Here is a 56,644-nt window from a genome sequence, read left to right as displayed (position 1 = left end):
ACTTAATCAGCACGGCATTGACCTCGGATGACCACTACATCTGCCAGTGCGGCATACCTGGGCATCTCGAGTTCCAATTCAAGCAAAACTCGCTCACAAAGGTGGTGGCGCGTAAAGTCGTAGATGAATTGAAGCATCACGGTCTTCTTGAATCTGCGGCGCCAAAAGACATTACTCCTGCAATGACTGCACTGGTAAGTGACACTGGATTGGTTTGGGATGAGCAAGGCAACTATGCGAGCAACGCATACAAGTTTCTGACCAAATGGAAAACGCCAAAACTTGCTGAGTTGCTGCAGCAAAAGTCTGGGGCGGCATTAGTAGACGTATCGCAGTACAAGTGTCTGCACCGCAGGGACTATGGTTGTACGGCTTGTAATCCGACGGGCGTGAGAAAGAAAAAATCACTGAGCGATTATCTACAAGCGATTCAGACTATCGATCAGGCTTACAACGTGGGTCGCGTTAGCGTGCGTGAACCGACGGTACGATTGCCTGACGGCGGCAAGCTCATCGAAATTCAATGCGGTAACGCCGACCATCCGGCGTTTTCCCGTACGCTGTCCAACTGGGGTCGGATCGCAACGGGGTATTGCCTTGGGTGCAAGCGCGGAAGGCGTGACATGCGATAGCCTCGTAGGCTGGATCTAGTAAGTCGCAAAAACCGAAAGGCCAACGTAACGTTGGCCTTTTTTATGAGCGATTGTTCAGCACCAACAAATGCTCCACGTGGAACATCTGCTTTTTTTCAGCTTTCAGTCGCTGTTGCCACACTCTCCAATCGATACCCGTACCCATAAATAGTCAACAACTGCCAGCCTCTGTCAGCCGTCAATCCCAGCTTGTTACGCAAACGATAGATGTGGGTATCCAGCGGTCGAGACGAAACCATTTCTTCGTGGGTCCAGAATCGCTCATACAAATACTCGCGAGAAAGCGGGCGCGCCAGGTTGGCAAACAGGCAACTGGCCAAACGGTATTCCCGTTCGGTGAGGTTGATCGTTTTGCCGGCGCGGGTGACGGTCAGCTCGGCATCATCGAATGTCAGATCGTTGAAGCTCTGGATTTCATTACCAGCGGACTTTTGCAGCCCATGTCGACGAAGAACAGCAGTCACGCGGGCCTTGAGTTCGTTAGGTCGAAAAGGTTTGCTGACGTAATCGTCTGCCCCGCTGTTGAGCGCTGTGACGATATCGCTCTCGGCATCACGGCTGGTAAGCATGATCACGGCGGGCGGTGATTCCATGTGCTCGCGAGTCCAGCGTAACAACGCGATTCCGCTGATATCCGGAAGTTGCCAGTCGAGTATCAGCAGGTCGAAGGTTTCGCGGCGCAGTTGGCGCAGCAGATCTTCACCGCGCTCAAAGCAATGCAAGGACCAGGGCTGTTCCGATGTGCCGGGAATCTGTCGCAGTGTCTGTTCCACCCGTCTCAATTCGGCGGGCTCATCATCCAGTATCGCGACACGCATGAGTGGGTCCTTCCTGCAGAAAACGGGAGCTTAGTCAGAGGCAACCAGTACGAATACGTGCCTCTGAATCTGAATAATTATGGTCGGATACACTGAATCCGGAATCTCTCGATACGCTGATATCAACGCGCTGTAGTTCATCGAACGTCTTCGGTATCCAAGGAGAAAGATACCGGCTCCTGGCTATGAGGAAAAGGATCGATGTACGGTATGGTGATTGCCCGATACTCCAATAACACCCGAATAAGCTTCACTGGTTTCAGCACCTCTGATGCGTTTGATCGTAACCACCTGGAGGGAGACCGGGGCTTATGACACGTTTACCTGACGGTTATCGATGCCTTGTACGGCCTGCGGCGGTGGCCCTGTGAAACTATGGGGCAAAGCCGAAAAGCGCCAACCCACGCGAGCACAACTGCTGTTTCACGGGCTGGTGCGGGAGTGGCTGTTGATCGGCCTGATATTGCTGCCCTTCACTGCATACTTGTCCTTGAGCCCGGGCCTGGCCCTCAATAACCCACTCTATGACAGCCTGCGCCAGTTGACACCATTGCCGGTAGACCCACGCATTGTGCTGGTGACCATTGACGCGCCCAGTCTGGACGAACTTGGTCCATGGCCCTGGCCGCGCAGTGTGCATGCGGATCTGATCGAACGCCTCAGCGTCGCCCAGCCGGCGGCCATCCTGTTCGATGTGCTCTTCAGTGAGCTTGGCGAAGGTGCGGGTGATCAACGATTGGCCGATGCCGTGTGCAAGGCAGGAAATGTATTACTGCCCATCGTGACAGATAGCAGCGCCCGGTCCGGGCAGACGGGGGGGCCATTGTCGCCCTTGCTCAGGTGTGCCAAGGGCATCGGGCATATCAATGTCGAATCGGATAACGATGGTGTCGTGCGCAGCCTGTATCTGCGTGAGGGGCCGCCGGAAAACGCACTTCCACAGTTGGCCTGGCTGGCGTTCACGTTGAACGGGCGAATATCAGGGATGCCCGGTATGCCTAAAGACCCCAATAATCTACAGTGGCATCAGGAGCATCAAGTGCGCGTTCCTTTCACCTCTGCGGATGACCGATTCCCAAGTGTTTCCTACGCCAGCGTACTGCGTGGCGAGGTGTCTCCAGAATGGCTGCGCGGTCGACTGATTCTGGTTGGCGCCACGGCCTATGGGATGGGCGAAAGTTTCGTCACGCCGCTCTCCTCGACTCGCTCGACAGCGGGTGTAGAGATTCAGGCCAATGTGCTCAATGGCTTGCTGCAAGGGCGCAGTATTGTCGATTTGCCTGGCTGGTTGGCGGCACTGATGGCGACTTCCCTGGTTGCACTATTGCTGGGCCTGCTGCTCTATCGCCCGCGATATGCGTTATGGATGACCCTGGCCGGCATGGCCACATCGATACTTGGCTCGTGGTTGCTGCTGAGCCTTGGGCACTGGTGGTCCCCTGCGGCCTGCCTGATTGGTTTGCTGCTCAGCTATCTAATCTGGAACTGGCGACGTCTGAGTGTGATCCTCGCCTACTTCGGCTGGGAGCTCGCCCGCCTGGATAACGAACCCAAAGTCTTGCCAGAGCGGCGCCGTGCGCCAGCCAGCAAGGGCGACGTGCTGCAAGGGCGGATCTTTGCCCTGGAGCAGGCCGTCAGTCGCACGCGCGATACGCGGCGCTTTATGGCGGATGGACTGGAATGCCTGCCGGTCGCGACGCTGATCACCGACCCCCGGGGCAGCATCCTGTTGGCCAATCGCGTTGCCCGTGAGGTATTCGGCAACGACCTGGTGCGCGAAAACCTCCTCGAACAGCTCGCCGACCTCGGTTACCCGCCGCTGCATAATGGCGTGCGCCCTGCCCTGTCCGAATTGGCGTTGGTCGAGTTCCGTGATATCCACCAACGCAGCTTGCGCATGGAGCTTGCGCCCTTGCTGCCGGCCGAAGGTGACATCGCCCTTGGTTGGCTGCTGAGCCTCACGGATCTGAGCAAGGAACGCGAAGCCCAACAGCATCGCGAAACCATGCTGCGTTTCCTGTCCCATGACCTGCGTGCGCCGCATTCGGCCATCCTCGCCTTATTGGATCTGCATGAAAGTAAATCGCCCGTGTTTGGCCAGATCGAACAACAGGTCCGCCGCGCGCTGAGCCTCACCGAGTCCTTTGTGCAACTGGCGAAAGCCGAGGCTGACGGTTATCACTTCCAGCCCACCTTGTTCGCCATGCTGGTGATGGACGCTTTCGACCAGGTGGCGGTCATCGCCCAGCTCAAGGATATTCGTTTGGTTCACGATCTTGATGAAGCCGACGAAGGCATGGTGAACGCCGATCAATCGCTGCTCACTCGAGCGCTATTCAATGTGCTGGAAAATGCGATCAAATATTCGCCCTCCAACACCATCATCCGGTTAAGCCACGGCAGCGTGCAGGGCTGGTTGGAATGCCGCATCAGCGACCAGGGGCCAGGCATTGCCCCGCAGGATGTGCCGGAACTGTTCAATCAATATCGGCGCTTCGATTCGGCCCAGGGCAGCGATGGCTTGGGGTTGGGCCTGACGATGGTGAAGGCCGTGGTGGAACGCCATGGTGGGCGTGTGACCTGCGAAAGCGAGCTGGGCAAAGGCTCGACTTTTATCCTGCGGCTGCCGCAGTTGGACGATTGAAAAGCGATTTTTTCGCTGTGCATAAAAAACCGGTCACAAGGACCGGTTTTTTAATGAGGAAAAAACTTATGCACGGTTTTAGCTGTTTTATAAGCTTCAGAAATATGTATCTAAATCAGCTAGTTATGAATGAAAAACGCCAATTTTCCAACAATCCGTACACAGGTTATCCACAGAAGCTCAAACAACCGGTGTATCGATCACCACCGGCTCCGGCGGCAGTGAACCCATGGCCCGTTGCTGCGCTTCATTCCATGCTGCGGCGCGATCATTCAAGGCGGCAATGGCGCGTGGACCTTCGCCCTCTGCATACATGGGTTCTCCGATCACCACGGTAATGGTGCCTGCGCGTTTGGCCCAACCGGTCTTGGGCCAGAACTTGCCGGCGTTATGGGCGATCGGCAACACCGGCAGGTTGGCGTTGACCGCCAATGCAGTGCCGCCTCGCGAGAATTTGCCTACGGTGCCATAAGGCACACGCGTACCCTCGGGAAAGATCAGCACCCAAACGCCATCCTTGAGCAGTTCGTCGCCCTTCTTGGCGACATGCTTGAGCGCCGCCTTGGGATTGTCGCGGTCGATCGCAATCGGACGCAGCATCGCCATAGCCCAGCCAAAGAACGGCACGTACAGCAGTTCACGCTTGAGCACCTGGCTCAGGGGTGAAAAATACGCCGAGAGGAAGAACGTTTCCCAGGTGCTTTGGTGGTTCGAAAGAATCACGCAAGGCTGTTCCGGGACGTTTTGCGCGCCCTTGATCTCGAAGCGAATGCCCAGGAACACCTTGGACAGCCACAGCGCACAGCGGCACCAATACACATTGATAAAGCGATAGCGCGCCTTGAACGGCAGGAAAGGTGCAATAAAAAAGCTCAGGGTGCACCAGAGAAACGAACTGGTGCCCAGCAGCAGGTAAAAGAAAAAGGTTCTGATGGCCTGCAAGATCGACATGGCGGCATTTACCGTTGCGGGACACGGCCCGCCTGTTAAAAGCGCACTCCCGAACAATCCTTGGTCAGGAAGTCGAGGGCGGCTAGTTGTTGATAAGTTCTGCGGCAACCGCCGCCAGATCGTCAAAAATCAAAGTGCCTACCGGCAGGTTTTTCGCCTGGGTCTTTTCGCCTTTCCCGGTCTTTACCAAAACTGGCTGAGAGTCGACGGCTTTGGCCGCCTCCAGGTCACCGAGACTGTCCCCGACGAACCATATCCCAGCCAAGGGCACCTTGTAATGTTCTGCAATGGTTTTCAGCATGCCAGGTTTGGGTTTGCGGCAGGCGCAGCCTTCATCCGGCCCGTGGGGACAGTAAACCACCAGCCCCACCTCACCGCCCTGCTCCGCCACCAGCATGCGCAAGCGCGCGTGCATGGCGTCCAGAGTGGCGAGGTCGTAATAACCGCGGGCGATGCCGGACTGGTTAGTGGCAATGGCCACTGTCCAGCCGGCTTTGCTCAACTGCGCGATGGCCTCGATCGAGCCGGGCAATGGAATCCATTCCGCCACCGACTTGATGTAAGCGTCGGAGTCGTAATTGATCACCCCGTCCCGATCGAGAATCAGCAGTTTCAACATGATCAGCCCAGGACGGAAATGTCAGCGATATTGATGAACAGACCCCGCAGACGCGCGAGCATGGCGTAGCGGTTTTTCCGCACGCCGGCATCGTCGGCATTGATCATGACCGCTTCAAAGAACGCATCCACCGGTTCACGCAGCGACGCCAGGCGCGCCAGCGCTTCAGCGTAGTTACGCTCGGCGATCAGCGGCTTCACGGCATTCTCGGCCTTGACGATGGCCGAGTTCAGCGAGAACTCCTTGGCATCGGCAAACAGGCCTGGGTCCACTTCCGCAGTGCCGAGGTTGTCGGCCTTGCTCAGCAGGTTCGATACGCGTTTGTTCACGGCGGCCAAGGCGTCGGCTTCCGGCAACTTGCGGAACGCCTGTACGGCCTGTACGCGTTGATCGAAGTCCAGCGCCGAATCCGGCTGCAGGGCACGAACCGACAGGTAGACGGAGACGTCTACGCCTTCATCTTCGTAACGCGCACGCAGACGATCGAACACGAACTCCAGCACTTGCTCGGCCAGGCCGGCTTGCTTGACCTTGGCACCGAACTGGCCGACGGCGAACACCACGGCCTGGGTCAGGTCGAGGTCCAGCTGTTTGTCGATCAGGATACGCAGCACGCCCAGGGCCGCACGGCGCAGGGCGTACGGGTCTTTGCTACCGGTGGGCAGCATGCCGATACCGAAGATGCCCACCAGCGTGTCCAGCTTGTCGGCGATGGCCACGGCCGCACCGGTCAGGGTACTTGGCAGCTCGGCACCGGCACCCCGTGGCATGTACTGCTCGTTCAGCGCCAGGGCCACATCGTTGGGTTCGCCGTCGTTGAGGGCGTAGTAGTAACCGGCCACGCCCTGCATTTCAGGGAACTCGCCGACCATCTCGGTGGCCAGGTCGCACTTGGACAGCAGGCCTGCACGCGCGGCCCAGGCGGCGTCGCCACCAATGCGTGGCGCGATGTAGGCCGCCAGCTTGGAAACGCGCACGGCCTTGTCGTAGACGCTGCCGAGTTTTTCCTGGAACACCACGTTTTGCAGGCGCAGGTTGAAGTCTTCGAGCTTCTGCTTCTTGTCCTGCTTGAAGAAGAATTCGGCGTCGGTCAGGCGCGGACGCACGACTTTCTCGTTACCGGCGATGATCTGTTGCGGGTCCTTGCTCTCGATGTTGGCCACGGTGATAAAGCGCGGCAGCAACTTGCCGTCCGCGTCCAGCAGGCAGAAGTACTTCTGGTTGTCCTGCATGGTGGTGATCAGCGCTTCCTGCGGTACATCGAGGAAACGCTCTTCGAACGAGCACACCAGCGGCACCGGCCATTCAACCAGGGCGGTCACTTCGTCGAGCAGGCCTGGCGGCACGATGGCGGTGCCTTCCTGTAGGCGGGCCAGCTCTTCGGTACGCTTGCTGATCAGCTCGCGACGCTCATTGGCATCGGCCAGCACGTAGGCGGCGCGCAGGTCATTGAGGTAGTTGGCCGGCGAGGTGATGCGCACGCTCTCGGGATGGTGGAAGCGGTGGCCACGGGAGTCGCGACCGGCCTTCTGGGCGAGGATAGTGCAGTCGATGACCTGGTCACCGAGCAGCATCACCAGCCATTGGGTCGGGCGCACGAACTCTTCCTTGCGCGCACCCCAGCGCATGCGCTTGGGAATCGGCAGGTCGTTCAGGGAATCTTCCACGATGGTCGGCAACAGGCTGGCCGTCGGCTTGCCGGGGATGACCTGGCTGAAGCGCAGTTTCGGGCCGCTCTGGTCAATCTCGCTCAGTTCGACGCCGCACTTCTTGGCAAAGCCCAGTGCCGCTTGAGTCGGGTTGCCTTCGGCGTCGAAAGCAGCCTGGCGCGGCGGGCCGTCGAGGTTGATATTGCGGTCCGGCTGCTGGGTTTCCAGCGCGGTCAGCAACACCGCCAGGCGACGTGGCGCGGCGTAGACTTTCTTCGCCTGGAACTTCAGGCCAGCGCTTTGCAGGCCCTTTTCAATACCGGCCAGGAATGCATCGGCCAGGGTGTTGAGTGCCTTGGGAGGCAACTCTTCGGTGCCCAGTTCGACCAGGAAATCTTGAGCACTCATTGTGCAGCCTCCAGCTTAGCCAACACTTCATCACGCAAATCCGGGGTCGCCATCGGGAAGCCCAGCTTGGCGCGAGCCAGCAGGTAGGCTTGGGCGACGGAACGCGCCAGGGTGCGTACACGCAGGATGTATTGCTGGCGCGCAGTCACCGAGATGGCACGGCGCGCGTCCAGCAGGTTGAAGGTATGGGAGGCCTTCAACACCATTTCATAGCTCGGCAACGGCAGCGGCTGGTCGAGTTCGATCAGGCGCTTGGCTTCGCTTTCATAGAAGTCGAACAATTCGAACAGCTTGTCGACGTTGGCGTGTTCGAAGTTGTAGGTGGACTGCTCCACCTCGTTCTGGTGGAACACGTCGCCATAGGTGACTTTGCCGAACGGGCCGTCAGCCCACACCAGGTCGTAGACCGAATCCACGCCCTGCAGGTACATGGCCAGACGCTCCAGGCCGTAGGTGATTTCGCCGGTCACCGGGTAGCACTCGATGCCGCCCGCTTGCTGGAAGTACGTGAACTGCGTCACCTCCATGCCGTTGAGCCATACTTCCCAGCCCAGGCCCCAGGCGCCCAGGGTCGGCGATTCCCAGTTGTCTTCGACGAAACGGATGTCGTGGACCAATGGGTCCAGGCCAACATGCTTGAGCGAGCCCAGGTACAGTTCCTGGAAGTTGTCCGGGTTGGGCTTCAATACCACCTGAAACTGGTAGTAGTGCTGCAGACGGTTCGGGTTTTCGCCGTAGCGGCCGTCAGTCGGGCGACGACTGGGCTGCACATAAGCGGCGTTCCAGGTTTCCGGGCCGATGGCCCGCAGGAAGGTAGCGGTGTGGAAAGTGCCGGCGCCTACTTCCATATCGTAGGGCTGAAGTACCACACAACCTTGCTCGGCCCAGTATTGCTGGAGGGCGAGGATCAAGTCTTGGAAGGTACGCACGGCTGGCGTAGGCTGGCTCACGAAATTCACCTGTTACTTGGGCTGCGATTTAAAGAGCGGGAGTATACCCGATTCGGCCCCGCCACCACCCCCTGGAGCCTTATGCCACGCTGCTTTTGGTGTTCTGAAGATCCGCTGTACATGGCTTATCACGATCAGGAGTGGGGAACGCCGCTGCGCGATGCGCAGGGTTTGTTCGAGTTGCTTTTGCTCGAAGGGTTCCAGGCGGGCCTGTCCTGGATCACCGTTTTACGCAAACGCGAGCATTACCGGAAGGTGCTGTTCGGCTTTGATGCGCAACGTCTGGCCAGGCTGACCGACGCTGAAATCGAAGCGTTGATGCAGGACCCGGGCATCGTGCGCAATCGCCTGAAGCTCAACGCCACACGCCGCAACGCCGCCGCCTGGCTGGCGCTGGAAGATCCTGTGGGATTGCTCTGGTCGTTTGTCGGCGGCAAGCCCAAGGTCAATCATTTCAAGGATCGCAGCGACGTCCCGGCGATTACGCCCGAGGCCGAAGCCATGAGCCGCGCTTTGAAGAAAGCCGGCTTCACCTTTGTCGGGCCGACCATCTGCTATGCGTTCATGCAGGCCTCGGGCATGGTCATGGACCACACCCAGGACTGCGACCGTTACGCGGATCTGGCCAACGCCGGTTAGAATGCCGGCCTTGCGCACCACACACGATCAGGAGTGACCTGTGGAAAAGTTTAAAGGCGCCTTGCTGGTAGGCGCTCTCCGGTTGTTTGCCCTGCTGCCCTGGCGCGCCGTACAAGCCGTCGGCACCGGCATCGGCTGGATCATGTGGAAAACCCCCAACCGCTCACGCGACACGGTGCGGATCAACCTCTCAAAGTGTTTCCCCGACATGGACCCCGCCGAGCGCGAAGCGTTGGTCGGCCGCAGCCTGATGGACATCGGCAAGTCCCTGACCGAAAGCGCCTGCGCCTGGATCTGGCCGGCCCAGCGCTCTATCGATCTGGTGCGCGAAGTTGAAGGCCTTGAGGTGCTGCACCAGGCTCTCGCCTCGGGCAAAGGCGTGGTCGGCATCACCAGCCACCTGGGCAACTGGGAAGTGCTGAATCATTTCTATTGCAGCCAGTGCAAACCGATCATTTTCTATCGCCCGCCCAAGCTCAAGGCCGTTGACGAATTGTTGCGCAAGCAACGCGTGCAACTGGGCAACCGCGTGGCCGCCTCCACCAAGGAAGGCATTCTCAGCGTGATCAAGGAAGTGCGCAAAGGCGGCCAGGTGGGTATCCCTGCCGACCCCGAGCCGGCGGAATCCGCCGGCATTTTCGTACCGTTCTTCGCGACCCAGGCGCTGACCAGCAAGTTCGTGCCGAACATGCTCGCGGGCCACAAGGCGGTGGGCGTGTTCCTGCATGCCCTGCGCCTGCCGGACGGCTCGGGCTACAAGGTGATCCTGGAGGCGGCCCCGGAAGACATGTACAGCACCGACACCGCCACGTCCTGCGCGGCGATGAGCAAGGTGGTGGAGCGGTATGTCGGCGCCTACCCGAGCCAGTACATGTGGAGCATGAAGCGCTTCAAGAAGCGCCCGCCGGGTGAGGCGCGCTGGTACTGACTAAAGATCACCACAGAACCCAATGTGGGAGGGGGCTTGCCCCCGATAGCGGTGGTTCAGTCAACTATGTATTGGCTGACACTGCTATCGGGGGCAAGCCCCCTCCCACATTTGGATTCCGCTCAGGCCTGGCGGTCGAGTTTCTTCAGGAATACCGTCATTTCTTTTTCGGCCTGTTTGTCGCCATGGACCAGGGCCGCCTCTATGCCTCTTTCCCACGCGTGACGTGCGCCAGCGTTATCACCCAGCCCCAACTGCGCCTTGCCCAACAACTTCCACGCCGCCGAATATTTCGGATCGAACTCGACGCACTTCTGCAAATGTTCGGCAGCCTTGGCGTTGTCCTTCAAATCCAGATAACCCTTGCCCAGCCCGAACCGCAGCAGCGAATTATCCACACCCTTGGCGAGCATTTTTTCCAGGGATTCGAGCATGTCGGTCACTCCTTGATCAGAAAAAGCTCAACCCCACGTGGAACAACTTCTCCACATCGCGGATATGTTTCTTGTCCACCAGGAACAGAATCACATGGTCACCGGTGGCGATCACCGTATCGTCGTGGGCAATGATCACTTCCTCGTCGCGAATGATCGCGCCAATGGTGGTGCCCGGCGGCAAGCCGATATCGCGGATGGCCCTGCCGATGACCTTGCTCGACTTGGAGTCGCCATGGGCAATCGCCTCGATAGCCTCCGCCGCGCCACGGCGCAGGGAATGCACGCTGACGATATCGCCACGGCGCACGTGGGCGAGCAAGGTGCCGATGGTCGCCAATTGCGGGCTGATGGCGATGTCGATATCGCCGCCCTGGATCAGGTCGACATAGGCCGGGTTGTTGATGATGGTCATCACCTTCTTGGCCCCCAGCCGCTTGGCCAGCAGCGATGACATGATGTTGGCTTCGTCATCGTTGGTCAGGGCCAGGAAGATATCGGCGTCGGCGATGTTCTCTTCCATCAGCAGATCGCGGTCCGAGGCACTGCCTTGCAGTACGACAGTGCTGTCGAGGGTGTCGGACAAATGCCGGCAGCGCGCAGGGCTCATCTCGATGATCTTCACCTGGTAGCGACTTTCGATGGCCTCCGCCAGGCGCTCACCGATCTGCCCGCCGCCGGCGATGACGATGCGTTTGTAACTCTCATCGAGCCGGCGCATTTCGCTCATTACCGCACGAATATTCGCCTTGGCCGCGATGAAAAACACTTCGTCATCGGCTTCGATCACCGTGTCGCCCTGGGGCAGGATCGGCCGGTCACGCCGGAAAATCGCGGCGACGCGGGTTTCCACATTCGGCATGTGTTCGCGCAATTGACGCAATTGCTGCCCCACCAGCGGCCCGCCGTAGTAGGCCTTCACCGCGACCAGTTGCGCCTTGCCCTCGGCGAAGTCGATCACCTGCAAGGCACCCGGAATTTCGATCAGGCGCTTGATGTAGTGCGTGACCACCTGTTCCGGGCTGATCAGCACGTCCACCGGAATGGCATCGTTATCGAACAGGCCGGCGCGGGTCAGGTAGGCTGCTTCGCGCACACGGGCGATCTTGGTCGGGGTGTGGAACAGCGTGTGGGCGACCTGGCAGGCGACCATGTTGGTCTCGTCGCTGTTGGTGACCGCGACGAGCATGTCGGCATCGTCGGCGCCGGCTTGACGCAGCACGGTGGGGAACGATGCACGCCCTTGCACCGTGCGGATGTCCAGGCGGTCGCCCAGGTTGCGCAGGCGCTCGGCGTCGGTGTCGACCACGGTGATGTCGTTGGCTTCGCTGGCCAAATGCTCAGCCAGCGTGCCGCCCACCTGCCCTGCCCCGAGGATGATGATTTTCATCCGGTCACTCCCTTAAAACCATTCAGCCGCGCGCGGCGGCGATCTTGATCAGTTTGGCGTAGTAGAAGCCATCATGCCCGCCTTCCTGCGCGAGCAATTGGCGACCGTGTGGCTGCTTGATGCCGGCCGTGGTCGCGAGGTCCAGTTCCCGTGCGCCGCTGGTGCGGGCGAGGAAAGCCTGGATGACCTCGGTATTCTCGGTGGGCAAGGTGGAACAGGTGGCGTAAAGCAGAATGCCGCCGACTTCCAGGGTGGGCCACAACGCGTCGAGCAGTTCGCCCTGCAACACGGCCAGGGCGGCGATGTCGTCGGGTTGGCGGGTCAGCTTGATGTCCGGATGACGACGGATCACGCCGGTGGCCGAACACGGCGCGTCCAGCAGGATGCGCTGGAACGGTTTGCCGTCCCACCAGGTGGCGGTGTCGCGGCCATCGGCGGCGATCAGCTCGGCGCTGAGGCCCAGGCGTGCGAGGTTTTCCCGTACGCGCACCAGGCGTTTGGCTTCCAGGTCGACGGCCACCACACCGCCCAGGTCCTTTTCGACTTCCAGAATGTGACAGGTCTTACCGCCAGGCGCGCAGCAAGCGTCCAATACGCGTTGGCCGGGCGCCAGGTCGAGCAGATCGGCGGCCAGTTGCGCGGCTTCGTCCTGCACGCTGATCCAACCGTCGGCGAAGCCGGGCAGGCTGCGCACGTCTGCGGCGGCTTGGAGCACGATCCCGTCGATGCTGTACACGCACGGCGCGGCCTTGATGCCCGCCTCGCTGAGCAATTGCAGGTAGGCGTCGCGGCTGTGATGGCGACGGTTGACCCGCAGGATCATCGGCGGGTGCGCATTGTTCGCCGCGCAAATGGCTTCCCATTGCTGCGGCCAGAACGCCTTCAGGGATTTTTGCAGCCAGCGCGGATGCGCGGTGCGCACCACCGGGTCATGCTCCAGCTCGGTCAGCAGCCCTTCGCTTTCGCGCTGGGCGCGGCGCAGCACGGCATTGAGCAAGGCCTTGGCCCAGGGTTTTTTCAGTTTGTCCGCGCAGCCCACCGTTTCACCGATGGCGGCGTGGGCCGGTACGCGGGTATAGAGCAGTTGATAGAGACCGACCAGCAGCAGCGCTTCAACATCGGCGTCGGCTGCCTTGAACGGTTTTTGCAGCAACTTGGCTGCCAGTGCCGACAAGCGTGGCTGCCAACGTGCGGTGCCAAACGCCAGGTCCTGAGTGAAACCGCGATCACGGTCTTCGACCTTGTCCAACTGCACAGGCAGCGAACTGTTCAGCGAAGCCTTGCCGTTGAGCACGGCGGCGAGAGCCTTGGCGGCGGCCAGACGTGGGTTCATTGAGCGCTCACCCCGAGGATCGTGCCTGGAGCGAATTTTTCACGGCGGCTGTTGAACAGATCGCTGAAATTCAGCGCCTTGCCACCGGGCAATTGCAGACGTGTCAGGCACAACGCCTGCTCGCCGCAGGCGACCAGCAGGCCGTCCTTGCTGGCGCCGATGATTTCTCCCGGCGCGCCTGTACCGTCGGCCAAGGTGGCAGCCAGTACTTTCAAGGTTTCGCCGTCGAGCGTGCTGTGGCAGACAGGCCATGGGTTGAACGCACGTACCAGACGCGCAAGCTCTGCGGCCGGGCGGCTCCAGTCGGTGCGCGCTTCGTCTTTGTTCAGTTTGTGGGCGTAGGTGGCCAGGCTGTCGTCCTGCACTTCGCCTTCAAGGGTGCCCGCGGCAAGACCGGCGATGGCCTGGATGACGGCGGGCGGACCCATTTCAGCCAGGCGGTCGTGCAGGCTGCCGCCGGTGTCTTCGGCGGTGATCGGCGTGGTGACTTTGAGCAGCATCGGGCCGGTGTCCAGCCCTGCTTCCATGCGCATGACCGTCACGCCGCTTTCGCTGTCACCTGCTTGCACCGCGCGCTGGATCGGCGCCGCTCCGCGCCAGCGTGGCAGCAAAGACGCGTGGCTGTTGATGCAGCCCAGGCGCGGGATATCGAGTACGGCCTGGGGCAGGATCAAGCCGTAGGCAACCACCACCAGCAGGTCCGGCTTGAGCGCGGCCAGTTCCGCCTGGGCGTCGGCGTTGCGCAGGGTCGGTGGTTGCAGCACGGCAATGTTGTGTTCGAGCGCCAGTTGCTTGACCGGGCTGGGCATCAGTTTTTGCCCGCGCCCGGCCGGGCGATCCGGCTGGGTGTACACCGCGACGATTTCATAAGGGCTGGCAAGCAGCGCCTTGAGGTGTTCGGCGGCAAATTCGGGTGTACCGGCAAAAACAATGCGCAGTGGCTCGGTCATCGGAGTTCTCGGTTAAAAGCAGTCACAAAAGAAAAAGGCTTGCCGCAGCAAGCCTTTGGAAGGGGGGCATCAAGCTTGCTGGCGATGCTTTTTTTCCAGCTTCTTCTTGATCCGGTCACGTTTGAGCGTGGACAGGTAATCGACAAACAGCTTGCCGTTGAGGTGGTCGCACTCATGCTGGATGCACACCGCCAACAGGCCTTCGGCAATCAGCTCGAACGGCTTGCCGTCGCGGTCCAGGGCCTTGATCTTCACGCGCAACGGGCGTTCGACGTTCTCGTAGAACTCCGGCACCGACAGGCAACCTTCCTGGTATTCGCCCATCTCGTCGGTCAGTGGTTCGAACTCGGGGTTGATGTACACCCGGGGTTCGCTGCGATCCTCGGACAGGTCCATGACCACGACGCGCAGGTGCACGTTGACCTGGGTCGCGGCGAGGCCGATGCCCGGGGCTTCATACATTGTTTCAAACATGTCATCGACCAACTGACGAACCTTGTCGTCCACTACGGCCACCGGCTTGGCGATCGTGCGCAGGCGCGAGTCGGGAAATTCGAGGATGTTCAAAATAGCCATAAGCGTAATTGCTGCACATGTGAGGTAGAGGCAAATCGGCGGTGGGATGGACCCAGGCAGCCGGTGTGAAACGTTCGCAAGCCGCGAAGGCTATGGCGTTTCACGCGAACGCACATAATAAAGGAGATTGACCCCATGAGGAAATCGCTACTCGTCTTGCTGCTATGGGCCCCGCTGGCCATGGCGCTGATTCCGCAACCCGGCCAGCGCCTGGACCCTGTCACGCAAAAGTCTATACAGGGCTTCCTGCTGCACAACCGCCTGCTCGATTTGCCCCAGGACCTGGACAACGCGCCCTATATCGTCGCCGCGCAGGGCGGACGCGTGCTGGGCGCCAATGGAGAGCGTATCTACGCCAGGGGCAGCCTGGACCCGGCCCAGCCGAACTACGGAATCTTCCGCCAGGGCAAGGTCTACACCGACCCCAACACTCGGGAACTGCTGGGGGTCAATGCCGACTACATCGGCAGCGCGCGTTTTTTGCTGACCGATGATCTCACCACCCTGGCCGTGCAAAGGGTCACCCAGGAAGTGCGCCCAGGCGACCGTTTGCTCCGCGCCGAACCTGACGTGGACCTGGCCGATCTGCAAACGCCTGCATCCCCACCCTTTGTTGAAGGTCACATCATCGACATCCCCAAGGGCGTCACGCAGATCGGCGTGCTGGATGCCGTGACCTTGAACAAGGGGCGTCGGGATGGCGTGGTCGAAGGCCAATTGCTCACGGTGATCAGGGCCGGCGCCTCGCTGCGCGATGCGCTTACAGGCGCGCCGACGCAGCTCCCGGACGTGCGTGCCGGCACCCTGCTGGTGTTTCGCACCTATGAAAAACTCAGCTATGCCCTGGTTCTCAGCGCGTCGCGCCCGTTGGCGGTGATGGATCGTTTCGAGACCGACGGCCCAACGCAATAAATAGCCTGCTAAATAAGTTACCAACAGAGTTATCCACAGCTTGTTCCGGTCAAGGATGATCAAATGTTTCCGATAAGCAGCAATCAAATTTCCCCAGCAGAGCTGGAAGCCCGGCTACGCTTGCACAGGCTGCCGGAACTGGGTCCCAGGCGTTTTAACCTGCTGATCGAGGCGTTCGGCTCCGCGTCGAAAGCCATCAGTGCGCCTGCCAGTGCCTGGCGCGCGCTCGGGTTGCCGGCGGTCAGTGCCGATGCCCGGCGCAGTGCGGATATTCGCGATGGAGCCAGTGTGGCGCTGGCATGGCTGGCCCGCCCGGGCCAGCATTTACTGATGTGGGACCAGCCCGAGTACCCTGCACTGCTCGGCCAGATCGAGGGTGCTCCGCCGCTGTTGTTTGTCGCTGGCGACCCAACACTCCTGGAAAAACCGCAGTTGGCCGTGGTCGGCAGTCGTCGTGCTTCGCGCCCCGGCATGGACACCGCCGCCGCGTTTTCCCGTAGCCTCGCAAGCGCCGGTTTTGTCATCACCAGCGGCCTTGCCTTGGGTATCGATGGCGCGGCCCATCAGGCGGCATTGGACGTGGGTGGTCATACCATCGGTGTGCTCGGCACCGGCCTGGAAAAATTTTATCCACAGCGCCACAAGACGCTCGCCGCGGCGATGATTGCCCAGGGCAGTGCCGTGGTTTCCGAGTTTCCACTGGACGCGCCACCCCAGGCCGGTAACTTTCCACGGCGTAATCGCATTATCAGCGGTTTGTCCCTGGGGGTCCTGGTGGTGGAAGCCAGCATCGCCAGCGGTTCGCTGATTACCGCACGGCTGGCGGCGGAACAAGGACGCGAGGTGTACGCCATTCCGGGTTCCATCCATCATCCGGCGGCCAAGGGCTGTCATCAGTTGATCCGCGATGGCGCGGTGCTGGTGGAAACCATCGAGCATATTCTTGAAGGCCTGCGCGGTTGGCAGGCGTTGTCACGCCCGGCGCCGGTGCCGGTTGTGCATCCGCTGGTGGCGCTGTTGCACGCGGCTCCGCATACCAGCGAAGCCTTGGCGCTTGCCAGTGGACAGCCGCTGTCCCAGGTACTGGCGAGCCTTACCGAGTTGGAACTCGATGGCCGGGTGATCTGTGAAAGTGGGCGCTGGCTTGCGCGTGGCGAGCGGTTGTAGCTGGGTTTTGCAACGAAGATCGGTAAACTGCCCGGAGCTTTAGTTCGGAGAGTAGACAATGGTCAACAGGTGGCGTGTGCTGGAAGCCGCACGAGAAATTCGCGCAGGTGCGGTGATTGCCTATCCGACCGAAGCGGTCTGGGGCCTGGGCTGCGACCCGTGGAATGAAGAAGCGGTGGACCGTTTGCTGGCGATCAAGAATCGCTCAGTGGATAAGGGCCTGATCCTGGTGGCTGATAATATCCGCCAGTTCGACTTCCTGTTCGAAGACTTTCCCGACACCTGGATCGAGCGCATGGCCAGCACCTGGCCTGGGCCGAATACCTGGCTGGTGCCCCATCAGGACTTGCTGCCGGAATGGGTCACGGGTGTGCATGACACCGTGGCGCTGCGGGTCAGTGATCATCCGCTGGTACGGGATTTGTGCGCCCAGGTCGGGCCGTTGATTTCCACGTCGGCCAACCCCCAGGGCCGCCCGGCCGCGCGTACGCGGATTCGGGTGGAGCAGTATTTTCGTGGGCAGGTGGACCTTGTGCTGGGCGGCGCCCTGGGCGGGCGCAAGAACCCGAGCCTGATCCGTGATTTGGCGACGGGGGATGTGGTGCGACCTTCCTGAGACCGAGTCGCGCCTATCGGGGGCAAGCCCCCTCCCACATTTGACCGAGTTGTCATGACGGACACCGATCAAGGGTGGGAGGGGGCTTGCCCCCGATGACTTGCTTAAGGCAGCAGAATGGTTGAACCGGTCGTGCGCCGCCCGGACAACTCGGTCTGCGCCTTCGCCGCATCCGCCAGCGGGTAGCGCTGGTTGATATCAATGCGCACCTTGCCGCTCTTGATCATCGAGAACAGATCGTCGGCCATCGCCTGCAAGTCCTTCGGGTTGCTCGCGTAGGTCGCCAACGTCGGCCGGGTGACATACAGCGAACCCTTCGCCGACAGAATCCCCAGGTTCACCCCGTCCACCGCGCCCGACGCATTCCCGAAACTCACCACCAGGCCACGCGGTGCCACGCTGTCCAGCGAGGTCAGCCAAGTGTCCTTGCCGACGCCGTCATACACCACTGGCACCTTTTTGCCGTCAGTCAATTCCAGCACGCGCTGTGCGACATTTTCCTTGCTGTAATCGATGGTTTCCCAGGCGCCGAGGGATTTGGCCAGGGCGGCTTTTTCCGGTGAGCTCACTGTACCGATCAGCTTCACGCCCAGCGCCTTGGCCCATTGGCAAGCCAGGGAGCCCACACCGCCGGCTGCGGCGTGGAACAAAATGGTTTCGCCGCCCTGCAACTCATAGGTCTGGCGCAACAGGTACTGCACGGTCAGACCCTTGAGCATGGCACCGGCGGCCTGTTCGAAGCTGATCTCGTCCGGCAGATGCACCAGGTTGGCGGCGGGCAGTACGTGCAACTGGCTATAGGCGCCGAGCGGGCCGCTGCCATAGGCCACGCGGTCGCCGACCTTGAATTGGCTGACTTCACTGCCCACGGCATCGACTACGCCCGCGCCTTCGGCCCCCAGGCCCGATGGCAAGGCCGGTGGCGCGTAGAGGCCGCTGCGAAAATACGTGTCGATGAAGTTCAGGCCAATCGCTTCATTGCGCACCCGAACCTGCTGTGGTCCGGGTTCCGCTGGCGTGTAGTCCACATACTCGAGCACATCGGGGCCGCCATGGGCGCTGAACTGGATACGTTTGGCCATCTACCTTCTCCTTGGGTCGAATAAACGAAGGCCCCTATCGGACTCCTAAGCTTGATCTTCGTCAACTGCGACGGCACGGGGTGCGGTGGTATCCTGTGCGCCCATTTGCCGCCGAAGCCCAATGGCCTCGCGTAGCTTTGCCCGATTCAAGGTGATGCCATGACTACTCGCACCGAGGCTGTAAAAGCCTACCTGCTCGATCTGCAAGACCGCATTTGCAGCGCCCTGGAAACCTTCGAAACGGACACGCGCTTTATCGAAGACGCCTGGACCCGGCCTGCCGGTGGTGGCGGTCGCACCCGTGTGATTGAAAACGGGTCGGTCATCGAAAAAGGCGGCGTTAACTTTTCCCACGTGTTTGGCAGCGGCTTGCCGCCCTCCGCCAGTGCGCATCGCCCTGAACTGGCCGGTCGCGGCTTCGAGGCGCTGGGCGTGTCGCTGGTGATCCATCCCCACAACCCTCACGTGCCGACTTCCCACGCCAATGTGCGTTTTTTCACTGCTGAAAAAGAAGGCGAAGAACCGGTGTGGTGGTTTGGTGGCGGCTTTGACCTGACGCCCTATTACGGCAACGAAGAGGATTGCATTCATTGGCATCGCGTGGCCGAGCAGGCCTGCGCGCCGTTCGGTGCGGACGTTTACCCGCGCTATAAGGCTTGGTGCGACACCTATTTCCACATCAAACACCGCAACGAGCCGCGCGGCATCGGCGGCCTGTTTTTCGATGACTTGAACGCGTGGGGCTTCGACACCTGTTTCGCCTTCATCCGCGCCATCGGTGATGCCTACATCGACGCCTACCTGCCAATTGTGCAACGTCGCCAGGCGCTGGACTATACCGAACAGCAACGCCAGTTTCAGGAGTTCCGTCGGGGCCGCTACGTCGAGTTCAACCTCGTCTATGACCGCGGCACGCTGTTTGGCCTGCAGTCGGGCGGGCGTACCGAGTCGATCCTGATGTCGCTGCCGCCCCAGGTGCGCTGGAGCTACGACTGGAAAGCCGAGGCCGGCAGCGAAGAAGCGCGCCTTACCGACTATTTCCTGCAAGACCGCGACTGGCTCGGCCTGGCTGCGCCCAAGGCGGTGGTGTGATGGATCGCTATGTCGTATTCGGCAATCCCATCGGCCACAGCAAGTCACCGTTGATTCACCGCCTGTTCGCCGAGCAGACCGGCGAACAGATGGACTACAGCACACTGCTCGCCCCGTTGGAGGATTTCATCGGCTGCGCCCGTGGGTTCTTTCAACACGGCCGTGGAGCGAATGTCACCGTGCCGTTCAAGGAAGACGCTTTCCGGCTGGCCGACACCCTCAGCGAGCGCGCCCAACGCGCCGGCGCGGTGAATACCTTGAGCAAGTTGGCCGATGGCACGCTGCTGGGTGATAACACCGACGGCGCAGGCCTGGTGCGCGACCTCAAGGTCAACGCCGGGCTGGACCTGCAAGGCAAGCGCATCCTGCTGCTGGGCGCCGGTGGCGCGGTACGCGGCGTATTGGAACCGTTGCTGGCCGAGAAGCCCGCCTCGCTGATCATCGCCAACCGCACTGTGGAAAAAGCCGAAGTGCTGGCCGAGCTGTTTGACGATTTGGGGCCGGTGTCCGCCAGTGGCTTCGACTGGCTGCGTGAGCCGGTGGACGTGATTATCAACGCCACCTCCGCCAGCCTGTCAGGCGATGTACCGCCGATTGCGGGCAGCTTGATTGAGCCGGGCAAGACGTTCTGCTACGACATGATGTACGCCAAGGAGCCGACCGCCTTCTGTCGCTGGGCCCGTGAGCAGGGTGCGGCAGTAGCGATGGACGGCCTGGGCATGCTGGTTGAACAGGCGGCGGAGGCCTTCTTCCTGTGGCGCGGCGTGCGCCCTGAGTCGGCCCCGGTCTTGGCCGAGCTGCGCCGCCAGTTGGCCTGACACAAATAAAACTGTGGGAGGGGGCAAGCCCCTCCCACAGTTTTGATCGCATTTAGTCTTCGAAATGGATGGGGCACCTGTCTGGCCCTTCCAGTTTCTTCAATTCTTCAACCACTTGCTGCCGGGCCCCACGCAAGGTCAGGCTACGTCCCAACCCCGCCAACCGCCGCGCTTCCTGGTGCAGCATCTCCACCCCGGAGTAGTCGATAAAGTTGATCTGCTGCGCTTCGATCACCACCCGCTCACCCTGCAACCGTTGCAGGCGCACCTGCAGGTAGTGGCTGGCGCCAAAAAAGATCGAGCCACCCACGCGCAATACATCCTCGTCACCGTCGCGCCAGTGCTGCACCCGGGGCTGCGAGGTGCGCTTGAGGTAGAAAAACAGCGACGCGAGTACCCCGGCATAAATCGCCGTTTGCAGTTCCAGCAGCAAGGTAGCAACACACGTCAGCGCCATCACCACGAATTCGGCGCGGCTCACGCGCAACAACGCGCGAATACCTCGGTGGTCCACCAGCCCCCAGCAGATCAACAGGATACTCGCCGCCATGCTCGGGATCGGGATGTGGGCGATCAACCCCGCGCCAAACAGCGCGAACAACGCCACCCAGAGTGCGGAAAACACGCCGGCCAATGGCGAGCGGGCACCGGCTTCATAACTGAGGCCGGAACGGGTAAAGGAACCTGCCGACAAATACCCGGAGAAGAATCCGCCGATGATATTGGATAGACCCTGGGCACGAACTTCCTGATTGGCGTCGAGCAATTGCTGCGAACGGGCCGACAAGGAGCGAGCAATCGACAGGCTGGTCACCAGGCCCAGCATGCCCACCGCCACAGCACTCGGCAGCAGGCGCAGGATCGTATCCAGGTCCATTGGCAACGGGCGCAAGGGTGGCAGCTTGCCGATGAATGAGCTGACCAACGCCACATGCCCGAACAACGCCGGCCACAGCAACGTAGCGAGGCTGCCCAGGGCCAGGGCGATCAGCAGGCTCGGCCAGCGTGGCATCAAGTATTTGAGCAGCGCGCCCACCAGCAAGGTGCCCAGGCCCAGGGCGAGCGAGGCGCGGTCCGACTCGCCGGCATGCTCGAGCAGCGCCAGCAGGCTGTTGATGGCGGTGGCCTGGCTCGGCAGGTCCAGCCCCAGCAGGTTAGGCAACTGACCGAGGGCAATGACCACTGCGGCACCGAGGGTGAAACCAAGCACCACGGAATGGGAGACGAAATTCACCAGCGCGCCGAAGCGCAGCATGCCCAGCAACCACTGGAACACGCCGGCGAGGACGGTCAGCAGCAGGATCAAGGTGATGTAATCCTGGGAACCCGGCACCGCCAGCGGGCTGATACTGGCGTAGAGCACAATGGAAATGGCTGCCGTAGGACCGCAGATCAGGTGCCAGGACGAGCCCCACAGGCACGCGATCAACACCGGAATGATGGCCGCGTACAGCCCGTATTCCGGTGGGAGCCCGGCGATCAGCGCGTAGGCAATCGACTGTGGCAGCGCGAGCACGGCGCCGCTGAGGCCGACGACGGCATCCCGGCCGACGCTGGCGCGGGTTTGGCGCGGCAGCCATTTGAGGAAAGGGAACAGTGTGTGGCGGTTGGGCCGGGGCATCGCAGGCTCGGATTAAAGGTTGTGCTCAGGGTATCAGTACACATTGATCCTTGTGGGAGGGGGCAAGCCCCTAGTGCCAGTCAGCCTTGTTGTAGGAGCGAGCTTGCTCGCGAAAAACTCACAGGCACCGCGTTCATTCAGAAAGCACGCGTTATCGTTGACGTTTTTCGCGAGCAAGCTCGCTCCTACAGAGGGCATTAGGGCAAGTGCCCCCTCCCACATTTGAATCGTGGTGTGTCTTAGAGGTTGGCTTTTACCGCCGACAACGCCTCCTTGCCGTCCAGGGTTTTCACGCCGTCGAGCCATTTATTCAGCACTGCCGGATTGGCCTTGATCCAGGCCTTCGCGGCATCCGCGTTGCTGACCTTGTTGTTGGCCACGTCAGCCATGATGCTGTTTTCCATGTCCTGGGTGAAACTCAGGTTGGTCAGCAGTTTGCCCACATTCGGGCAGGCTTGCGCATAGCCCTTGCGGGTCAAGGTGTAGACGCTGCCGGTGCTGCCGAAATACTGTTCGCCGCCTTTGAGGTAGTGCATTTTCAATTGCACGTTCATGGGGTGCGGCGTCCAGCCCAGGAAGGTGACGAAGCGCTGTTTCTTCACCGCTCGCGAGACTTCGGCGAGCATCGCCTGTTCACTCGACTCGACCAGCTTCCACTGGCCGAGGTCAAAGTCATTCTTCTTGATGATTTCCTGCAGCGAAATATTCGCCGGCGCGCCGGAGCCGATGCCGTAGATCTTCTTGCCGAACTGGTCGGCGAATTTATTCAGGTCGGCAAAATCGTGCACGCCGGCGTCCCACACATAGTCCGGTACGGCGAGGGTGAACTCGGTACCGTCGAGGTTCTTGGCCAGTTGCACGACATCGCCATTGGCCACGAACTTGTCGTAGAAGCCCTGCTGCGCCGGCATCCAGTTGCCCATGAACACGTCCACCTGGCCATCCTTGAGCCCGCCAAAGGTAATCGGCACGGCCAAGGTGTCGACCTTGGGCTTGTAGCCCATGCCGGTCAGCAGAAAACCGGTGATGGCATTGGTGGCCGCAATGTCGCTCCAGCCGGGATCGGCCATTTTCACCGTTTCACAACTGGGGTCCGCGTATGCATTGGCGCTGCTCAACGCCAGGATGCCCAGCACTACCGTTAAATTTCGCATGGCCTTCCCTCTGTATTTATTGGTTTTGGCAGGGTTGTGGATAACGTGCCTTGCGCTCCAGGTCGTCGAGGTCGATATGGTTGCGCATGTACTGCTGACTGGCGTCCACCAGTGGCTGGTGATCCCAGCTCTTGAGCTTGCCCTGGGTCAGTGCTTCGAACACCAGGCGACGGCGGCGTTGGCTGGCGAGCACCTGTTGGTGGATCGCCGGGATGTCCCATTTGGCCCGCGCTTCGTTCAAAAACGCCTCGAACAGTGGCCGGTGTTGCGGTGACTGGCCGAGGTTCTCCCGCTCGTGCGGGTCGTTGCGCACATCGAACAGCAGACAAGGGTCGTCTTCGCTGTAGATGAATTTATAGGCGCCCCGACGAATCATCATCAGCGGGCTGATGGTGCCTTCGGCCATGTATTCGCCAAACACTTCGTCGTGTCCGCCCTCGCCTTGCAAGTGCGCCAGCAGCGAATGTCCATCCAGGGGCAGGCGCGGGTCCAGCTCGCCGCCGGCCAATTCCACCAGGGTAGGCAACAGGTCGGCGGTCGACACGGCCTGGGTCACACGGCGCGCCGCAAATTGGCCCGGCGCACTGATCAACAGCGGCACGCGGGCGGCCATTTCGAACCAGTGCATTTTGTACCAGAGGCCGCGTTCGCCCAGCATATCGCCGTGGTCGCCGGAGAAGATGATGATGGTGTTATCGGCAAGGCCAGTGTCTTCCAGGGTTTGCAGCAGCTTGCCAACATTGCTGTCGATGTAGCTGCATGCGCCGAAATAGGCACGCCGTGCATCGCGAATCCTATCCACAGGCAGCGGTTTGTCCCACAGATCGTAGACCTTGAGCAGACGCTGGGAGTGCGGGTCAAGATCGCCCTGGGCTGGCGTCGCCGGCAAGGGAATGTCGCTGTCGTCGTACAGGTCCCAGAACGGTTTGGGAATGGTGTACGGATCATGGGGGTGGGTCATCGACACGGTCAGGCAGAACGGCCGATCGCCATCCTCGCGAATGTGGTCGAACAGATATTGCTGAGCCTTGAACACCACTTCTTCGTCGAAATCCAGCTGGTTGGTGCGCACGCATGGCCCGGCTTGCAGCACCGAGGCCATGTTGTGATACCAGGTGGGGCGTACATCCGGTTCGTCCCAGTTCACCGCCCAGCCGTAGTCGGCCGGGTAGATGTCGCTGGTCAGGCGCTCCTCATAGCCGTGCAACTGATCGGGGCCGCAGAAGTGCATCTTGCCCGACAGCGCGGTGCGATAGCCGAGGCGGCGCAGGTAGTGGGCGTAGGTCGGCACATCGGCGGGGAAATCCGCCGCGTTGTCGTAGGCGCCTATCTTGCTCGGCAGCTGGCCGCTGACCAGGGTAAAGCGCGAAGGCGCACACAGCGGGCTGTTGCAATAGGCGGCGTCGAAGACCACGCCCTGTGCGGCGAGGCGGCTCAGGTTCGGCAATTTGATCGGGGAAGGCCCGTAGAACGGCAACATCGGCGCGGCCATTTGATCGGCCATGATGAAAAGAATGTGCTTGCGCTTCATGGTTTCTCGGCATTCCATAGGCGGCGTTTATGCCAATGAGCATGCGGCCCGCTCAAGGCGTGGTAAAGCCCATGAAGAACAATGCCTAGGATAAGCACAGCTTATGTATGAAGCGCTCGGAGACCTCTCCCTCGACCTGCTGCGCGCGTTCGAAGCGGCTTCGCGGCTGCGCAGTTTCACCGCCGCCGCGATGGAGCTGGGCACCACCCAGCCGGCCATCAGCCAGCAAATCAAACGGCTTGAAGAGCAACTGGCGATCCGCTTGTTCGATCGCATCTACCGTGGCATCGAATTGACCGACGCCGGCGCCTTGCTGTTCGAGCATGTGCAAGGCGGCCTGCAAGCCATCAACCTGGGTCTGAACACCGTCACCCAGCAGGACCAGCACGAAGTGCTGCAAGTGGCCACCGACTTCGCCTTCGCCGCCTACTGGCTGATGCCGCGTCTGCATCGTTTCCACCAGGCCAACCCGCAGGTCGATGTGAGCCTGGTGACCAGCGAGCGCAACCACGCCAGCCTGCGCAGCGACATCGACGTGGCCGTGCTGTTTGGCGATGGACGCTTCAAGCAAGGCGACAGCCTGTGGTTGTTCAACGAGGAAGTGTTCCCGGTGTGCAGCCCGCAGTGGCTCAAGAACCAGGCCACAGCGCTGACGGTGCAAACCCTGCCGGACTATCCCCTGCTGCACTTGCGCCAGGAAAACAGCCGCCAATGGTTCGATTGGGCCGGTGTGTTTCGCGAGCTGGGTATCAGCGCCGCGCCCACCCCTGGCCAGTTGCGTTTCGACAATTACACGCTGCTGATTCAGGCGGCTATTGCCGGCCAGGGCGTCGCGATCGGCTGGCGCCACCTGGTGGATAACCTGCTGGAGCAGAACTGGCTGTGCAGGCCGATCAGCGACACGGTGGTCTCGCGTTTCGGCTATTACGTGGTGCAGCCCCAGCGCAAGCGTCGCGGGCAGTTGGTCGAACGGTTTGTCGATTGGCTGGTGGCGGAGCAGGCCAGCAGTGCGCAGTCATTGACCGGGCTGGCCCTGCCGTCGATTGCGGTCTAGGATCGGCGCACAGTGGATCCGGAGTCCGTCATGCAACGTATCAAGGGCTATCACGCCCATATCTACTTCGACGCCAACACCCTCGACCAGGCACGCACCTTGTGTGAAGACGCGGCGGCGCTGTTCCCGCTGCGCATGGGGCGTGTGCATGAGCGTGCGGTGGGCCCGCACCCGGACTGGAGCTGCCAGTTGGCATTCGAGCCGGAATACATTGGCGTGGTGCTGCCGTGGCTGGCGCTGCATCGCAATGGCCTGGTGGTGTTCCTGCACCCCGAGACCGGCGATGACCTGAAGGATCACACCGATTACGCGATCTGGATGGGTGCGATGCGCGAGCTGGACTTGACTGTTTTTTAACCGGTTCACATTGATGCAATGCTCATTTTCTCAAGGAGATGTAAGATTTTGTGCGTCTATCTCCCAATATATGGGACTGATATTTATATATTGAGATATTACAAAGCTTAGGTTTATATTCGCCCATCTGCTTTTTTCAGCACCCACTCATTTCAGGTGAAGCGATGCAGGCGCAATTGATCGCGCTCGATTGGGGAACCAGCTCCCTTCGTGCTTACAAACTAGGCTCCGCCGGCGTGGTGCTGGACCAACGCTCACTGGCGTCGGGCATCATGCATTTGCCCAGCGAACCGCGTGATATTGCGGGCGTGCGCTGCAGCAATGGCTTCGAGCTGGCCTTCGACAGCGCCTGTGGGGACTGGCTCGACGCCCAGCCCGACCTGCCGGTGATTGCCTGCGGCATGGTCGGCAGCGCACAGGGTTGGAGCGAGGCGGCTTATCGCAACACCCCGGTGGATGTGGCCAGTCTGGGCCAGGCGCTGCACAAGGTGCGCAGCGTGCGTGGCTTCGATGTGCATATCGTGCCGGGCGTGATTGAACAGGGCGGCCTGCCCAATGTGATGCGCGGTGAAGAAACCCAGGTGCTCGGTGTGCTGCACGGGCTCGCGCCCCACGTGCTGATCGGCCTGCCGGGCAGCCATTCAAAGTGGGTCGAGGTGGTCGAGGGGTGCATCACCCACTTCGACACGTTCATGACCGGTGAGCTGTTCGCCGTATTGAGCCAGCACAGCATCCTGGGGCGCACCCAGCAATCATCGGAACATTTCCATACCGAAGCGTTTGACCGCGGCGTACAGGTCGCGCTGTCGGCAGACGGCCGGCGCGGCGTGCTCTCGACCCTGTTCAGTGCCCGTACACTCGGCCTGACCGCCCAACTGACGCCTGAGCAGCAGCCCGACTACCTGTCCGGCCTGCTGATCGGTCATGAACTCGCCGGTTTACCCGACAGCGCAAAACCCAAGCCGATCGTCCTGGTCGGTGCCGTCCCCCTCTGCGCCCGCTACCAACGCGCCCTCGCACTGTGCGGCTTCGCCGATGTCAGCCTGGCGCAGGCAGCCAGCGAGCGCGGTTTGTGGCAGCTGGCCGTGGCGGCCGGGCTCACTCAACCTGTAACGGAGGCCTGACATGCTCAAAACAGCACTCGCACAAAACGGTTTGATCGCGATCCTGCGCGGTGTGCGCCCGGACGAAGCCGAAGCCGTCGGCCAGGCGCTGTACCAGGCCGGTTTTCGCGTGATCGAAGTGCCGCTCAACTCGCCGGACCCTTACACCAGCATCCGCACCCTGCGCGACAGCTTGCCCGCCGATTGCCTGATCGGTGCCGGTACGGTGCTCACGCCCGAGCAGGTCGAGCAGGTCAAGGCCGCCGGCGGTCAGGTGATCGTGATGCCCCACAGCGATGCCAAAGTATTGCGGGCGGCCAAAGCGGCGGGCTTGTATCTGTCGCCGGGCGTCGCCACGCCGACCGAAGCCTTTGCCGCACTGGCCGAAGGCGCCGACGTATTGAAACTGTTCCCGGCCGAGCAAATGGCCCCGGCGGTGATCAAGGCCTGGCTTGCGGTATTGCCGGCGGGCACGTTGCTGCTGCCGGTGGGCGGTATCACCCCGGACAACATGCAAGTGTTTACCGACGCCGGTGCCAAAGGCTTCGGGCTGGGCTCCGGATTGTTCAAACCGGGGATGACCGTCGAGCAGGTTGCGAGCCGCGCCCAGGCTTATGTCGCGGCCTGGAAAGCCCTGGGCTGATTTCAAGTTCCGCGCCTGCTGGCGCTGCATCTATAAGAGAGACAACAGATGAAAATCACCAAACTGACGACCTTCATCGTCCCGCCGCGCTGGTGCTTCCTCAAGGTCGAAACCGACCAGGGCGTCACCGGCTGGGGTGAGCCCGTGGTTGAAGGGCGCGCCCACACCGTGGCGGCTGCCGTCGAAGAATTGTCCGATTACCTGATCGGTAAAGACCCACGCAATATCGAAGACATCTGGACCGTGCTCTACCGTGGCGGCTTCTACCGCGGTGGTGCTGTGCACATGAGCGCCCTCGCCGGTATCGATCAGGCGTTGTGGGACATCAAGGGCAAGGCCCTGGGCGTGTCCGTCAGCGATCTGCTGGGCGGCCAGGTGCGTGACAAGATCCGCGTGTATTCGTGGATTGGTGGTGACCGTCCCGCCGACACCGCGCGCGCCGCCAAAGAGGCGGTGGCCCGTGGCTTCACTGCGGTGAAAATGAACGGTACCGAAGAGCTGCAGTTCGTCGACAGCTTCGAAAAAGTCGACCTGGCGCTGGCCAATGTCGCTGCCGTACGCGACGCGGTCGGCCCCAACGTCGGCATCGGCGTCGACTTTCATGGCCGCGTGCACAAGCCCATGGCCAAGGTGCTGATGAAGGAGCTGGACCCGTACAAGCTGATGTTCATCGAAGAACCGGTGCTCAGTGAAAACTACGAGGCCCTCAAGGAACTGGCACCATTGACCAGCACCCCGATTGCCCTGGGCGAGCGCCTGTTCTCGCGCTGGGACTTCAAGCGTGTACTCAGTGAAGGCTACGTCGACATCATTCAGCCGGATGCGTCCCACGCCGGCGGCATCACCGAAACCCGCAAGATCGCCAACATGGCCGAAGCCTACGACGTCGCCCTGGCCCTGCACTGCCCGCTGGGCCCGATTGCCCTGGCGGCCTGCCTGCAATTGGATGCGGTGTGCTACAACGCGTTTATCCAGGAACAGAGCCTGGGCATTCACTACAACGAGAGCAACGACCTGCTCGACTACGTGCGCGACCCGGGCGTGTTCGATTATGACCAAGGCTTTGTGAAGATCCCCAACGGGCCGGGCCTGGGCATCGAGATCAACGAGGAATACGTGGTTGAGCGCGCGGCCATCGGCCATCGCTGGCGCAACCCGATCTGGCGCCATGCCGATGGCAGTTTTGCCGAATGGTGATTTTGACTGCCTGAAATGTGGTCAAAAATGTGGGAGGGGCTTGCCCCCGATTGCGGTGTGTCATCCACTGATGCACTGGCTGTTTCACCGCCATCGGGGGCAAGCCCCCTCCCACAGTTGATCCGGTTTCTTCAGTCAGCTCAGTTTTTCAGACCTCAATAAACACAAGAAGAGGCACTTCCCCATGCACCCTGAATCCCTTACCGGACAGGCTTCTTTAGTCACGCCTAGCCGAAAGCGCTTCTTCATCATGGTGCTGCTGTTCATCACCGTGGTAATCAACTACCTCGACCGCAGCAACCTGTCGATTGCCGCTCCCGCGCTGACCAGCGAGCTGGGTATCGACCCGGTCCATGTCGGGCTGATTTTCTCGGCGTTCGGCTGGACCTACGCTGCGATGCAGATCCCTGGCGGCTGGCTGGTTGACCGCGTGCCCCCGCGCATTCTCTACACCGCCGCCCTGCTGCTGTGGTCCATCGCCACCGTCATGCTCGGCTTTGCCGCAAGCTTTATCGCGTTGTTCGTGCTGCGCATGGCGGTCGGCGCCCTGGAAGCCCCGGCCTATCCGATCAACAGCCGGGTGGTGACCACCTGGTTTCCCGAACGCGAGCGCGCCACGGCGATTGGCGTCTACACCTCCGGACAGTTTGTCGGGCTGGCGTTTCTCACCCCTGTGCTGGCCTGGCTGCAGCACGCATTCGGCTGGCACATGGTGTTCGTCGCCACCGGTGGCGTCGGCATTTTGTGGGCGCTGATCTGGTACGCGGTGTACCGTGAGCCCAAGGACTTCAAAGGCGCCAATGCGGCGGAAATCCAGTTGATCCGTGAGGGCGGCGGCCTGGTGGATATGCAGGAAAAGGCCGTCAAGGCGCCGTTCAGTTGGGTTGACCTGGGCATTGTGCTGAGCAAGCGCAAGCTGTGGGGCATCTACCTGGGGCAGTTCTGCCTGAATTCCACGCTGTGGTTCTTCCTGACCTGGTTCCCGACCTACCTGGTGAAGTATCGCGGCATGGACTTCATCAAATCCGGTCTGCTCGCTTCACTGCCGTTCCTGGCGGCGTTCGTCGGTGTGCTGTGCTCCGGGATTTTTTCCGACTGGCTGATTCGCCGCGGCGCGTCGGTAGGCTTTGCGCGCAAGTTGCCGATCATCGGCGGGCTGCTGATTTCCACCGCGATCATCGGCGCCAACTACGTCGATTCCACCGCCTGGGTGATTGCATTCCTGGCGGTAGCATTCTTCGGCAACGGCCTGGCGTCGATCACCTGGTCACTGGTGTCCACGCTTGCGCCCGCACGCCTGCTGGGGCTGACCGGTGGCGTGTTCAACTTCATCGGCAACCTGTCGGCCATTGCCACGCCGATCGTGATCGGTTTTCTCGCCAGCGGTGATTCGTTCGCGCCGGCGATTACCTATATCGCGGTGCTGGCGTTGCTGGGGGCACTTTCCTACGTGTTGCTGGTGGGCAAGGTCGAGCGGATCGAGTTGTAAGCAGTGCGGGCGACCTTGCGGTCGCCCGTCACCGTCGGTTTAGGGCACCGACATTTCGTTATGGAACACATTCAGTGGGTCCCAGCGTTGTTTGGTTTTGCGCAAGCGGGTTTCGATCGTGGCGTCAGGGAAGAAGATCTCGTACCACTGCGAGTTGGGCCCAAGGCTCGGGTTGCCACGACGGAACAGCATGTCGCGGTCAGGGTAGTTGATGTAGCAGCCCTCAAACTCATTGTTGAGCGGAACACCGCTGGCGAAGGCGGCGAAAAACAACCCTCGAATCCAATCCGCGTGAGCTTGATCCGAAGCGGCGCTTTCATCACGCCAATAGCATTGTGGTTGCCACTTCAGGTACGACGAACGCTGTGAGACCGATGATTGCCCACGTATCGCCTGGCTAGCCTCATTGATCTGCCCGCCAAAGGACTGGATCTGGATCAGGCTTTGAGTCAGGTATTTTTTCGGATCATCCAACGTCAGCGTGTCCCAGATCGCTTGTAGCACCGTTGGCGTAAACCTGCCCTTCTGGTAAGCCGATTTATACCGGCCACGTTGGTTTGGCCCTGAACCGTTGAGTGTTTGCTGGCAATGCAGCCAATCCATTCGGCGCGTGGCTGCCAGGGCCGATGCCAGTGAATTGATCGTACGGCCGGCGGGGTTACTGCGTGGCAGATGGATCATGGGTGATTGGCTGAGGCATTCGGTAGCGGGAATGCCTATGGCGGTCAGCATGGTCGTCACGAAGTCATCGAAGGCTGCCCGATCCTGTAGCCCTCCCTCCTTGTCCACATAATGGACGTCCAAGGTGACGTTCCCGGTGTTCCGGTGGCGCATCTCCAGTTTGGTGGCGAGGCCCCAGGTGTCTCGGTTGGTCTGGTTGCGGGCAAACCACTCCTGATAGGCCGTCAGCAGCTTGTCGAGCGCAAGCTTGGTCAACTGAGACCAGTCCCATTCCATCACCAGCCACAACACCTCAGTGGGCGCGTCCGGCAAACTGTCGAAGTAGTAGCTGGTGATAATCCCGAACTGTCCACCTCCTGCGCCGCAACACGCGGCAAACAGATCCAACTCGTCCTGATCGGTGCTGTTGCGCGCTACATGCACAGGTATCAGGCCGTTGCGCTGGGCGTTTGGTACCAGCATATCGACGCCGCTCAGCCAGTCACATACCAGGCCATCCTTGCGTGACAGCAACCCGTAGCCGCCCCCGCAAATATGGCCGCCCAGCCCGACCGAGTAACACGAACCGCCGGGCAGGCTTTTGTTGGCCAATTTGTACAGCGCCACGTAGGCGTCCCAGTTCTGTCCGCCCGCCCCCAGGCGAAAGCTGTAGCGATGAGATGAGCCAGGCACCAGTTGCGAGGCGATTTGCCCGCTGACGTCATAAACCACTTGGTTGAGTTGGCTGATATCCAGAATCGAAAGCGTCTCGGTGCTATTGGGCATCTTGTTTGAGACGAAACCTTCATAGCAGTGACCGCCGCTGCGTACTGTTATCCGGCCATTGGTCAGCGCCAGCGCCTCGGCGGCGGCGTCGATGATGTCCTGGGGACTGTGGCAGAGGTAGATGCGACTCGCGCCGTTGGACGACGACTCGCCCTGCACGTTGCCCAACGGCCAGCGCAGGTTGAAGCCTTTCTGCAAGGTGGAGTGACGGGAGTCTGAAGACGTAATGAGATCAAATGCCATGATGTACTCCTTAAGAGCCAAAGATGACTTCTGATGCAGCTAACTTAACGACCGGATGGCAAGAACTGCGGGGGCTTGCAGAGGCAGTTAGACGACAAGAGGCATGAAGTGCTTGTGGGGTGACTGCATGTCACCCCACAAGCCTAGCGCAAGAATCCAGACAGGCGCGCTTATCGACGCGCGTTGCGCACGCCTTCGGACAGCGCCGCGCAATGGCTCAATACGCCATCGATCGCCTGCTGGTCGCTGCCGGCGCTGGCGATGTGATCGATCAGCGCAGAACCCACCACGACCCCGTCCGCCAGGCGCGCGATGGCCGCCGCTTGCTCCGGTGTACGGATACCGAAGCCGATGCTGATCGGCAGGTCGGTATGGCGACGCAGGCGCTTCACGGCTTCCTCGACGTGCTCAAGGGTCGCCGCGCCGGCACCGGTCACGCCCGCTACCGACACGTAGTACACAAAGCCGGAGCTGCCGTTGAGCACGGTCGGCAAGCGTACGTCATCGGTCGTTGGCGTGGTCAGGCGGATAAAGTCGATGCCAGCGGCCTGGGCCGGATCGCACAGTTCGCCATTGTGCTCGGGCGGCATGTCGACCACGATCAGACCGTCGACGCCAGCTTCCTTGGCGTCGGCGATGAACTGCGGCACGCCGTATTTGTGGATCGGATTGAAGTAGCCCATCAACACCAGCGGGGTGTCGTTGTTGTCTTTGCGGAACTCGCGAACCATCTGCAGGGTTTTCGCCAGGTTCTGCCTGGCTTCCAGCGCACGGATGTTGGCCAGCTGGATGGCCGGACCGTCGGCCATCGGGTCGGTGAAAGGCATGCCCAGCTCGATCACGTCGGCGCCGGCAGCGGGCAGGCCTTTGAGGATGGCCAGCGAGGCGTCATAACCCGGGTCGCCGGCGGTGACGAAGGTCACCAGGGCGGCGCGGTTCTGCTCCTTGAGTTGCGCAAAGCGCGTTTGCAGACGGCTCATCAATGTTTCTCCTGCTGGGACTGTTCCATATGGTGCATGACGGTCTGCATGTCTTTGTCGCCTCGACCGGACAGGTTGATCACCATCAGGTGCTCCTTGGGCAGGGTCGGTGCGCGTTTGAAGACTTCGGCCAGGGCGTGTGCGCTTTCCAGCGCCGGAATGATCCCTTCCAGGCGGCAGCATTTGTGGAAGGCGTCGAGGGCTTCATCGTCCGTCACCGAGGTGTACTGGACGCGGCCGATGTCGTGCAACCAGGCGTGCTCAGGGCCGATGCCGGGGTAGTCCAGGCCTGCGGAAATCGAGTGCGCGTCGATGATCTGGCCGTCATCGTCCTGCAGCAGGAAGGTGCGGTTGCCGTGCAGTACGCCCGGTACACCGCCGTTCAGGCTGGCGGCGTGCTTGCCGGTTTCGATGCCATGGCCGGCGGCTTCAACACCGATGATTTCCACGCTCTTGTCATCGAGGAACGGGTGGAACAGGCCCATGGCATTGGAGCCGCCGCCGATGCACGCAACTAGGCTGTCGGGCAGGCGGCCTTCCTGGGCTTGCATCTGGTCGCGGGTTTCCTTGCCGATCACGGCCTGGAAGTCGCGCACCATGGCCGGGTAAGGGTGCGGGCCGGCCACAGTGCCGATCAGGTAGAAGGTGTCGTCGACGTTGGTGACCCAGTCACGCAGGGCTTCGTTCATCGCGTCCTTGAGGGTGCCGGTGCCGGCGACCACCGGGATCACTTCGGCGCCCAGCAGCTTCATGCGAAACACGTTGGCCTGTTGGCGCTCGATGTCGGTGGTGCCCATGTAGATCACGCATTGCAGGCCAAAGCGCGCGGCGACGGTGGCAGTGGCCACACCATGCATGCCGGCGCCGGTCTCGGCGATGATGCGTTTCTTGCCCATGCGCCGTGCCAGCAGGATCTGGCCGATGCAATTGTTGATCTTGTGCGCGCCGGTGTGGTTCAGCTCTTCGCGCTTGAGGTAGATCTTGGCGCCGCCGCAGAACTCGGTCAGGCGTTCAGCAAAATACAGCGGGCTTGGACGCCCGACGTAATCGCGCTGGAAGTAAGCCAATTCCTTGTTGAACGCCGGATCGATCTTGGCCGCTTCGTATTCACGGGCCAGTTCGAGAATCAACGGCATCAGGGTCTCAGCGACGTAGCGGCCGCCGAACGCGCCAAACAGGCCGTTGACGTCAGGGCCGTTGCGCAGGTCGGTGTGGGACTGGGTCATGGGACGCTCCAGGAAAGAAGGGGTGCGGAAAACAATGAGGACCACTCTACCCCTGCCGCCCCAGGCTGAAAACCGATAAGATCGCCGTAACCTGTCAGGAAAACTCACAAATGAGTCGAGATCTTCCGCCCCTCAATGCGCTGCGCGCCTTTGAAGCCACCGCCCGCCTCAGCAGCGTCAGTCAGGCTGCAGAGCAATTGCATGTCACCCATGGCGCGGTCAGTCGCCAGTTGAAAGTACTTGAAGAACACTTGGGTGTCAGCCTTTTCGTCAAGGACGGGCGCGGCCTTAAACTCACAGATGCCGGGGCAAGGTTGCGCGATGCCAGCGCCGAGGCGTTCGAGCGTCTGCGCGATGTGTGCGCCGAACTCACCCAGCGCGGCGCCGATGCACCGTTTGTACTGGGCTGCTCGGGCAGCTTGCTGGCCCGCTGGTTGATACCGCGCCTGGGACGCTTGAATGCCGACTTGCCGGACTTGCGTTTGCACCTGTCGGCGGGTGATGGCGATCTCGACCCCAGGCGCCCCGGCCTGGATGCCTTGCTGGTATTCGCCGAGCCACCGTGGCCGGCGGACATGCAAGTGTATGAGCTGGCCAGCGAGCGCATCGGCGCGGTCATGAGTCCCCGCTTCGCCGGTTATGAGCGCCTTCGCCAGGCACCCGCCCAGGCGCTGCGGGGCGAACCCCTGCTGCACACCACATCGCGCCCGCAGGCCTGGCCCAGCTGGGCGCAGCAACACGGGATCGAGCCCGGCGCGCTGAAACTCGGCCAGGGTTTTGAGCATTTGTATTATTTGTTGGAAGCGGCGGTGGCAGGGTTGGGAGTGGCCATCGCGCCGGAACCGCTGGTGGCAGAGGACCTGCGAGCGGGTCGCCTGGTGGCGCCGTGGGGGTTCAGTGAAACCCCGGCGCACCTGGCGTTGTGGCTACCCAAGCGCGCCGCGGATGGGCGCGCAGGGCAATTGGCGCAGTGGCTCAAGGCTGAGCTGGCGCGCCAACCTGTTTAGTCGCCGCGTTTGCACAAAAGGTAAGCCGCCAGCAGACCCAGCGCACCGACGGCAACGCCGGCTGTGGTCCATGGGTGCTCTTGTGCGTAGTCGCGAGTGGCAACGCCGGTTTCGCGGATTTTGACTTTGCTTTCTTCGTAGGCGTCGCTGATCAAGTGGCGAGAGTGCTTGAGGGCATTCTCGGCATTGCTTTTCAGGGCCTTCAGGGTTTTGCGCGACTCATCGGATGCGTCGTCCTTGAGGCTCTCGAGGGATTTGAGCAGGCTCGAAATCTCGGCTTCCATGCTTTCCAGCGACGCTTTGCGTAAAGAAGTGTTGGCCATGTGGACATCTCCTGAAGTGGTTGAGTGGCGTGTGTAGATACCGACTGCGCCTGTCTCGGAAAGTGCATTAAATCTGAACTTTCGTAGCCGAGCGGTCGCCTCAAGCAGTACGAATATTCACTGCTAGTCTTGATTGACGACCTACAGGAGAAACACCATGAGCGAACATCACACCTACAAGAAAGTCGAACTGGTGGGCTCATCCACCACCACCATCGAGGACGCGATCCAGAATGCCCTGGCCGAAGCCAGCAAGAGCCTCAAGCACCTGGAGTGGTTTGAAGTGACTGAAACCCGTGGGCATATCGAGAATGGCAAGGTCGCGCACTATCAGGTCACCCTGAAGGTGGGATTCCGAATTGCCAGTAGTTGATCGGGCGCGCGGAACTTTGATCGCTGGCCGATTGCCATAACCTGCGCTACACCCAATGCATGCCGACGCCCTGAGCGTCGGCATGCTCTTTTCGACCAGCGCAAGGAAAGTATCGGATGAAGAAGTTTCTGTTAGCGGCAGGTTTGTTGAGCCTTGCAGGCACGGCCCTGGCGGCGGGCAAGCCTTGTGAAGACCTGAAAAGCGAAATTGCAGCGAAAATCGACGCCAAGGGCGCTTCGGGCTATTCGCTGGAAGTAGTGGACAAGGGCGCGGCGGCCGGCGGCGATGTAGTCGGCAGCTGTGAAGGCGGCACCAAGGAAATCGTCTACAAGCGCGGTTGATCCCGTGTTGCAGACATAAACGACGCACCTGTGGCGAGGGAGCTTGCTCCCGCTGGAGTGCGTAGCGCTTCCGTTTTTTGGGGCCGCTTCGCAGCCCAGCGTGAGCAAGCTCACTCGCCACAGGTGCGTCGTTTGTCGTCTGGGGTTCAGCCCTTCATCACCTGCGCCAGCAGCTCGTAGGAATGAATCCGGTCGGCGTGCTCATACAGGTCGCACGTAAAGATCAGTTCGTCGGCACCGGTCTGTTCGATCAGCACCTCCAGTTTGGCGCGGATCTTCGCCGGGCTGCCCACCATTGCCAGGCCGAGGAAACTGCCCACCGCCTCTTTTTCGTGGGGTAGCCACAGGCCGTCCATGGTTTTTACCGGTGGGCGCTGCACCAGGCTTTGCCCGCGCATCAGCGCGAGAATGCGCTGGTACACCGAGGTGGCCAGGTAGTCGGCCTGTTCATCGGTGTCGGCGGCAACCAGCGGAATGCCGAGCATCACGTAGGGCTTGTCCAGCACCGCCGAAGGCTTGAAATGATTGCGGTACACCCGAACCGCTTCGTGCATCAACCGCGGTGCGAAATGTGAGGCGAAGGCGTAGGGCAAGCCACGTTCACCGGCCAATTGCGCGCTGAACAGGCTCGAGCCCAGCAGCCATACCGGCACGTTGGTGCCGGTGCCGGGTACCGCGATCACCCGTTGGTCGGGCGTGCGCGGACCGAGGTAGGCCATCAGTTCGGCCACGTCTTGCGGAAAGTCGTCCGCACTGCCGGAGCGTTCACGCCGCAGGGCGCGGGCGGTCATCTGGTCGGAACCGGGCGCGCGGCCCAGGCCCAGGTCGATACGGCCAGGGTACAAACTTTCCAGGGTGCCGAACTGTTCGGCAATCACCAGCGGCGCGTGGTTGGGCAGCATCACCCCGCCGGAACCGACACGGATAGTCGAGGTCCCACCGGCCAGGTAGCCGAGCAACACTGACGTGGCCGAGCTGGCGATACCGTCCATATTGTGGTGTTCAGCCACCCAGAAACGGTTATAGCCGAGTTTTTCCACGTGCCGGGCCAGGTCCAGAGAGTTGCGCAACGATTGCGCCGCACTGCCATTGGCGCGTACGGGCACCAGGTCGAGGGTCGAGAACTTCACGTCGGACAGCGATTTCATAGCCTGCTTCTCCAATAGGGGCGCAGGCTTCTTAGACGAACCAAAACCTGCCGCTTCATGTGCATGTTCTATGCAATGAGGGCATATACCCGAGATTCAATAGCAGCCATGAAATTTCCTACTTATTTGGTAGGTCTTTCCGACAAGATGAACTTTGCCACGGCGTCTATCCTCAGAACCTTACTGACGCAAAACCACCGTTCGAGGAGAAAGCTATGAGTATCGTTAAAAAGGCATCCGCGCATTGGGAAGGCGATCTGAAGACCGGCCTGGGTTCCATTTCCACCGAGACCGGTGTGCTGCGCGAAGCGCCCTACGGCTTCAAGGCCCGTTTCGAAGGCGGCAAGGGTACCAACCCTGAAGAGCTGATCGGTGCGGCTCATGCCGGCTGCTTCTCCATGGCGTTTTCCATGATTCTCGGTGATGCAGGCCTTAAGGCTGACAGCATCGACACCCAGGCGGAAGTGACCCTGGATCAAGTCGATGGCGGCTTTGCGATCACTGCGGTGCATCTGATCCTGAAAGCCAAGATCCCAGGCGCGAGCCAGGCGCAGTTCGACGAACTGAGCAAAAAGGCCAAGGAAGGGTGCCCCGTGTCGAAAGTGCTGAATGCAACCATCACCCTGGATGCCACGCTTTTGAACTAACCCCATGACTGTGTGGGAGGGGGCTTGCCCCCGATGGCGGTGTGTCAGCCAAAGAAATTTAGCTGAACCACCGCTATCGGGAGCAAGCCCCCTCCCACATTTTTTGTTCTGCGTTAAATCAGAACTCGTGTTTCATAGATGTGGTCCTATAGCCTATGCAGCCTAGACGCACACCCGTGCGCAATGCATTCAGGGAGCTACACACATGAAACGTTTTGCCTTGGCAGTCATCTGCGGTGTATTGGCCACTTCGGCCGTGGCCGCGCCAAAAGATTGTGAAGAGCTCAGAAAGGAAATCGAAGTCAACATCCAGGCCAAGGCGATCCCGTCCTACACCCTGGAAATCATCACCGCCGAAGAAGCCAAGAACCATGACAGCGCCATGATTGTCGGCTCGTGTGAAAACGGCACCAAGCGCATCATCTACCAGAAGAACAACGACTGATCAGATGCAGTTCACGCTGCGCTCTTCGGCCAGCAACTGGCGCGCCGAGTCGTACAGGCGGATGTTGGGCGTGAAGGCCAATGAGCGGCCTTCCAGTACGTAGCGTTGGCCGGCCTGGAAGTGGTCGTACTGCAAGGTCATGAAGCAGGTTCGATACATCATCTGGCTGAGTCCCCCCAACCCACCCCCGGCGGGCACTTCGAAGTCGAAGCGCACCATCAGTTCGTGGGCCCCGGGCGGCATCTGGAAATAGCGCCCGTCTTCGAGGTTTTTCCCGTCCAGGCGCTGCGCCATGACCAATTTGGCGCCCGGGGTTGGCGTGGTGAAATCGACCCAGGCCTGCTGCGGGTCGACGGGCGGGATCGGCGTCGATGCGCAAGCGCTGAGCAACAGGGCGGCGACGGGATACAGAAGCTGGCGCATGGCAGGTACTCAACGCGAGAAGATATTTTGAGTATAAACACGCCATCGCGTGGAAAATTCAAATTCAATTCAAGCGCACCCACTCCCCAGGAGCAGTCACGGCATGGTCAGGCGTTTTCTTCCAGGGCTGATGGTTATGCTGCTCAGCGGCTGCTCCAGCGTCAGTTACTACGGCCAGTTAGCCAGTGGCCAATGGCACTTGCTGAGGGCGCGGGAGCCGGTGGCCCAAGTCATCGCCGACCCGGCCCGTCCTCAATCGTTGCGTGAGCATCTGCTCCAGTCCCAGAAAGCCCGCACGTTCGCCAGCGAACAGCTGCACTTGCCGGACAATCAAAGCTATCGGCTCTACGCCGATATTGGCCGGCCTTATGTGGTCTGGAATGTCTTCGCCACGCAGGAGTTTTCTCTGTCTGCGCAAAACCACTGCTTCCCCATCGCCGGGTGCGTGGCCTATCGAGGCTATTACAACCAGGGCGCGGCGCGTGGCGAGGCGGCGTTGCTGCGCCAGCAAGGCATGGACGTGGCGATTGGCGGCGTCGAAGCCTATTCCACGCTGGGCTGGTTCGACGACCCGATCATCAGTTCGATGATGAACTGGGGCGATGAGCGTCTGGCCACGCTGATCTTTCACGAACTGGCGCATCAGCGCTTCTACGTGAAGGACGACACCGAATTCAATGAGTCATTCGCCAGTTTTGTCGAGCAGGAAGGTACGCGGCAATGGCGCGCCGCCCGTGGCCTGGCGCCGCTGAGCGATGCGACGTTGCAGCAGCGCGACCAGTTTACCCGGTTGATTCTCGCTACCCGCAAACACTTGGAAAACCTCTACGCCCAGCCGTTGGCGGCCGATGTGATGCGCCAGGCCAAGGCCGCGCAGTTCGAGCGTTTGCGCAGTGAGTACCGCCATCTGCGCGACAGTCAGTGGGGCGGCGACAAGCGTTATGACGCGTGGATCAACCAGCCGATGAACAACGCGCGGCTGCTGCCGTTCGGGCTGTATGACCAGTGGGTGCCGGCGTTTGCGGGGTTGTTTGCGCAGGAGGGGCGGGATTGGCTGAGGTTCTATGGGGCGGTGGAGAAGTTGGGGCGGTTGCCGGTTGAGCAGCGCAAGGCGGCGTTGAGGCAGTTGGAGAAGGCTGCCCTTTAGGGCCTCATCGGGGGCAAGCCCCCTCCCACATTTAGAGCGGTGTATACAAGTCAACTGTGGGAGGGGGCTTGCCCCCGATGGCGGCCTCAAGTCCGCCGCAAAAACGCCTGATGCATGTCTGCCAACGTCTCAAAATGCCAGGTCGGCGCTTCGCCATTCAGCTCTTCAAAGCTGCCAAACCCATAGCCTACCGCCGCCGAGTCAAGCCCATTGCTGCGCGCGCCGATCAGGTCATGCTTGCGATCACCGATCATCAAGGTGGTGGCCGGGTCCAGCCTTTCTTCACGCAGCAGATGCGCGATCAACTCGACCTTGTTGGTGCGCGTGCCATCCAGCTCGCTGCCGTAAATCACCTTGAAGTGCTTGGCAAAGTCGAAATGCCGTGCGATCTCACGGGCGAATTCCCACGGTTTGGATGTTGCCACGTAGAGCTGGCGGCCCTGGCGGTTCAGTTCTTCCAGCAGTGGCATCACGCCGTCGAACACCTGGTTCTCATAAAGCCCGGTGACCTTGAAGCGCTCGCGGTAAAAATTCACCGCTTCCCACGCCTTGGTCTCGTCGAAGCCATAGAACTGCATGAACGCCTGCAGCAACGGCGGGCCGATGAAGTGTTCGAGGCGGGTCAGGTCCGGCTCGTCGATCCCCAGTTTGCCGAGGGCGTACTGGATCGAACGGGTGATGCCCTCGCGCGGGTCGGTGAGGGTGCCGTCCAGGTCGAACAGCACGGTCTGGTGGTGCAGGATCATTGGTCGAATCCTTGCGCGATGTGCAGGTCTTTGAGCTTCACGTAGTTCGCCGCGCTGTAGGTGAAAAAGGCACGCTCCTTGTCGGTCAGCGGGCGGACCTGTTTAACCGGACTGCCGACGTACAAAAAGCCGCTGTCGAGCTTTTTGCCCGGCGGCACCAGGCTGCCGGCCCCGATGATCACGTCATCTTCCACCACGGCGCCGTCCATCACGATGCTGCCCATGCCGATCAGGATGCGGCTGCCCACGGTGCAGCCATGCAGCATGACTTTATGGGCAATGGTGACGTCGTCGCCGATCAACAGCGGGAAACCGTCCGGGTTGAACGGGCCGGCGTGGGTGATGTGCAGCACACAGCCATCCTGCACGCTGGTGCGCGCACCGATACGGATGCGGTGCATGTCGCCGCGAATCACCGTCAATGGCCAGACCGAGCTGTCGGCGCCGATTTCGACATCGCCGATCACCACCGCCGAAACATCGACAAAAGCCCCGGCGCCCAGGGTTGGCGTGTGGTTCTGATAGGTGCGAAGGGTCACGATAGCCTCTCTCTGTTGTACTGATAGCTGCGGTGGGTGTTGATTGTAATTAAGATGGCCCCATCTTTGTCTTATCTGTTTCTTCAGCCAAGGTGCCAACCGTGAGCGCGAACAACCCTCTTCTGCAGCCCTACGACCTGCCGCCGTTCTCGGCGATCCGTGCCGAGCATGTGCAGCCGGCCATCGAACAGATCCTGGCCGACAACCGTGCAGCGATCGCAGACATCCTGCAAAGCCAGGGCAAAAATCCGACATGGGCGGGCCTGGTTCTGGCCATGGACGAGCTTAATGATCGCCTGGGCGCGGCCTGGAGCCCGGTCAGCCACCTCAACGCTGTGTGTAACAGCGCCGAGTTGCGCGAGGCCTATGAGGCTTGCCTGCCGGCCTTGAGCGCCTATTCCACCGAAATGGGGCAGAACCGTGAACTGTTCCAGGCCTTCGAAGCCCTGGCCAACAGCCCGGAGGCCGCCGGTTTCGATGTGGCGCAGAAAACCATCCTGGAACACTCGCTGCGCGACTTCCGCCTGTCGGGTATCGATTTGCCGCCCGAGCAACAGAAGCGCTACGCCGAAGTGCAAAGCAAGCTTTCGGAGCTGGGCAGCAAATTTTCCAACCAGTTGCTGGATGCCACCCAGGCCTGGACCAAGCACGTCACCGACCAGGCTACCCTCGCCGGCCTGACCGATTCGGCCAAGGCGCAAATGGCCGCCGCCGCCCAGGCCAAAGGCCTCGATGGCTGGCTGATCACCCTCGAATTTCCGAGCTATTACGCGGTAATGACCTACGCCCAGGACCGTGCCCTGCGTGAAGAAGTCTACGCGGCCTACTGCACCCGTGCGTCGGACCAGGGCCCGAATGCCGGTCAGAACGATAACGGCCCGGTGATGGAACAGATCCTCGACCTGCGTCAGGAACTGGCTCAGTTGCTGGGCTACGCGTCGTTTGCCGAACTGAGCCTGGCCACCAAAATGGCCGAATCCAGCGACCAGGTGCTGAGTTTCCTGCGCGACCTGGCCCGGCGCAGCAAGCCGTTCGCCACCCAGGATCTGCAACAGCTCAAGGCCTACGCCGCCGAACAAGGTTGCGCCGACCTGCAAAGCTGGGACAGCGGTTTCTACGGCGAAAAACTCCGTGAGCAACGCTACAGCGTGTCCCAGGAAGCCCTGCGCGCCTACTTCCCGATCGACAAAGTGCTGGGCGGTCTGTTCGCCATTGTGCAGCGCCTGTACGGCATCGAAATCGCCGAGCAGAAAGGTTTCGACGCCTGGCACCCGGACGTGCGCCTGTTCGAGATCAGGGAAAACGGCCAGCACGTCGGCCGCTTCTTCTTTGATTTGTATGCCCGCGCCAACAAGCGTGGCGGTGCCTGGATGGACGGCGCCCGCGACCGCCGCCGCACCCTTGACGGCGTGCTGCAAAGCCCGGTGGCCAACCTGGTATGCAATTTCACTCCGGCCGACAGTGGCAAGCCAGCCCTGCTGACCCACGATGAAGTCACCACCCTGTTCCACGAATTCGGCCACGGCCTGCACCACCTGCTGACCCGTGTTGAACATGCCGGCGTGTCCGGTATCAACGGCGTGGCCTGGGACGCGGTGGAGTTGCCGAGCCAGTTCATGGAAAACTGGTGCTGGGAGCCTGAAGGCCTGGCGCTGATTTCCGGACACTACGAAACCGGTGAACCTTTGCCCCAGGACCTGCTGGAAAAAATGCTCGCGGCGAAGAATTTCCAGTCCGGCCTGATGATGGTGCGCCAGCTGGAGTTCTCGCTGTTCGACTTCGAACTGCACGCCACCCATGGCGACGGTCGCAGTGTGGCGCAGGTGCTCGAAGGCGTGCGCGATGAAGTCTCGGTAATGCGTCCACCGGCCTACAACCGCTTCCCCAACAGCTTCGCGCACATTTTCGCCGGCGGTTATGCGGCGGGTTATTACAGCTACAAGTGGGCCGAAGTATTGTCGGCGGATGCCTTCTCCAAGTTCGAAGAAGACGGCGTGCTCAACGCCCAGACCGGCCGCGCTTTCCGTGAAGCGATCCTCGCACGGGGCGGTTCCCAGGAACCGATGGTGTTGTTCGTCGACTTTCGCGGACGGGCGCCATCGATTGACGCACTCTTGCGCCACAGCGGCCTGAGTGAGGACGCGGCAGCATGAGTGAAGGGCCTGTGATTACCAAAAAGCAATTTATCGCCGGGGCCGTATGCCCGGCGTGCAGCGAGCCGGACAAGCTGAAGATGTGGACCGAAGACAACGTGCCGCACCGCGAATGCGTGGCCTGCGGTTACACCGATACGCTGAATGATCAGGGTTTATCGGTGCCCAAAGAGCTGGGCACACGGGTCAATACTTCTGCGTTGAAAGCGCCGGCGGACCCGAAGGTGCAAGCGGTGCAGTTCTTCCCCAATCCAAAGCTGAAAAAAGACTAACCGCCTTACGCCGATCCAAAATGTGGGAGGGGGCTTGCCCCCGTGACGGCCAGGCAGCCGACGCGGTTCTACCTGACGCTCCGATGTCCAAATGTGGGAGGGGGCTTGCCCCCGATGGCGGCCTCTGGGCCGACCAGGATGCTGGATTGGAACGAGTACATATCCGTTTCTGCGGTAACGGCTGCTATGGGTTCCGCCCTTACGGCGGCTCACTTTTGAAAAGCGCAAAAGTAAGCAAAACGCTCTTGCCCCACCACTCGGCACCTCGCTAATGCTCGGTGTGCCCGAACGCAGGCTTGAATCCGTGGGCCGCCGCAATGGGCCATCCATGGCCCAATGCGGCTAACCCGGCGTCCTGCCGGGTTACCCACGGATTCAAGCCTGCGTTCGGCCAGCGTGGTTTAACGGGGCGCCTAGGATCAAAAGCAGATCAAGATCAAGAGCGACTCGCTGCGCATCGTGGTTAGCGTTGGGCGAGATACCTATGCCCCGATAGCAGCATGTCAATCAACCTACACATGACTGACCCATCGCCATCGGAAGCAAGCCCCCTCCCATTTTTTTGCCCGCCTGTATGCGACTTACGTCGCTGAATGCCACCTCCACATGCTTAGCCTGCTATCATTTGTAACCATTGATTGCCGCTCCCAGCAAAAAAAGCCAAGCCGCTCCCAGAAGCGGTGGCCAAACCCGTGACCACATGATGAGGTGCACCCATGTCTGATCAAGATCAAGACAACCCCCGGCGTGATTTTTTGCGCAAATCCTTGACCTTGATCCCGGTGGTCACGGTTGCCAGTACCGGCCTTGGCGGTTCGATGCTGATGGCCACGCCCGAGCCTGCCCAGGCCGCGTCAGTCCAGCCGGCTCCCAGTGATAAGGCGTATGAACCGACTTATTTCACCGCCGAGGAATGGGCGTTTATCAACGCCGCCGTCGAGCGTTTGATTCCCGCTGATGCCCAAGGCCCAGGCGCTCTGGAAGCTGGCGCGCCGGAATACATCGACCGTCAAATGAACACCCCATACGCCAGTGGCGCGCTATGGTTCATGCAAGGCCCTTTCAATGCCGACGCCGCGCCGGAAATGGGCTGGCAGAGCAAATTGGTGCCCAAGGAGATCTATCGCCTGGGTATCGCCGCGACGGATGCCTGGTCGAAGGCGTTCAACGGTAAAGCTTTTGCTGCGCAAGACAGCGCTACCCGTGACGATATGTTGCGCCGGCTGGAGGCGGGTGGCAGCGAAGTGAGCGCCCATTTCGACGCGGTGCCGCCGAAGATGTTCTTCAACCTGCTGCTGCAGAACACCAAGGAAGGCTTCTTCTGCGATCCCATCCATGGCGGCAACAAAGGCATGGTCGGCTGGACCATGATCGGTTTCCCCGGCGCCCGCGCCGATTTCATGGACTGGGTGGAGCGCAACGAGCCATACCCCTTCCCGGCTGTTTCCATTCGCGGCGAGAGGGCATGAGCATGGCGACCATCATGAAGAAAGTGGACGCGGTGATCGTGGGCTTCGGCTGGACCGGCGCGATCATGGCCAAGGAGCTGACCGAGGCAGGCCTGAACGTGGTAGCGCTGGAGCGCGGCCCGATGCAGGACACCTACCCTGACGGCAACTATCCCCAGGTCATCGACGAACTGACCTACAGCGTGCGTAAAAAACTCTTCCAAGACATTTCCAAAGAAACCGTGACCATTCGCCATAGCGTGAATGACGTCGCCCTGCCCAACCGCCAGCTCGGCGCCTTCCTGCCGGGTAACGGGGTCGGCGGCGCAGGCCTGCATTGGTCGGGCGTGCATTTTCGTGTCGATCCCATCGAGCTGCGCATGCGCAGCCACTACGAAGAACGCTATGGGAAGAATTTCATTCCCAAGGACATGACCATCCAGGACTTCGGGGTCAGCTACGAAGAGCTGGAGCCGTTTTTCGACTACGCGGAAAAAGTCTTTGGCACCTCCGGCCAGGCCTGGACCGTCAAGGGTCAGCTGGTGGGTGAAGGTCGCGGCGGCAACCCCTATGCACCGGATCGCTCCAACCCCTTTCCATTGGAGGCGCAGAAAAACACGGTCTCCGCGCAGCTGTTTCAGAAAGCGGCTGCTGAGGTGGGTTACAAACCCTACAACCTGCCGTCGGCCAATACTTCCGGGCCTTACACCAACCCTTACGGCGCGCAGATGGGGCCGTGCAATTTCTGCGGCTTTTGCAGTGGCTACGTGTGCTACATGTATTCCAAGGCGTCGCCGAACGTGAATATTCTGCCGGCGTTGCGCCAAGTGCCAAATTTCGAGCTGCGGCCCAACTCCCACGTGCTCAAGGTCAACCTCGACAGCACCGGGAAGAAAGCCACTGGTGTGAGCTATGTCGACGGCCAGGGGCGGGAATGCGAGCAACCGGCGGACCTGGTGATCCTCGGCGCATTCCAGTTCCACAACGTGCGCCTGATGCTGCTGTCGGGCATCGGCAAGCCTTACGATCCGATTACCAATGAAGGCGTGGTCGGCAGGAACTTTGCCTACCAGAACATGGGCACCATCAAGGCGTTCTTCGACAAGGACACCCACACCAACAACTTTATCGGCGCGGGCGGCAATGGCGTGGCCATCGACGACTTCAACGCCGACAACTTCGACCACGGCCCCCACGGCTTTGTGGGCGGCTCGCCGATGTGGGTCAACCAGGCGGGCAGCCGGCCGATCGCCGGCACCTCCAACCCGCCGGGTACGCCGGCCTGGGGCAGCGCTTGGAAGCGTGCCACTGCCGATTACTACACCCACCAGGTATCGATGGATTCCCACGGTGCCCATCAGTCCTACCGCAGCAATTACCTGGATCTGGACCCGGTTTACCGCGATGCCTACGGCCTGCCGCTGTTGCGAATGACCTTCGACTGGCAGGAAAACGACATCAAGATGAACCGCTTCATGATGGAAAAAATGGGCAAGGTCGCCCAGGCCATGAATCCCAAGGCAATCGCCGTTCTTGGCAAAAAAGTCGGCGAGCATTTCAATACCGCGTCGTACCAGACCACTCACCTCAACGGCGGCGCGATCATGGGCACCGACCCGAAAACCAGCGCGCTGAACCGTTACCTGCAGAGCTGGGATGTACACAACGTGTTTGTCCCGGGGGCGTCCGCTTTCCCACAAGGGTTAGGCTACAACCCTACCGGTCTGGTGGCAGCTTTGACCTATTGGTCGGCTCGGGCAATTCGCGAACAGTACCTGAAAAACCCCGGCCCGCTGGTTCAGGCATAAGGAGCGATGACCATGAAAGCACTCGTTATCGCCTCTCTGGCGCTGCTGAGCAGTTGCTCGGTCAGCGCGGCTGAAACCGACCTGATCAAGCAAGGTGAATACCTGGCCCGCGCCGGTGATTGCGTGGCCTGCCACACCGCCAAGGGCGGCAAGCCATTCGCCGGCGGCCTGCCGATGGAAACCCCCATTGGCGTGATTTACTCCACCAACATCACGCCGGACAAGACCGGCCTGGGCGACTACAGCTTTGAAGACTTCGACAAAGCCGTGCGCCATGGCGTCGCCAAAAACGGTAGTACGCTTTACCCGGCGATGCCCTACCCGTCTTACGCGCGCGTCAGCGACAGCGATATGCAGGCGTTATATGCCTACTTCATGAAAGGCGTCGAGCCGGTCGCCCAGGAGAACAAGGACAGTGATATTCCCTGGCCGTTGAGCATGCGCTGGCCCCTGGCGGCATGGCGCTGGATGTTCGCGCCATCGGTCGAGGAACATCAGGTACAAGCCACCGCCGACCCTGTGGTCAGCCGTGGCGCCTACCTGGTGGAAGGCCTCGGTCATTGCGGTGCGTGCCATACACCGCGCGCCCTGACCATGCAGGAAAAAGCCCTGAGCGCCGCTGACGGCAGCACATTCCTGTCCGGCAGCGCGCCGCTGGAAGGCTGGATTGCGAAAAGCCTGCGCGGCGACCACAAGGACGGCCTTGGCAGCTGGAGCGAAGAGCAGCTGGTGCAATTTCTCAAGACCGGTCGCAGTGATCGCAGTGCGGTGTTCGGCGGCATGAGCGATGTGGTGGTCCACAGCATGCAATACATGTCCCAGGACGACCTGACCGCGATTGCCCGTTACCTCAAGAGCCTGCCGGCGGTGGACCCCAAGGACCAGCCGCACCAGTACGACAAACAAGTGGCCCAGGCGCTCTGGAAAGGGGATGACAGCAAGCCGGGCGCCTCGGTGTACATCGACAACTGCGCGGCCTGCCACCGTACCGATGGGCATGGCTATACGCGGGTGTTCCCGGCGCTCGCGGGCAACCCGGTGCTGCAGACGGCGGATGCCACGTCGTTGATCAACATCGTGTTGAACGGCGGCACCTTGCCCGCCACCCACGCCGCGCCGTCGACCTTCACCATGCCGGCATTCGCCTGGCGCTTGTCGGACCAGGAAGTGGCGGATGTAGTCAGTTTCATCCGTGGCAGCTGGGGCAATCAGGGCGCACCCGTGAGCGCAGGTGACGTGGCCGACCTGCGCAAGAACGACATGCGCACCACCTCGGGTGACGACCTGGGTCAGGTCACGCAAAAGCACTGACCGCCAGACGGCACTGGTCAGAAACATCGCGCCTCGATACTGTATATAAAAACAGTATTGAGGCGTTTTCATGACCATTGCACTGCCACCCCGTGGCCGGGGCACGGCCACCAACCTGCACAATCGTTTCGCGCCTACCGTCAGCGTGGCCGAGGACGACGGCTGGTTCCAGGAAGTGCCGCCCACCCAAGGCACCGAAGTGCGCATCGAAACGGCCAAGACCATCATCACCCGCAATAACTCGCCGGACTTGCCGTTCGATCGCTCCATCAACCCCTATCGCGGCTGTGAGCACGGCTGTATCTACTGTTATGCGCGGCCCAGCCATGCCTACTGGGACATGTCGCCGGGGCTGGATTTCGAAACCCGGCTGATCGCCAAGAGCAATGCCGCCGATGTGCTTGAACAGCAGCTCTCGAAGCCGGGGTACGTGTGCGCGCCGATCAATCTGGGCTCCAACACTGACCCGTACCAGCCTATCGAGCGCGAATACAGGATCACCCGGCAAACCCTCGAAGTGCTGCTGCGCTACCGGCACCCGGTGACCATCATCACCAAGGGCTCATTGATCCTGCGCGACCTGGATCTGCTTGCCGAACTGGCCCGGCAACGGCTCGTGGCGGTGATGATCAGCCTCACGAGCCTCGATGATGAGCTCAAGCGCATCCTCGAGCCACGCACGGCGGCACCCAAGGCGCGGTTGCGGGCGATACGGGTGATGCGGGAGGCAGGGGTTCCGGTAGGTGTGCTGTGCTCGCCGATGATTCCGATGATCAATGACATGGAGTTGGAAAGCCTGCTTACCGAGGCCCATGCCGCGGGTGCGCAAAGTGCCGCGTACATGATGCTGCGCCTGCCGCTGGAGGTGGCGCCGCTGTTCGAAGAGTGGCTGGCGGCGCATTACCCGCAGCGCGCGGCGCATGTGATGAGCCTGGTGCGTCAGGTGCGGGGCGGCGAAGTGTATGACAGCCGTTTCGGTGTGCGCATGCGCGGTGAGGGCCCGTTTGCCGATCTGCTGGCGCAGCGTTTCAGTAAGGCGATCAAACGTCTGGGGCTCAATCGCCGTGAAGGCTTCAATCTTGATTGCACGGCATTTTGCCCACCGGGCAGGCAAATGGCATTGTTGTAGACTGAAGAAGACAAATGCGAAGCTGCTGTAGGAATGGTCGCGTTTTGATATCACTGAAACCCCCGGTCTAGAGCGGTTCATTCAGTTTGAGTTAAGTTTCGATGGGTACCTTGTTCAACGAGTGACTGATGAGTCGGTGCCTTGGTCGGTGGAGTTCCCAACTATTTCACCGCCCAGGCGTCGAACTGACCTGAACACTTTCCCTGCATTGATCAAGAGGTTGAATCATGAGTGATAAGGATAAACAGCCGTTGGCTGCGTCGGCTTCAGCCCCTCAAGTGGCGGAAACCGCCGATGCAGCGCTGCAGCATATCGTCGACGGTTTTTTGCATTTTCATCACGACGTCTTCCCCCAGCAGGAAGAACTCTTCAAGAAGCTCGCCACGGCCCAGAGTCCGCGTGCGATGTTCATCACCTGCGCCGACTCGCGCATCGTGCCCGAGCTGATTACCCAAAGTTCGCCCGGCGACCTGTTCGTGACCCGTAACGTGGGTAACGTGGTCCCTCCCTACGGCCAGATGAACGGCGGTGTTTCCACGGCCATCGAGTACGCGGTACTCGCCCTGGGCGTACAGCACATTATCGTGTGCGGGCACTCCGATTGCGGCGCCATGCGCGCGGTGCTCAACCCCGACAGCCTCGAGAAGATGCCGACGGTCAAGGCCTGGTTGCGTCATGCCGAGGTGGCCAAGGCGATGGTCCACGACAATTGCGACTGCGCCAATGAAGGCGAGAGCATGAAGGTGCTGACCGAAGAAAACGTCATCGCCCAGTTGCAGCACTTGCGCACCCACCCTTCCGTGGCTTCGCGCATGGCCAATGGCCAATTGTTTATTCACGGTTGGATCTACAACATCGAGACCAGCGAGATCCGGGCCTACGATGCGGATCAGTCGGCGTTCCGACCGTTGGGCGGCGAAGGCCCGATTCCATCCGCGACGCCTAAAGCGCGCTTCTAACACACTTCCCTGCCGGGTAATGCGGTGGCTGCCATGGACGCAGCCAGGCTTTACCGCGCCCGGCGAATGCCTCGGGAGAGTCATCATGCGTGCTGCTCAATTGAAAGCTGTTTTGCCTCGGGAGCTGCTCGCCTCCGTGGTGGTATTCCTGGTCGCCCTGCCCTTGTGCATGGGGATCGCGATCGCGTCCGGCATGCCGCCGGCCAAGGGTTTGATCACCGGCATCATCGGTGGTCTGGTGGTGGGCTGGTTGGCCGGTTCTCCGCTGCAAGTCAGCGGTCCGGCAGCGGGCCTGGCGGTGCTGGTGTTCGAGCTGGTGCGCCAGCACGGCATGCTGATGCTGGGGCCTATCCTGCTGCTGGCGGGGTTCCTGCAGCTGGTGGCCGGGCGTCTGCGCCTCGGCTGCTGGTTCCGCGTGACGGCGCCGGCGGTGGTGTACGGCATGCTGGCGGGGATCGGCGTGCTGATCGTGCTGTCGCAGATCCATGTAATGCTCGACGGTGCCCCCAAACCGTCAGGGCTGGATAACCTGGCGGGCTTCCCGGCCGCATTGATCGAAGCGATTCCTACCCTTGGCGGCGGTCTCGGCTGGCAGGCGGGCTTGCTCGGTGTGTCGACGATGCTGGTGATGTACCTGTGGGATAAATTCCGGCCGCAAAAATTGCGCTTTGTGCCGGGCGCTCTGCTGGGCGTAGGCCTGGCGACGGTGACCAGCCTGGTGCTGGCATTGCAGGTCAAGCGCGTGGAAGTACCGGAGAACCTGTCCGATGCCATCGATTGGCTGCGCCCCAGCGACCTGCTCAACCTGGCTGACCCGCAACTGCTGATCGCCGCATTCGCCGTCGCGTTTATCGCCAGCGCCGAAACGCTGCTCTCCGCCGCTGCGGTCGACCGCATGCACAGCGGCCAGCGTTCGGATTTCGATAAGGAATTGTCCGCTCAAGGCGTGGGCAACATGCTGTGTGGATTGGTCGGTGCCTTGCCGATGACCGGCGTGATTGTGCGCAGCTCGGCCAACGTCCAGGCGGGCGCCACCACGCGTTTGTCGGCGATGTTCCATGGCCTGTGGCTGTTGGGCTTCGTGCTGTTGCTGTCGAGTGTGCTGCAAAGCATTCCGGTGGCGAGCCTGGCGGGCGTGCTGGTGTATACCGGGATCAAGCTGGTGGACGTGAAGGCGTTCAAGGCCTTGGGACGTTATGGCCGGATGCCGATGTTCACCTATGCGGCCACGGCGTTGGCGATCATCTTCACCGATCTGCTGACGGGCGTACTGGTGGGCTTCGGGCTGACGCTGGTCAAGCTGGCGTTCAAGGCATCACGGCTGAAAGTCAGCCTGATCGATTTGCCCCAGGATGGTGAGATGGAGTTGCGCCTGACCGGTGCGGCGACATTCCTCAAAGTACCGGCGTTGACGCAGGTGCTGTCCACCGTGCCGACGGGGACCACCGTGCATGTGCCGCTCAATAACCTCAGTTATATCGACCACTCCTGCCTGGAGCTGCTGGAGGAGTGGGGGCGCGCCAATGCGGCCAAGGGCTCGAAGCTGGTGATCGAAGCGCGTGGCTTGAAGCGTCGGTTGGAAGGTCGGGTGCGAACGACGGTGGGGATTGGCTCGGCGCCGTCTACTACCTGACGAAACCGGGTAAAAAAATGTGGGAGGGGGCAAGCCCCCTCCCACATTTGATCGTCGTAGCCGAAGATTACAGCGCCAGCTCAACGCCCAACTGGCGCGACAGGCACGGCCAGCGCTTCCACGCGGCTTCGGTGTTCGGGCTTTTGAGCGTTTCGCGATAAGCCTCGACCGACTCCAGTGCAAAGCTCTCTTCGTTAAGCATCTCATCTACCGCCAGGTGCACGGCTTCATCCAACTGATTGGCGAACGCTTCACCAATCAATTGATGGGCAATCAGGTTGGCAACCGTGGTGTCCGCCGGAATCAGCGGCTGGCCAAAATGCTTGATATACAGATCGTTGACCTCCTCCACCAGACGGTGCGCCAGGTAGGCCTCGTCCAGCAGGCCGTCCAGACCCTCGTGGCCAGCCAGAATCGCCGGCGGCTGCAGGAAGAAATGCTCGGCAATCTTCAGCACAGGCTTGATCTGGCCTTCGATTCCCGCTTCGCGAGCTACGTCATTGGCGGCGTCGAGCAACTCGGGGACAAGGTCGATATAGGCGGTGACAAAGCGGGTCATGACAGTGTTGTGATCACCGTCAGCCAGGGAAATGGCCGAATGCAGGTGCGGCAATTGTTTTTCCAGTTGCCGGGCAAGTTGGCCCGTTGTTTCTTCGTGTTGATGGGCACGGGAAATCTGCTCGCGCAATGCGGCGGTGTTCATGAAGGCTCCAGTCATGCAGGCGTAGGAAAATAGAGAGGATAAGGTAGCTCGTTTATACGAGCGCCTAAGACGCATTTGTCATAATTATTTCATGGTTATACGTAGACGTTATATCGAAATGCCATCGTTCGTCGGATAAACGATTCCGCTGCCTATTCTATTGGGCCCCGCCCATCTGTTTCCACTCATTTGCCCTTACACATTGCGGGGTCGCTGCGGCTGTCTATACTCGGATTTGAACGCAATTAGCTGATGACGCCCAACTGCATGACGCAGACAAGGCTTGGCGGTTGTAAGCAGTCTGGAAGCCGCTCCCTTGGCCGCAGGTGCAAACCGGCGGGATAACAAGAAACATAAAGGGGAACCCGCAATGACGCGACATCCACACGTTTGGATGGGCTTACTGTTGTGGTCGATATTCGGCCAGGCCCACGCGGCCTGGACAACGAATATGGCGCCAGGGGCTACTGAAGTCAGTCACGCCGTGTTTGACCTGCACATGACCATTTTCTGGATTTGTGTGGTGATCGGCATCGTCGTGTTTGGCGCGATGTTCTGGTCGATGATCCTGCACCGCCGGTCCACGGGCCAGGTAGCGGCCAAGTTCCACGAGAGCACCACCGTGGAAATTCTGTGGACCGTGGTGCCGTTGCTGATCCTGGTGGCCATGGCCATTCCGGCGACCAAGACTCTGATCAACATCTACGACAGCAGTGAGTCGGATATCGATATCCAGGTCACCGGCTATCAGTGGAAGTGGCACTACAAATACCTGGGCCAGGACGTGGAGTTCTTCAGCAACCTGGCCACACCCGCCGAGCAGATCCATAACCAGGCCACCAAGGGCGAGCATTACCTGCTGGAAGTCGACCAGCCGCTGGTGCTGCCGGTGGGGGCGAAGGTGCGCTTCCTGGTGACCGCCGCCGACGTGATCCACTCGTGGTGGGTGCCGGCCTTTGCGGTCAAGCGTGACGCTATCCCCGGCTTCGTCAACGAGGCCTGGACCCGTGTCGAGAAGCCCGGCATTTATCGCGGCCAGTGCGCCGAATTGTGCGGCAAGGACCACGGCTTCATGCCCATTGTGGTCGAAGTCAAATCCAAGGCCGACTACGACACCTGGCTCGGCGAGCGCAAGCAGGAGGCGGCCAAGCTCAAGGAGCTGACATCCAAAGAGTGGACACGCGAAGAGCTGGTGGCGCGCGGCGACAAGGTCTACCACACCACCTGTGTGGCCTGTCACCAGGCCGAAGGCCAGGGCCTGCCGCCGATGTTCCCGGCGCTCAAGGGCTCGAAAATCGCCACCGGCCCCGCCGTCGATCACCTGAACATTGTCTACCACGGCAAGCCCGGCACCGCGATGGCGGCCTTTGGCAAGCAACTTTCGGAAGTCGATATCGCCGCTGTCGTGACCTACGAGCGCAATGCCTGGGGCAATAACAAAGGCGACATGGTCACGCCCAAAGACGTGCTGGCTCTGAAACAGGCGCAAAGCAAATGACTACCTTCATTGCCAATGCCCTGAATCGCCCCGCTTACTCGCTTGCAGGAGAACGGCCATGAGCACTGTGATCGATGACCATGGTCACGCCGACCACGCCCACGGCCCTGCGAAGGGGTTGATGCGCTGGGTGCTGACCACCAACCATAAAGACATCGGCACGATGTACCTGTGGTTCGCCTTCACCATGTTTTTGCTGGGCGGCTCGTTCGCCATGGTGATTCGCGCCGAACTGTTCCAGCCCGGCCTGCAGATCGTGGAGCCGGCGTTTTTCAACCAGATGACCACCATGCACGGCCTGATCATGGTGTTCGGCGCCGTGATGCCGGCCTTTGTCGGCCTGGCCAACTGGATGATCCCGCTGATGATCGGCGCGCCGGACATGGCCCTGCCGCGCATGAACAACTTCAGCTTCTGGCTGCTGCCGGCGGCGTTCCTGCTGCTGGTGTCGACCCTGTTCAGCCCCGGCGGCGGGCCGAATTTCGGCTGGACCTTCTACGCCCCGCTCTCCACCACCTATGCGCCGGAAAGCGTGACGTTCTTCATCTTTGCGATCCATCTGATGGGCATCAGTTCGATCATGGGCGCGATCAACGTGGTCGCCACCATCCTCAACCTGCGCGCACCGGGCATGACCCTGATGAAAATGCCGCTGTTCGTGTGGACCTGGCTGATCACCGCGTTCCTGCTGATTGCGGTGATGCCGGTGCTGGCCGGTTGCGTGACCATGATGCTGATGGATATCCACTTCGGCACCAGCTTTTTCAGTGCGGCCGGCGGTGGTGATCCGGTGCTGTTCCAGCATGTGTTCTGGTTCTTCGGCCACCCCGAGGTGTACATCATGATCCTGCCGGCATTCGGCGCCGTCAGCTCGATCATCCCGACCTTTTCGCGCAAGCCGTTGTTTGGCTACACCTCGATGGTCTACGCCACGGCCAGCATTGCGTTCCTGTCGTTCATCGTGTGGGCGCACCATATGTTCGTGGTCGGCATTCCGTTGGTGGGCGAACTGTTCTTCATGTACGCCACCCTGCTGATTGCGGTGCCTACCGGGGTCAAGGTGTTCAACTGGGTCAGCACCATGTGGCAGGGCTCGCTGACCTTCGAGACGCCAATGTTGTTTGCGGTGGCCTTCGTGATCCTGTTCACCATCGGCGGCTTTTCCGGGCTGATGCTGGCAATTGCGCCGGCGGATTTCCAGTACCACGACACCTACTTCGTGGTGGCACATTTCCATTACGTGCTGGTACCCGGCGCGATTTTCGGCATCTTCGCCTCGGCCTACTACTGGCTGCCGAAATGGACCGGCCACATGTATGACGAAACCCTGGGCAAGCTGCACTTCTGGCTGTCCTTCGTGGGCATGAACATGGCGTTCTTCCCGATGCACTTCGTGGGCCTGGCCGGCATGCCGCGCCGGGTGCCGGACTACAACCTGCAGTTCGCCGACTTCAACATGGTGTCCTCGATTGGCGCCTTCATGTTCGGCGCCACGCAGATCTTCTTCCTGTTTATCGTGATCAAGTGCATTCGCGGCGGCCCGGCCGCACCGGCCAAGCCTTGGGACGGCGCCGAAGGCCTGGAATGGAGCGTGGCCTCGCCCGCGCCGTACCACACCTTCACCACGCCGCCGGAGGTCAAATGATTACGCTGTTTGCCCAGTCAACGGTGATCCCCTGTGGGAGGGGGCTTGCCCCCGATAGCGGTGGGTCAGCCGACATGGTTATCAGCTTGGAGACCGCCATCGGGGGCAAGCCCCCTCCCACATTAGTGTGTGTTCGTCATGGCTGATTCCGTGCCGATCAAGCGCCTGGTCACACGCCTGCTGATCCTGGTACTGGCCATGTTCGCCTTCGGCTTCGCCCTGGTGCCGATTTACGACGTGATGTGCAAGGCATTCGGCATCAACGGCAAGACC

55 protein-coding genes (2 of these 55 only partly in view) are annotated in these 56,644 nt (G+C 60.9%); 32 read left to right on the top strand and 23 right to left on the bottom strand.

From position 1 onward, the window contains the following. Positions 1-632, top strand: the end of a protein-coding gene (locus TU82_RS24130; RefSeq protein WP_057725756.1) for a hypothetical protein. Its footprint begins 1,306 nt before the window's first position; only the last 632 of its 1,938 coding nucleotides appear in the window; its start codon lies beyond the left edge, outside the window; it ends in the stop codon at positions 630-632. A gap of 116 nt (positions 633-748) precedes the next feature. Here the strand turns inward: TU82_RS24130 and TU82_RS24125 are convergent, their stop codons facing one another. After that, positions 749-1,471, bottom strand: a complete 723-nt coding sequence (locus TU82_RS24125; RefSeq protein WP_057725755.1) for a response regulator transcription factor — start codon at positions 1,469-1,471, stop codon at positions 749-751. A 367-nt stretch (positions 1,472-1,838) separates the two neighbouring features. On the opposite strand from TU82_RS24125, the gene TU82_RS24120 reads away from it, so the two are divergent. Further along, on the top strand, positions 1,839-4,115 hold the full coding sequence (locus TU82_RS24120) for a CHASE2 domain-containing protein (protein WP_057725754.1): 2,277 nt from the start codon (positions 1,839-1,841) through the stop codon (positions 4,113-4,115). 180 nt (positions 4,116-4,295) lie between these two features. On the opposite strand, the gene TU82_RS24115 is transcribed toward TU82_RS24120, so the two are convergent. The 4 genes from TU82_RS24115 to glyQ form a co-directional block, all read right to left on the bottom strand. Then, on the bottom strand, positions 4,296-5,066 hold the full coding sequence (locus TU82_RS24115; protein ID WP_057725753.1) for a lysophospholipid acyltransferase family protein: 771 nt from the start codon (positions 5,064-5,066) through the stop codon (positions 4,296-4,298). Between the two features lie 82 nt (positions 5,067-5,148). After that, positions 5,149-5,688, bottom strand: a complete 540-nt coding sequence (gene gmhB / locus TU82_RS24110) for a D-glycero-beta-D-manno-heptose 1,7-bisphosphate 7-phosphatase (protein WP_173667501.1) — start codon at positions 5,686-5,688, stop codon at positions 5,149-5,151. After that, the gene (glyS, locus tag TU82_RS24105) at positions 5,688-7,742 is read right to left on the bottom strand and encodes a glycine--tRNA ligase subunit beta (protein WP_057725752.1); all 2,055 of its coding nucleotides are present in this window, start codon (positions 7,740-7,742) and stop codon (positions 5,688-5,690) included. Before glyS ends, gmhB begins: the two co-directional genes overlap by 1 nt. Next, positions 7,739-8,692 (bottom strand): glycine--tRNA ligase subunit alpha, encoded by a 954-nt coding sequence (glyQ, locus tag TU82_RS24100; RefSeq protein ID WP_003187265.1) that lies wholly within the window; start codon positions 8,690-8,692, stop codon positions 7,739-7,741. Before glyQ ends, glyS begins: the two co-directional genes overlap by 4 nt. 81 nt (positions 8,693-8,773) lie before the next feature. Here glyQ and TU82_RS24095 point away from each other — a divergent pair, with 81 nt between their 5' ends. Together TU82_RS24095 and TU82_RS24090 are read left to right on the top strand one after the other, a co-directional pair. Further along, entirely contained in the window at positions 8,774-9,331 is a 558-nt protein-coding gene (locus TU82_RS24095; RefSeq protein ID WP_057725751.1) for a DNA-3-methyladenine glycosylase I, read from the top strand. Between the two features lie 40 nt (positions 9,332-9,371). Continuing rightward, positions 9,372-10,259 carry a lysophospholipid acyltransferase gene (locus TU82_RS24090; protein WP_057725750.1) on the top strand — a complete coding sequence of 296 codons (888 nt, stop codon included), beginning with the start codon at positions 9,372-9,374 and terminating at the stop codon, positions 10,257-10,259. Between the two features lie 122 nt (positions 10,260-10,381). Here TU82_RS24090 and TU82_RS24085 read toward each other — a convergent pair whose 3' ends face one another. The 5 genes from TU82_RS24085 to def all read right to left on the bottom strand — a co-directional run bounded on the left by TU82_RS24085 (position 10,382) and on the right by def (position 14,942). Beyond that, on the bottom strand, positions 10,382-10,693 hold the full coding sequence (locus TU82_RS24085) for a tetratricopeptide repeat protein (RefSeq protein ID WP_057725749.1): 312 nt from the start codon (positions 10,691-10,693) through the stop codon (positions 10,382-10,384). A gap of 16 nt (positions 10,694-10,709) precedes the next feature. Further along, a complete protein-coding gene (gene trkA / locus TU82_RS24080; RefSeq protein WP_057725748.1) occupies positions 10,710-12,083 on the bottom strand; it encodes a Trk system potassium transporter TrkA in 1,374 nt (457 codons plus the stop codon). Positions 12,084-12,105: 22 nt separating this feature from the next. Further along, complete coding sequence (gene rsmB / locus TU82_RS24075) at positions 12,106-13,416, bottom strand: 16S rRNA (cytosine(967)-C(5))-methyltransferase RsmB (RefSeq protein WP_057725747.1); 1,311 nt, start codon at positions 13,414-13,416, stop codon at positions 12,106-12,108. Then, positions 13,413-14,366 (bottom strand): methionyl-tRNA formyltransferase, encoded by a 954-nt coding sequence (gene fmt / locus TU82_RS24070; protein ID WP_057725746.1) that lies wholly within the window; start codon positions 14,364-14,366, stop codon positions 13,413-13,415. Before fmt ends, rsmB begins: the two co-directional genes overlap by 4 nt. A gap of 69 nt (positions 14,367-14,435) precedes the next feature. After that, the gene (def, locus tag TU82_RS24065) at positions 14,436-14,942 is read right to left on the bottom strand and encodes a peptide deformylase (RefSeq protein ID WP_005783383.1); all 507 of its coding nucleotides are present in this window, start codon (positions 14,940-14,942) and stop codon (positions 14,436-14,438) included. A 135-nt stretch (positions 14,943-15,077) separates the two neighbouring features. Here def and TU82_RS24060 point away from each other — a divergent pair, with 135 nt between their 5' ends. The 3 genes from TU82_RS24060 (at position 15,078) to tsaC (ending at position 17,637) form a co-directional block, all read left to right on the top strand. Further along, positions 15,078-15,854, top strand: a complete 777-nt coding sequence (locus TU82_RS24060; RefSeq protein WP_057725745.1) for a hypothetical protein — start codon at positions 15,078-15,080, stop codon at positions 15,852-15,854. Positions 15,855-15,917: 63 nt separating this feature from the next. Beyond that, complete coding sequence (gene dprA / locus TU82_RS24055) at positions 15,918-17,021, top strand: DNA-processing protein DprA (protein ID WP_057725744.1); 1,104 nt, start codon at positions 15,918-15,920, stop codon at positions 17,019-17,021. 58 nt (positions 17,022-17,079) lie between these two features. After that, positions 17,080-17,637 (top strand): L-threonylcarbamoyladenylate synthase type 1 TsaC, encoded by a 558-nt coding sequence (gene tsaC, locus TU82_RS24050; RefSeq protein WP_057725743.1) that lies wholly within the window; start codon positions 17,080-17,082, stop codon positions 17,635-17,637. 104 nt (positions 17,638-17,741) lie between these two features. On the opposite strand, the gene TU82_RS24045 is transcribed toward tsaC, so the two are convergent. After that, the gene (locus TU82_RS24045) at positions 17,742-18,719 is read right to left on the bottom strand and encodes a quinone oxidoreductase family protein (protein ID WP_057725742.1); all 978 of its coding nucleotides are present in this window, start codon (positions 18,717-18,719) and stop codon (positions 17,742-17,744) included. Positions 18,720-18,878: 159 nt separating this feature from the next. On the opposite strand from TU82_RS24045, the gene hemF reads away from it, so the two are divergent. Beyond that, positions 18,879-19,811 carry an oxygen-dependent coproporphyrinogen oxidase gene (gene hemF / locus TU82_RS24040; protein WP_057725741.1) on the top strand — a complete coding sequence of 311 codons (933 nt, stop codon included), beginning with the start codon at positions 18,879-18,881 and terminating at the stop codon, positions 19,809-19,811. After that, positions 19,811-20,629, top strand: coding sequence for a shikimate dehydrogenase (gene aroE / locus TU82_RS24035; RefSeq protein ID WP_057725740.1), 819 nt, complete (start codon positions 19,811-19,813; stop codon positions 20,627-20,629). Before hemF ends, aroE begins: the two co-directional genes overlap by 1 nt. Before the next feature lie 52 nt (positions 20,630-20,681). Here the strand turns inward: aroE and TU82_RS24030 are convergent, their stop codons facing one another. From TU82_RS24030 to betC, 3 genes are all read right to left on the bottom strand, one after another. Then, entirely contained in the window at positions 20,682-22,250 is a 1,569-nt protein-coding gene (locus TU82_RS24030; protein WP_057725739.1) for a SulP family inorganic anion transporter, read from the bottom strand. A 239-nt stretch (positions 22,251-22,489) separates the two neighbouring features. Further along, positions 22,490-23,404, bottom strand: coding sequence for a choline ABC transporter substrate-binding protein (choX, locus tag TU82_RS24025; protein WP_057725738.1), 915 nt, complete (start codon positions 23,402-23,404; stop codon positions 22,490-22,492). A gap of 16 nt (positions 23,405-23,420) precedes the next feature. Further along, entirely contained in the window at positions 23,421-24,935 is a 1,515-nt protein-coding gene (gene betC / locus TU82_RS24020; RefSeq protein ID WP_057725737.1) for a choline-sulfatase, read from the bottom strand. A gap of 103 nt (positions 24,936-25,038) precedes the next feature. On the opposite strand from betC, the gene TU82_RS24015 reads away from it, so the two are divergent. From TU82_RS24015 to TU82_RS23990, 6 genes are all read left to right on the top strand, one after another. Further along, positions 25,039-25,989, top strand: coding sequence for a choline sulfate utilization transcriptional regulator (locus TU82_RS24015; RefSeq protein ID WP_057725736.1), 951 nt, complete (start codon positions 25,039-25,041; stop codon positions 25,987-25,989). A gap of 30 nt (positions 25,990-26,019) precedes the next feature. Then, on the top strand, positions 26,020-26,346 hold the full coding sequence (locus TU82_RS24010) for a DOPA 4,5-dioxygenase family protein (RefSeq protein ID WP_057725735.1): 327 nt from the start codon (positions 26,020-26,022) through the stop codon (positions 26,344-26,346). Positions 26,347-26,510: 164 nt separating this feature from the next. Continuing rightward, the gene (locus TU82_RS24005) at positions 26,511-27,470 is read left to right on the top strand and encodes a 2-dehydro-3-deoxygalactonokinase (RefSeq protein ID WP_057725734.1); all 960 of its coding nucleotides are present in this window, start codon (positions 26,511-26,513) and stop codon (positions 27,468-27,470) included. Between the two features lies 1 nt (position 27,471). Then, on the top strand, positions 27,472-28,092 hold the full coding sequence (locus TU82_RS24000; RefSeq protein ID WP_057725733.1) for a 2-dehydro-3-deoxy-6-phosphogalactonate aldolase: 621 nt from the start codon (positions 27,472-27,474) through the stop codon (positions 28,090-28,092). 48 nt (positions 28,093-28,140) lie between these two features. Further along, positions 28,141-29,289, top strand: a complete 1,149-nt coding sequence (gene dgoD, locus TU82_RS23995; RefSeq protein ID WP_003187297.1) for a galactonate dehydratase — start codon at positions 28,141-28,143, stop codon at positions 29,287-29,289. A 184-nt stretch (positions 29,290-29,473) separates the two neighbouring features. Beyond that, on the top strand, positions 29,474-30,778 hold the full coding sequence (locus TU82_RS23990; protein WP_057725732.1) for an MFS transporter: 1,305 nt from the start codon (positions 29,474-29,476) through the stop codon (positions 30,776-30,778). A gap of 39 nt (positions 30,779-30,817) precedes the next feature. Here TU82_RS23990 and TU82_RS23985 read toward each other — a convergent pair whose 3' ends face one another. The 3 genes from TU82_RS23985 to trpB all read right to left on the bottom strand — a co-directional run bounded on the left by TU82_RS23985 (position 30,818) and on the right by trpB (position 34,673). Further along, on the bottom strand, positions 30,818-32,467 hold the full coding sequence (locus TU82_RS23985; RefSeq protein WP_057725731.1) for a BBE domain-containing protein: 1,650 nt from the start codon (positions 32,465-32,467) through the stop codon (positions 30,818-30,820). A 170-nt stretch (positions 32,468-32,637) separates the two neighbouring features. After that, complete coding sequence (trpA, locus tag TU82_RS23980; RefSeq protein WP_057725730.1) at positions 32,638-33,447, bottom strand: tryptophan synthase subunit alpha; 810 nt, start codon at positions 33,445-33,447, stop codon at positions 32,638-32,640. After that, entirely contained in the window at positions 33,447-34,673 is a 1,227-nt protein-coding gene (gene trpB, locus TU82_RS23975; protein ID WP_057725729.1) for a tryptophan synthase subunit beta, read from the bottom strand. The genes trpA and trpB overlap by 1 nt, the downstream gene beginning before the upstream one ends. A 110-nt stretch (positions 34,674-34,783) precedes the next feature. On the opposite strand from trpB, the gene TU82_RS23970 reads away from it, so the two are divergent. Then, positions 34,784-35,680 carry a LysR family transcriptional regulator gene (locus TU82_RS23970; RefSeq protein ID WP_057725728.1) on the top strand — a complete coding sequence of 299 codons (897 nt, stop codon included), beginning with the start codon at positions 34,784-34,786 and terminating at the stop codon, positions 35,678-35,680. Here TU82_RS23970 and TU82_RS23965 read toward each other — a convergent pair. Then, positions 35,677-36,003 (bottom strand): ElaB/YgaM/YqjD family protein, encoded by a 327-nt coding sequence (locus TU82_RS23965; RefSeq protein WP_003170746.1) that lies wholly within the window; start codon positions 36,001-36,003, stop codon positions 35,677-35,679. The two genes, TU82_RS23970 and TU82_RS23965, sit on opposite strands and share 4 nt — an antisense overlap. Before the next feature lie 157 nt (positions 36,004-36,160). Here TU82_RS23965 and TU82_RS23960 point away from each other — a divergent pair, with 157 nt between their 5' ends. Next, positions 36,161-36,376 (top strand): dodecin, encoded by a 216-nt coding sequence (locus tag TU82_RS23960; RefSeq protein WP_057725727.1) that lies wholly within the window; start codon positions 36,161-36,163, stop codon positions 36,374-36,376. Positions 36,377-36,492: 116 nt separating this feature from the next. Further along, complete coding sequence (locus TU82_RS23955; protein ID WP_057725726.1) at positions 36,493-36,717, top strand: DUF1161 domain-containing protein; 225 nt, start codon at positions 36,493-36,495, stop codon at positions 36,715-36,717. Between the two features lie 146 nt (positions 36,718-36,863). On the opposite strand, the gene TU82_RS23950 is transcribed toward TU82_RS23955, so the two are convergent. After that, entirely contained in the window at positions 36,864-37,865 is a 1,002-nt protein-coding gene (locus TU82_RS23950; protein WP_057725725.1) for an LLM class flavin-dependent oxidoreductase, read from the bottom strand. A gap of 215 nt (positions 37,866-38,080) precedes the next feature. Between TU82_RS23950 and TU82_RS23945 the strand changes: the two genes are divergently transcribed. Together TU82_RS23945 and TU82_RS23940 are read left to right on the top strand one after the other, a co-directional pair. Next, the gene (locus TU82_RS23945) at positions 38,081-38,512 is read left to right on the top strand and encodes an OsmC family protein (protein WP_057725724.1); all 432 of its coding nucleotides are present in this window, start codon (positions 38,081-38,083) and stop codon (positions 38,510-38,512) included. A gap of 205 nt (positions 38,513-38,717) precedes the next feature. Next, positions 38,718-38,957, top strand: a complete 240-nt coding sequence (locus tag TU82_RS23940; protein WP_057725723.1) for a DUF1161 domain-containing protein — start codon at positions 38,718-38,720, stop codon at positions 38,955-38,957. On the opposite strand, the gene TU82_RS23935 is transcribed toward TU82_RS23940, so the two are convergent. Further along, positions 38,958-39,380, bottom strand: coding sequence for a PA0061/PA0062 family lipoprotein (locus tag TU82_RS23935; protein ID WP_057725722.1), 423 nt, complete (start codon positions 39,378-39,380; stop codon positions 38,958-38,960). 103 nt (positions 39,381-39,483) lie between these two features. Between TU82_RS23935 and TU82_RS23930 the strand changes: the two genes are divergently transcribed. Continuing rightward, a complete protein-coding gene (locus tag TU82_RS23930) occupies positions 39,484-40,527 on the top strand; it encodes an aminopeptidase (RefSeq protein WP_057725721.1) in 1,044 nt (347 codons plus the stop codon). An 86-nt stretch (positions 40,528-40,613) separates the two neighbouring features. Here the strand turns inward: TU82_RS23930 and TU82_RS23925 are convergent, their stop codons facing one another. Then, positions 40,614-41,273 carry an HAD family hydrolase gene (locus TU82_RS23925; protein WP_057725720.1) on the bottom strand — a complete coding sequence of 220 codons (660 nt, stop codon included), beginning with the start codon at positions 41,271-41,273 and terminating at the stop codon, positions 40,614-40,616. After that, positions 41,270-41,812, bottom strand: coding sequence for a gamma carbonic anhydrase family protein (locus tag TU82_RS23920; protein ID WP_057725719.1), 543 nt, complete (start codon positions 41,810-41,812; stop codon positions 41,270-41,272). Before TU82_RS23920 ends, TU82_RS23925 begins: the two co-directional genes overlap by 4 nt. A 101-nt stretch (positions 41,813-41,913) precedes the next feature. On the opposite strand from TU82_RS23920, the gene prlC reads away from it, so the two are divergent. The 8 genes from prlC (at position 41,914) to TU82_RS23880 (ending at position 52,525) form a co-directional block, all read left to right on the top strand. Continuing rightward, positions 41,914-43,965 carry an oligopeptidase A gene (prlC, locus tag TU82_RS23915; RefSeq protein WP_057725718.1) on the top strand — a complete coding sequence of 684 codons (2,052 nt, stop codon included), beginning with the start codon at positions 41,914-41,916 and terminating at the stop codon, positions 43,963-43,965. Further along, positions 43,962-44,237 carry a YheV family putative zinc ribbon protein gene (locus tag TU82_RS23910; protein ID WP_010207776.1) on the top strand — a complete coding sequence of 92 codons (276 nt, stop codon included), beginning with the start codon at positions 43,962-43,964 and terminating at the stop codon, positions 44,235-44,237. The genes prlC and TU82_RS23910 overlap by 4 nt, the downstream gene beginning before the upstream one ends. A gap of 716 nt (positions 44,238-44,953) precedes the next feature. Next, positions 44,954-45,706, top strand: a complete 753-nt coding sequence (locus TU82_RS23905) for a gluconate 2-dehydrogenase subunit 3 family protein (RefSeq protein WP_057725717.1) — start codon at positions 44,954-44,956, stop codon at positions 45,704-45,706. A 2-nt stretch (positions 45,707-45,708) separates the two neighbouring features. After that, a complete protein-coding gene (locus TU82_RS23900) occupies positions 45,709-47,493 on the top strand; it encodes a GMC family oxidoreductase (RefSeq protein WP_057725716.1) in 1,785 nt (594 codons plus the stop codon). 12 nt (positions 47,494-47,505) lie between these two features. Then, the gene (locus tag TU82_RS23895; RefSeq protein ID WP_057725715.1) at positions 47,506-48,804 is read left to right on the top strand and encodes a cytochrome c; all 1,299 of its coding nucleotides are present in this window, start codon (positions 47,506-47,508) and stop codon (positions 48,802-48,804) included. Between the two features lie 70 nt (positions 48,805-48,874). Then, the gene (locus TU82_RS23890) at positions 48,875-49,933 is read left to right on the top strand and encodes a PA0069 family radical SAM protein (RefSeq protein ID WP_057725714.1); all 1,059 of its coding nucleotides are present in this window, start codon (positions 48,875-48,877) and stop codon (positions 49,931-49,933) included. Positions 49,934-50,160: 227 nt separating this feature from the next. Beyond that, positions 50,161-50,892 (top strand): carbonic anhydrase, encoded by a 732-nt coding sequence (locus TU82_RS23885; protein ID WP_057725713.1) that lies wholly within the window; start codon positions 50,161-50,163, stop codon positions 50,890-50,892. A gap of 85 nt (positions 50,893-50,977) precedes the next feature. Further along, positions 50,978-52,525, top strand: a complete 1,548-nt coding sequence (locus tag TU82_RS23880; RefSeq protein WP_057725712.1) for a SulP family inorganic anion transporter — start codon at positions 50,978-50,980, stop codon at positions 52,523-52,525. A gap of 67 nt (positions 52,526-52,592) precedes the next feature. On the opposite strand, the gene TU82_RS23875 is transcribed toward TU82_RS23880, so the two are convergent. Further along, on the bottom strand, positions 52,593-53,228 hold the full coding sequence (locus TU82_RS23875) for a hypothetical protein (protein WP_057725711.1): 636 nt from the start codon (positions 53,226-53,228) through the stop codon (positions 52,593-52,595). A 370-nt stretch (positions 53,229-53,598) separates the two neighbouring features. On the opposite strand from TU82_RS23875, the gene coxB reads away from it, so the two are divergent. From coxB to TU82_RS23860, 3 genes are all read left to right on the top strand, one after another. Continuing rightward, complete coding sequence (gene coxB, locus TU82_RS23870) at positions 53,599-54,726, top strand: cytochrome c oxidase subunit II (protein ID WP_057725710.1); 1,128 nt, start codon at positions 53,599-53,601, stop codon at positions 54,724-54,726. Between the two features lie 58 nt (positions 54,727-54,784). Further along, a complete protein-coding gene (gene ctaD / locus TU82_RS23865; RefSeq protein WP_057725709.1) occupies positions 54,785-56,371 on the top strand; it encodes a cytochrome c oxidase subunit I in 1,587 nt (528 codons plus the stop codon). Between the two features lie 138 nt (positions 56,372-56,509). Continuing rightward, positions 56,510-56,644: the 5' portion of a cytochrome c oxidase assembly protein gene (locus tag TU82_RS23860; RefSeq protein ID WP_057725708.1), read on the top strand. 417 nt of this gene lie beyond the right edge of the window; the window shows 135 of its 552 coding nt (coding positions 1-135); the start codon lies at positions 56,510-56,512; its stop codon lies beyond the right edge, outside the window.

The sequence above is a fragment of the Pseudomonas orientalis genome (genome assembly GCF_001439815.1).
In the GTDB taxonomy this organism is placed as follows: domain Bacteria; phylum Pseudomonadota; class Gammaproteobacteria; order Pseudomonadales; family Pseudomonadaceae; genus Aquipseudomonas; species Aquipseudomonas orientalis.
Note: the sequence above shows the minus strand (reverse complement) of the source record. Positions and strands in the feature narration are given on the sequence as shown.

Coding starts and splice junctions, on each gene's coding strand:
- TU82_RS24125 (WP_057725755.1), bottom strand. CDS start 1,471: ATGCGTGTCGCGATACTGGATGATGAGCCCGCCGAATTGAGACGGGTG.
- TU82_RS24115 (WP_057725753.1), bottom strand. CDS start 5,066: ATGTCGATCTTGCAGGCCATCAGAACCTTTTTCTTTTACCTGCTGCTG.
- glyS (WP_057725752.1), bottom strand. CDS start 7,742: ATGAGTGCTCAAGATTTCCTGGTCGAACTGGGCACCGAAGAGTTGCCT.
- TU82_RS24095 (WP_057725751.1), top strand. CDS start 8,774: ATGCCACGCTGCTTTTGGTGTTCTGAAGATCCGCTGTACATGGCTTAT.
- TU82_RS24085 (WP_057725749.1), bottom strand. CDS start 10,693: ATGCTCGAATCCCTGGAAAAAATGCTCGCCAAGGGTGTGGATAATTCG.
- trkA (WP_057725748.1), bottom strand. CDS start 12,083: ATGAAAATCATCATCCTCGGGGCAGGGCAGGTGGGCGGCACGCTGGCT.
- rsmB (WP_057725747.1), bottom strand. CDS start 13,416: ATGAACCCACGTCTGGCCGCCGCCAAGGCTCTCGCCGCCGTGCTCAAC.
- fmt (WP_057725746.1), bottom strand. CDS start 14,366: ATGACCGAGCCACTGCGCATTGTTTTTGCCGGTACACCCGAATTTGCC.
- def (WP_005783383.1), bottom strand. CDS start 14,942: ATGGCTATTTTGAACATCCTCGAATTTCCCGACTCGCGCCTGCGCACG.
- TU82_RS24060 (WP_057725745.1), top strand. CDS start 15,078: ATGAGGAAATCGCTACTCGTCTTGCTGCTATGGGCCCCGCTGGCCATG.
- dprA (WP_057725744.1), top strand. CDS start 15,918: ATGTTTCCGATAAGCAGCAATCAAATTTCCCCAGCAGAGCTGGAAGCC.
- tsaC (WP_057725743.1), top strand. CDS start 17,080: ATGGTCAACAGGTGGCGTGTGCTGGAAGCCGCACGAGAAATTCGCGCA.
- TU82_RS24045 (WP_057725742.1), bottom strand. CDS start 18,719: ATGGCCAAACGTATCCAGTTCAGCGCCCATGGCGGCCCCGATGTGCTC.
- hemF (WP_057725741.1), top strand. CDS start 18,879: ATGACTACTCGCACCGAGGCTGTAAAAGCCTACCTGCTCGATCTGCAA.
- aroE (WP_057725740.1), top strand. CDS start 19,811: ATGGATCGCTATGTCGTATTCGGCAATCCCATCGGCCACAGCAAGTCA.
- TU82_RS24030 (WP_057725739.1), bottom strand. CDS start 22,250: ATGCCCCGGCCCAACCGCCACACACTGTTCCCTTTCCTCAAATGGCTG.
- choX (WP_057725738.1), bottom strand. CDS start 23,404: ATGCGAAATTTAACGGTAGTGCTGGGCATCCTGGCGTTGAGCAGCGCC.
- betC (WP_057725737.1), bottom strand. CDS start 24,935: ATGAAGCGCAAGCACATTCTTTTCATCATGGCCGATCAAATGGCCGCG.
- TU82_RS24015 (WP_057725736.1), top strand. CDS start 25,039: ATGTATGAAGCGCTCGGAGACCTCTCCCTCGACCTGCTGCGCGCGTTC.
- TU82_RS24010 (WP_057725735.1), top strand. CDS start 26,020: ATGCAACGTATCAAGGGCTATCACGCCCATATCTACTTCGACGCCAAC.
- TU82_RS24005 (WP_057725734.1), top strand. CDS start 26,511: ATGCAGGCGCAATTGATCGCGCTCGATTGGGGAACCAGCTCCCTTCGT.
- TU82_RS24000 (WP_057725733.1), top strand. CDS start 27,472: ATGCTCAAAACAGCACTCGCACAAAACGGTTTGATCGCGATCCTGCGC.
- dgoD (WP_003187297.1), top strand. CDS start 28,141: ATGAAAATCACCAAACTGACGACCTTCATCGTCCCGCCGCGCTGGTGC.
- TU82_RS23990 (WP_057725732.1), top strand. CDS start 29,474: ATGCACCCTGAATCCCTTACCGGACAGGCTTCTTTAGTCACGCCTAGC.
- TU82_RS23985 (WP_057725731.1), bottom strand. CDS start 32,467: ATGGCATTTGATCTCATTACGTCTTCAGACTCCCGTCACTCCACCTTG.
- trpA (WP_057725730.1), bottom strand. CDS start 33,447: ATGAGCCGTCTGCAAACGCGCTTTGCGCAACTCAAGGAGCAGAACCGC.
- trpB (WP_057725729.1), bottom strand. CDS start 34,673: ATGACCCAGTCCCACACCGACCTGCGCAACGGCCCTGACGTCAACGGC.
- TU82_RS23970 (WP_057725728.1), top strand. CDS start 34,784: ATGAGTCGAGATCTTCCGCCCCTCAATGCGCTGCGCGCCTTTGAAGCC.
- TU82_RS23965 (WP_003170746.1), bottom strand. CDS start 36,003: ATGGCCAACACTTCTTTACGCAAAGCGTCGCTGGAAAGCATGGAAGCC.
- TU82_RS23960 (WP_057725727.1), top strand. CDS start 36,161: ATGAGCGAACATCACACCTACAAGAAAGTCGAACTGGTGGGCTCATCC.
- TU82_RS23955 (WP_057725726.1), top strand. CDS start 36,493: ATGAAGAAGTTTCTGTTAGCGGCAGGTTTGTTGAGCCTTGCAGGCACG.
- TU82_RS23950 (WP_057725725.1), bottom strand. CDS start 37,865: ATGAAATCGCTGTCCGACGTGAAGTTCTCGACCCTCGACCTGGTGCCC.
- TU82_RS23945 (WP_057725724.1), top strand. CDS start 38,081: ATGAGTATCGTTAAAAAGGCATCCGCGCATTGGGAAGGCGATCTGAAG.
- TU82_RS23940 (WP_057725723.1), top strand. CDS start 38,718: ATGAAACGTTTTGCCTTGGCAGTCATCTGCGGTGTATTGGCCACTTCG.
- TU82_RS23935 (WP_057725722.1), bottom strand. CDS start 39,380: ATGCGCCAGCTTCTGTATCCCGTCGCCGCCCTGTTGCTCAGCGCTTGC.
- TU82_RS23930 (WP_057725721.1), top strand. CDS start 39,484: ATGGTCAGGCGTTTTCTTCCAGGGCTGATGGTTATGCTGCTCAGCGGC.
- TU82_RS23925 (WP_057725720.1), bottom strand. CDS start 41,273: ATGATCCTGCACCACCAGACCGTGCTGTTCGACCTGGACGGCACCCTC.
- TU82_RS23910 (WP_010207776.1), top strand. CDS start 43,962: ATGAGTGAAGGGCCTGTGATTACCAAAAAGCAATTTATCGCCGGGGCC.
- TU82_RS23905 (WP_057725717.1), top strand. CDS start 44,954: ATGTCTGATCAAGATCAAGACAACCCCCGGCGTGATTTTTTGCGCAAA.
- TU82_RS23900 (WP_057725716.1), top strand. CDS start 45,709: ATGGCGACCATCATGAAGAAAGTGGACGCGGTGATCGTGGGCTTCGGC.
- TU82_RS23895 (WP_057725715.1), top strand. CDS start 47,506: ATGAAAGCACTCGTTATCGCCTCTCTGGCGCTGCTGAGCAGTTGCTCG.
- TU82_RS23890 (WP_057725714.1), top strand. CDS start 48,875: ATGACCATTGCACTGCCACCCCGTGGCCGGGGCACGGCCACCAACCTG.
- TU82_RS23885 (WP_057725713.1), top strand. CDS start 50,161: ATGAGTGATAAGGATAAACAGCCGTTGGCTGCGTCGGCTTCAGCCCCT.
- TU82_RS23880 (WP_057725712.1), top strand. CDS start 50,978: ATGCGTGCTGCTCAATTGAAAGCTGTTTTGCCTCGGGAGCTGCTCGCC.
- TU82_RS23875 (WP_057725711.1), bottom strand. CDS start 53,228: ATGAACACCGCCGCATTGCGCGAGCAGATTTCCCGTGCCCATCAACAC.
- coxB (WP_057725710.1), top strand. CDS start 53,599: ATGACGCGACATCCACACGTTTGGATGGGCTTACTGTTGTGGTCGATA.
- ctaD (WP_057725709.1), top strand. CDS start 54,785: ATGAGCACTGTGATCGATGACCATGGTCACGCCGACCACGCCCACGGC.